The sequence below is a fragment of the Mesorhizobium sp. M0166 genome, assembly GCF_040322255.1.
Taxonomy (GTDB): Bacteria; Pseudomonadota; Alphaproteobacteria; order Rhizobiales; family Rhizobiaceae; genus Mesorhizobium.
This window is the reverse complement of sequence record NZ_JAMYTD010000030.1, coordinates 1-57,671: the sequence shown is the minus strand read 5'-3', so window position 1 is coordinate 57,671 and position 57,671 is coordinate 1. Positions and strand designations below refer to the sequence as shown.

The following is a 57,671-nucleotide window of genomic DNA, read 5'->3' as shown; positions in this document are numbered from 1 at the left end:
GAACGGCAGGCCCCGAGCCAACCGAACAAGAACGCCTGCCGCGATCACCGACAACGCAGTCAGAAGCGAAGGTTTAGCCGCCTCCCAAAAAGCCACAGATCCAAGCTCCGCCGCAGCTATTGCGCCGGCAAGGGGAAGGACGATATGGCTCCAACGTATGTTCATTCCCTAAATATGGGGCTAACCGACAATCTTTCCATCATGCAAAAAACGCCGATGGACTTCGAGCATCTGTGAAAGGGCGTGTTCAAGATCAAGGAGACCGCTGGTATCAGACATCTTTCGCACCGTCATGTCAGCAGAGAGACGCGCGTCATCACCTTTGATCTCGCCATCGCGCCCGCGAACCCGCAACTCGCCGTCCGGCGCGTTTCGCAAACCTGCTGCCAGATTGCCCATAAACTCCTTACCGAATTTCCTCTTGGTCGCACGATATCCGATGTTGACCGTAACTTCCAACGCAGCATCCGGGGGCATGGACTCGATCAACTTTTCCGCCTCCACCGGACCCAGAAGATCCTCGATAATCTTCCTGGCCTTCCCCCAACCGGCCGCAATTTTCTCGCCAAGGCTCTCGTGGGTTTCGATTTCGATGACCTGCGGTGTCGCGACAGCCGGCAGAGCGGGACGCACCGTCTCGGGCACAAGGCCGCCAATTTCCACCGACTTCACGTCGCCGAGGTCGCCACCGACCTGATCTCGGTCGAATTCGGCCTGCAACTCCACGTGCTGGGCCGCTGATATAACGCCCGCCTGATCGCGCAGCAGCCAGGTCAGGTATCCTCCATGGACTTGGCTTGCAACGTGACGTGCTGGATTTGATAGAAATGGTCCCCAATCGCCAGCCAATACGCGATGCCGTGGAGATATTCGTGCCCGGCCGGCGCTTTTGATTCGGCGATGGCCCAGGCCTTCATGACCTCGTCGAGCGTAGGATGAGTGGGGTCGGCCGACAGCTGAAGTAGGGCTTGCATTTGGCCCGGAGAGAACAGGCAAATGTCACCGAAGACATATTCATCCGTTTCGTGAAAATCGTTCAGGAAGCGCTGATAACCGTCCGCTTTGGGCACATCCGCGATGCGGTGTTTGACACTCTCGGCAATCCGGGCGTTGCCTTTCTTGGTATTGAGCGCCTGCCGGATCTTCGCGCTTAAAGTCTCGGCTGGAAACTGCGAATTATCGCGCCGAAGCTTCCTATAGTGAATTTTGCATCTTTTGGCACTCATCTTAAGCCCCCCTGATTCGTTGTCGGCCGCAAGATGATCACAAATGTGTAATCTGCGCGAGGCCAGCATGGGCCGTATTGGCGGCTTGCAATAATTGTACGGGAGACGAATCCGACGACCCGACGGGGACAATGGGACCACGTCGGCAACTACTGGCGCGGCTTATTCCATCTATTTCCAGAGGAGTTCAGCACCGTCCACAGGGCTCATTTTAGACGCATATTAGACGAGTTTGGGCGGGAGGCAGCTAAGTGCTTGATCTATCTGGTACGCCCAAGGGAATCGAACCCCTGTTACCGCCGTGAAAGCGCGTTGCGATACTGAAATCGTGCGAAGCCCCCCTGTCACGACGATCTCGGCAATCATCAGATCAGGCCATAGCGAAACCAGATTCTGTAGATATGCTGTAGATCAGCCGTGCGATTTTTTGGATCGGCTAAGTGCTTGAAATTGCTGGTTCCCCGAATTACGAATGTCACGAAGGCTGGCGCTGGCTGTCCCAAGGCATTGAAACGATCGACGTTCGGCAAGGCATCGGCCTACTTTCCAGCGTCACAGAAGGCGCGCTTCCCACACGCCCGCGATCGCCTCCATACCCGGCCAGACCGGGGACGCCGGGCCTGTCCATAAGCGTGGCGGCCGGTGCTGCGCTTCCACATTCGATCGCCACAGTCTGATCGCACCGAACTCGATGCTGCTCGAAGCAAAATCGTGCGGCTCTGACATGGATCAGGGCGAGCAGGCCACGGCTGCGCAATAAGGCACTGCGGTTTGGCGCCCGCCGGAATTGGAAATCGGGGCTTGCGATGAAATTCGGCACAGAGATCGTCCTTCTAAGCCTGTTTGCGTTTGCGGCCCTGGTGGCTGCCGGCTTCGGCGTAGATGAACCTTTTCGCCAGCATATGTGGGTTTTGTTCTTCGCCGTGGCTGGCTTCACTGCGATTCTGTTGCGCAACACGGAGTTCAAGCCGACAGTTCCGATCGACCCCGCCGCTTACATGGATGGGCCGATCCGCTACGGTGCCATCGCCACTATGTTCTGGGGTGTCGTCGGTATGCTGGTCGGCGTCGTCATCGCCCTGCAGCTCGCCTACCCGGATCTCAACATCCAGCCCTGGTTCAATTTCGGCCGACTGCGGCCGCTGCACACATCCGGTGTTGTGTTCGCTTTCGGCGGCAACGCGCTGATTTGCACGTCTCTCTATGTGGTGCAGCGCACCTGCCGCGCGCGTCTGTTCGGCGGCGATCTCGGCTGGTTCGTGTTCTGGGGCTATCAGCTGTTCATCGTCATGGCGGCAACCGGCTACCTGCTCGGCATCACCGAGAGCCGCGAATACGCCGAGCCCGAATGGTATGTGGACCTGTGGCTGACCATTGTCTGGGTCGCCTATCTCATCCTGTTCCTCGGCACGATCCTGAAGCGCAAGGAACCGCACATCTATGTCGCCAACTGGTTCTACCTTGCCTTCATCGTCACCATCGCAATGCTGCATGTGATCAACAACCTGTCGATGCCGGTCTCCTTCCTGGGCTCCAAGAGCTATTCAGCCTTCTCCGGCGTACAGGACGCACTGACGCAATGGTGGTACGGCCACAATGCCGTCGGCTTCTTCCTCACCGCCGGCTTCCTCGGCATGATGTATTACTTCGTGCCCAAGCAGGCCAACCGACCGGTCTATTCCTACCGGCTGTCGATCATCCACTTCTGGGCTTTGATCTTTCTCTACATCTGGGCCGGTCCGCACCACCTCCACTACACCGCACTCCCTGACTGGGCGCAGACGCTCGGAATGGTGTTCTCGATCATGCTCTGGATGCCGTCATGGGGCGGCATGATCAACGGCCTGATGACGCTATCCGGCGCCTGGGACAAGATCCGGACCGACCCGATCATCCGCATGATGGTGATGGCCATCGCCTTCTACGGCATGTCGACCTTCGAAGGTCCCATGATGTCGATCAAGACGGTCAATTCGCTGTCGCACTATACCGACTGGACCATAGGTCACGTGCACTCCGGTGCGCTCGGCTGGGTTGGGATGATCTCGTTCGGCGCGATCTACTACATGGTGCCGAAGCTTTGGAGACGTGAACGGCTCTATTCGCTGCAGCTCGTCACCTGGCACTTCTGGCTGGCGACGCTCGGCATCGTCGTCTACGCCGCTGTCATGTGGGTGTCCGGCATCATGCAGGGCCTGATGTGGCGCGAATACGACGAGCAGGGCTTCCTGGTCTACTCCTTTGCCGAAACTGTGGCCGCCATGCACCCCTACTATGTCATGCGCGCCATCGGCGGCGCGATGTATCTGTCGGGCGCCCTCATCATGGTCTGGAACATCGCCATGACCATCCTCGGCTACCAGCGCGAGGAGGATCCGATGCCGCGCTCCATCCCCGCCCTCCAGCCTGTGCGATCAGGAGCCAGAAAATGGGCCTGATGGACAGACACGCGGTCATCGAGAAGAACGCCACACTTCTTCTCCTCGGGTCCCTGCTGGTCGTAACAATCGGCGGCATCGTCGAGATCGCACCGCTCTTCTATCTCGACAACACGATCGAGAAGGTTGAAGGCATGCGCCCTTACTCGCCACTCGAACTGGTGGGGCGCAACATCTATGTGCGCGAGGGCTGCTACCTCTGCCATAGCCAGATGATCCGGCCGTTCCGTGACGAGGTCGAGCGCTATGGGCATTACAGCCTGGCGGCCGAGTCGATGTACGACCACCCGTTCCAGTGGGGCTCGAAGCGCACCGGACCGGACCTCGCCAGGGTTGGCGACCGCTACTCGAACGGATGGCACGTCCAGCATCTCACCGAGCCGCGTTCGGTGGTGCCGGAATCGATCATGCCGAGCTACGCGTTCCTGAAGGACATGCCCATCGAGGTGAAGGATTTCTCGACGCATCTGATCGCCAACAGCCGTGTCGGTGTGCCCTATTCAGACGACATGATCGCTCATGCCAATGCCGATCTCATGGCGCAGGCCGATGCGAATGCCGACACATCGGGCCTGGAGAGACGCTATCCGAAAGTCAAGGTTGGGGACTTCGACGGCGATCCGCAGCAGGTCACCGAAATGGATGCGCTGGTCGCCTATCTCCAGATGCTCGGCACGCTGGTCGATTTCAGGACCTATGACGAAGCCGCCGGTTACCGCTGAGGAGAATGGCGATGACCTACAATTTCATGCGGGAGTTTGCCGACAGCTGGGGCCTGCTTGCCATGGCACTTTTCTTCCTCGGATGCGTTGCCTTTGCATTTCGTCCCGGCAGCCGCAGGCAAGCCGAGAGAGCCGCTCACATTCCTCTCAAGGACGACTGATCATGGGCAGCGAGCATATCGACGAGGTTTCGGGCATCTCGACGACCGGCCATGAGTGGGACGGCATCAAGGAACTCAACAACCCGCTTCCGCGCTGGTGGGTCATCACCTTCTACATCACCATTGCCTGGGCGATCGGCTACACCGTCGTCTATCCGGCATGGCCGATGCTGACCTCCGCGACCAGGGGTGTGCTGGGGTATTCGAGCCGCAAAGACGTCAAGATTGAACTGGCGGCGGCCGAAGTGGCCAAGGGCAAATATGTCGCTGCCATTCAGGCGAAGACCGTCTCCGAGATTACTGCCGACGATACACTACGCGAATTCGCGGTCGCCGCAGGTGGCGCCGCGTTCAAGGTCAATTGCGTGCAGTGCCATGGCTCGGGCGCTCAAGGGTCCAAGGGTTTTCCCAACCTAAACGACGACGATTGGCTGTGGGGTGGCAACGCCGAACAGATCCAGCAGACGATTGCGCACGGCATCCGCTTCGCATCAGACCCGGATACGCGCCTGTCGGAAATGCCTGCTTTTGGCGACATCATCACGACGGATCAGATCAAGCAGGTCGGCGCCTATGTCGCAAGCCTCTCCGATCCTGTTCAGGACACAAGCCTGATCGAACTCGGCGCCAATGTTTTCGCCGAGAATTGTGCGGCCTGTCATGGTGAGAATGCAAAGGGCAACAGGGAGCTCGGCGCACCCGACCTGACCGACGCGATCTGGCTTTACGGGTCTGGCGAAACAGCCATCGCCGCGCAGGTCCGCGCCCCGAGGCATGGCGTCATGCCGGCCTGGATCGGGCGTCTCGGCGAGATCAAGGTCAAGGAACTCGCGGTCTATGTCCATTCGCTTGGCGGCGGAGAATAGGAACGCAAGCCTATTCTCGTCCTCCCCCCAACCGCCAAGCGACGAGGCCCGGCGCGAGCCGGGCCTCGGCATCATCCAGAAACCGATGGGTCGGGCTTCCGGCGAAATCGTCGCTGGTGACTGGAGCTTCTCGTGCTCGATAACACGCAAATAGAACGGCTCGAAGCCGATGCGGTCAACTCCGCCAAGACCCGTCAGCCGCTCTATGCCGCACGCAAGAAGATCTTCCCGAACCGGGCCTCTGGCAGTTTCCGCCGCTTCAAGTGGTCGGTGATGGCAATCACGCTGGGGATCTACTACCTGACACCTTGGCTGCGGTGGGATCGCGGGCCATTTGCCCCGGACCAGGCCGTGCTGGTCGATCTTGCCAACCGGCGTTTCTACTTCTTCTTCATCGAGATATGGCCGCAGGAATTCTATTATGTGGCCGGCCTGCTGGTCATGGCCGGTATCGGCCTTTTCCTGATCACATCCACCGTCGGCCGGGCCTGGTGCGGCTATACGTGCCCGCAGACCGTGTGGGTCGATCTGTTTCTGGTCGTCGAGCGAGCCATCGAGGGCGACCGCAACGCGCGCATCAAGCTCGATGCCGGTCCCTGGACTGCGCGCAAACTCGTGCTGCGAACATCGAAACACGCCATTTGGCTGGTCATAGGGGTGCTGACCGGCGGCGCCTGGATCTTCTATTTCGCCGATGCGCCGACGCTGCTTGGGGAACTCTTCACCGGCACCGCCGCCCCCGTCGCCTACATCACCGTGTCCGTGCTGACGGCGACGACCTATACGTTCGGCGGGCTGATGCGCGAGCAGGTCTGCACCTACATGTGCCCATGGCCGCGCATCCAGGCGGCCATGCTCGACGAGAATTCCCTCACCGTCACCTATAATGACTGGCGCGGCGAACCGCGCTCGCGTCACGCCAAGAGGGTCCTTGCCGCCGGGCAGCCCGTCGGCGACTGCGTCGACTGCAATGCCTGTGTCGCGGTGTGCCCGATGGGGATCGACATTCGTGATGGCCAGCAGCTTGAATGCATCACCTGCGCGCTCTGCATCGATACCTGTGACGGTATCATGGACAAGCTCGGCAGGGAGCGCGGACTGATTTCCTATGCGACGCTGGCCGACTACAACGCCAATATGATGCTGGCGACCCCGGGCGGCTCCGGTTCAGTCAACCCGTCACTGGTCAGGAGCGCTGACGGCCTGTTCTCCGACAAGGTGGCCCGTTTCCATATCCGCAAGATCTTTCGCCCGCGCACCTTCATCTACATGGGCGCCTGGTCGGCGGTCGGTCTCGCGCTGCTCTATTCGCTGCTGACCCGCGAACGGCTCGAATTGAATGTCCTGCACGATCGCAACCCGCAGTTCGTGACGCTGTCCGACGGTTCGATCCGCAACGGCTACACCGTCAAGCTGCTCAACATGATCCCCGAACCAAGAACGATCATTGTCACGATGCAGGGCCTGCATGGAGCCGAAATGAGCGTTGTCGGCATCGACCTGCCGGCGGATCGCTCCTTCGCCATCCCGGTCGAACCCGACCGGCTCAAGATGCTCAAGGTTTTCGTGCGTCAGCCGGCAGATCAGGTTCGGGGTGCAGCGCAAAGCTTCAAGTTCCGGGTCGAAAACAAGGCACCGTTCGAGTCGGACGAATACACGGCCACTTTCAACGCACCGGAGAGCGCCAGATGAGCGACACCTCGCGACAATCTCGCGAATTCACCGGCAGGCATATGCTGTTCACCATCCTTGGCTTCTTCGGCGTGGTCATAGCGGTCAATCTGACGATGGCGACGCTCGCCAACACGAGCTGGACCGGCCTTGTCGTCGAAAACACCTATGTGGCCAGCCAGCAGTTCAACAAGAAGGCCGAGGAGGGGCGAGCTCAGGCAGCCCTCGGCTGGACTGGCAAACTGACCATCGCAGGCGGTGAGGTCCGCTACAGCCTCACCGATGCTGTCGGCAAGCCGGTTGCCTTGCATGGCGTCAAGGTGCTGTTTCGTCATCCCGCCTACGAGGCCGAGGACAAATCCGTCACTCTTGCCGCTGCCTCCGGTCAGATATTCGCCGCGCACCACATGCCCACGGATGGCGTCTGGATCGTCGAAATCGACGCCGATGCGAGCCTTGCGGAACCCTATCGCGACGTTCGCCGGATCATGATTTCCCACGGGGCGCTGCAATGAGCTGCTGCGCGCCAGGCGCCGAAATGGCATTGGACCTGGAAAAGGTCACACTGGTCCTGCCTTCTGGCCAGGAAATCAGACTGGCGAGCCGCTCGATTGGCGAAAATCTTCGCCAGACCGACCTCTCGGTGCCGGCTGTGCATTGTGCCGCCTGCATCCAGACGATCGAGACGGCGATCGGTAAGCTGGATCGCGTCGAAGGCGCTCGTGTCAATCTTTCAACGAAACGTGTTTCGGTCCGGTGGCGCGGCGACGAGGTTCCGCCATTCGTCGCCACACTTGGACGGCTGGGCTATGGCGCGCACCTGTTCGATCCCGAGGCTGACGGGAAGGACAGGACGCTCTCGGAACTGATCCGCGCCGTCGCGGTCGCCGGCTTTGCGGCGGGCAACATCATGCTGCTATCAGTCTCCGTCTGGTCCGGCGCGCAAGGCGCGACCCGCGACCTGTTCCATTGGGTCTCGGCCTTGATTGCCATTCCTGCGCTCGCTTTCGCCGGCGGCATCTATTTTCGCTCGGCCTGGAATGCGCTGCGCCACAGCCGCATGAACATGGACGTGCCGATCGCGGTCGGGGTATCGCTCGCTTACGCCATGAGCCTCTACGAGACGATCAACCATGGCGACCATGCTTATTTCGACGCGTCGGTGTCGCTGCTGTTCTTTCTGCTGATCGGCCGCACGCTGGATCACGTGATGCGGGAACGGGCACGGACGGCCGTAAACGGACTGGCTCGGCTGGCGGCGCGCGGCGCCATGGTGCTGCGCGAGGATGGTTCGCGCGACTACTTGCCGGTTGGCGAGATCGAACCAGGAATGGAGCTCTTGATTGCGGCTGGCGAGAGGGTGCCCATCGACGGCAGGATCATTGGCGGGGCATCGGATCTCGACTGTTCCCTGGTTTCCGGGGAAAGCACGCCCAGAACGGTGGGCCCGGGGGCGCAGGTCCAGGCCGGTACACTCAATCTCACCGGTCCGCTGACCATCGAGGCGACGGCCGCCGCGAAGGATTCATTCCTGGCCGAAATCGTTCGGCTGATGGAAGCGGCAGAGGGCGGCCGCGCCCGCCATCGCAGGATCGCCGATCGCGTCTCCGCGCTCTATGCCCCCGTGGTCCACCTCACCGCCTTTGTGACGTTCCTCGGCTGGATGGCGGCGACCGGCGACTGGCACCGGGCAATAACAATCGCAATCGCCGTTTTGATCATTACATGCCCGTGTGCGCTCGGTCTCGCCGTGCCGATCGTGCAGGTGGTCGCTGCGCGGCGGCTGTTTGAAAGCGGCGTCATGGTCAGGGACGGCTCCGCCATTGAGCGCCTGGCCGGGATCGACACGGCATTGTTCGACAAAACCGGCACGCTTACGCTCGGACTGCCCAGGCTAATCAATGCGCCGTCCATCGATCCGACGATGCTCGCCATGGCGGCCGAGATGGCAGCGCATTCCCGCCATCCCTTTTCGAAGGCAATCGCTGGCAATGCAGCCTTTGCCGGCCAGCCGAAACTCGCGTCCGTCAGCGAGCATCCGGGCTTCGGCATCGAAGCCATCGGCGAGGGCAGTACCTGGCGGCTGGGTCGCCGCGGATGGCGTGAGTGGAAAGCTCGGATCGGCGGCGAAGGCAAACAAGGCTATGGCGGAACCGTTCTGACGAAGGACGGGGTCATTGTCGCGACTTTCGATTTCGAGGATGAGCTGCGTGCCGATGCCAAGGCGGCCATCGAGCAACTGAACGGCGCCGGCGTGTCGGTGGAGATGCTGTCGGGCGACACAGAGGCTGCCTGCGGCGAAGTCGCGGAAGCACTGGGCGTCGAGCGCTTCGTTCCCTCGTTGCTTCCCTCCGGGAAGGTCGAACACATCGAAGCATTGACGCGAACTGGCCACAAGGTGCTGATGGTCGGCGATGGGCTCAACGACACGCCTGCATTGGGCGCCGCACACGTTTCGATCGCTCCGGCCACGGCGGCGGATATCGGTCGCAACGCCGCGGATTTCGTGTTCCTGCGTAAAAGTCTTCTGGCGGTCCCACTTGCTTTAGACATTTCGCGGAAGGCCGGACGGCTGATCCGGCAGAACATCGCCATCGCGATCGTTTACAATGGCATCGCCGTGCCGGTCGCCATTCTGGGGCACGTTACGCCACTGATCGCGGCGGTCGCGATGTCCGCCTCGTCCCTCCTGGTCATCGGCAATGCGCTACGTCTGCAAGGTTTCGTGTCAAATGCATCGGTGCAAGATGCCCGACATGACAGGCGCTCGGACATTGGCGCACTGGCACAATCCTCATGACGACGCTCGCCTACCTCATACCTGTGGCCCTGTTCCTCGGAGCGCTTGGGCTGGCGGGGTTCCTGTGGGCCTTGAGGAGCGGCCAATATGAAGATCTCGATGGCGCCGCCGAGCGGATCCTGATCGACCGCGACGAGCAACGCAGTTGACCCAGCCTGCCCTGCGAGGACTCGCTCGAATATTTTCCGCGGTTGCTTCGCGTCATGCCGATTTCGGCGCGCGACGGGTGCGAACGGATCAGCCAGAATACGTTGCCGAACTTTCGGCCAGGAAAGGGCCGCACCGAACGGGAAGCCGGCCATTCCATGATGACCTGACCAGACCATGGTGTGGCGGTCGACCAGTCGACCGTGAACCCGCCGTTGCCGCGTTTATCGAGCCTGGTTGATCCACATCAGGGTTATCTCTTCATAGGCATGGTTTCATTGAGCATTTTTGAACGGAGAACGGATGTCTAACGGACGGTTAGGTCGCGTGGAGACGCTTGGGGAGATGAGCCGCAAACCGTGGATCGATTGCGATGCGTTCCAGTGCCCTTCGTCGCAGATAGCCGACGCAATGGCGGCACGCTGATGGCCGGCTCTGTCGATAGATTCGACGTTATTGTGGTCGGAGCCGGGCCGGTCGGACTTTCCTTCGCCGCGTCGCTTGCCCAGAGCCGACTCAAGGTGGCAGTGGTTGAACGGCAGTCGCTCGAAAGCCTGGCGAATCCGGCTTTCGACGGTCGCGAGATCGCGCTGACCCACGCATCGGTTGGAATCCTTCGCGAGCTCGGCGCCTGGGATGCCATCCCCGCTTCGGACAAATCACCGCTACAAGGCGCGCGCGTGCTCAACGGATCGAGCCCTTTCGCCCTGAGCTTCGATTCTCCCAGCGGATCTGGGGAACCACTCGGAATTCTGGTCCCAAATTGTCGGATCCGCGACGCCCTGTTCAAGCTTGTCCACTTCCAGGATCATGCCCAGCTGCTGTGCGGCCGCTCGGTCGTCAATGCAACAACCAGCCACAAAGAAGCAGTCATAACGCTCTCTGATGGCAGGCAATTGGCCGCTCGGCTGCTCGTTGCAGCGGATTCGCGTTTGTCCGCGACGCGCGACCTGCTCGGCATTGGCGCCGACATCAATCGGCTTGGCAACTCCATGCTGATTTGCCGAGTGAGGCACGAGCGCGCCCATCACCAGATCGCGGTCGAATGGTTCGATCACCATCAGACGATAGCGATGTTGCCGCTCATGGAAGGCGTGTCGTCGCTGCTTCTCACGTTGCGCTCAAGCGAGGCCGACAGACTGCTTGCTCTCGACGACGATTTGTTCCTCATGGAATCGACGAGCCGGTGTCGAGGACGCTTCGGAGAGATGACCTTGGCAAGCACCCGCCATGCCTATCCGCTGGTCACGACCTGGGCGCACAAGTTCTGGGCTCCGAGTGCGGCACTGATCGGCGATGCTGCCCTCGGCATGCACCCGGTGACCGCGCATGGCTTCAACATCGGCCTCAGTGGCCAGAAGCAACTCGCCGATAGAATCCTGGCGGCATGTCGCGAGCGCCGCGACATTGCTGATCCCGACATGCTCGGCAGATACGAAAGCCGGCTGCATCTGTCGGCGGCACCGCTCTATCATGCTACGAATGCACTTGTCGCTCTCTACTCAGGCGAGCACCCGGCGGCACGGCTTGCAAGACATGCAGGGCTTCGCTTTGCCCAATATCTTCCCTTTATCCGCCTTGGCATTTCGGCCATGCTCAGGCGGTGAATCGCAGGCAGCGCTGCCGCTCTGGAACGCTATCTCGGCCCGGCTTCCTTTTGTCTCGCCGGGCGCGTTGATGCCGTTGGTAGGGCTGCTTCCATGGTGACGTTGCCGATCCTGGGATGATTCGGATCAAGGCACGCGTGCGGGCAAGAGCTCGATGGTCAGACGGCAAGGCCAAGAGGCAGACGTGCGCCCCGAAGACATGGTGAGCACACTGGTTATCCCCGCTGGATAGTTAACCCGTCCTTCAGTGGGCCTGCGTAAGCTTGTCCTCGCGAACAACGATGGGAGCAAGCTGGTCCGTCCATGGCCCCGAAGAATGAAGACACGCTGGAGGCCAAAATCCGTCAGGATCAGCTTGCTGACCTGAGGGCCGGCCTCTTCGTGTCGATGCCGATAAGCGCTATCCTGTCAGGCCTGATTTGGGCGGTGCACGCCCTTTCTGGCAGCGGCTTTGCAGCTGCAATCTGGTTCCTGGTCGTCAATGCGATAAATGCCGCCCGCCTTGCACTCGCGCGTTATCAGCTAAAGGAAACGGGGCGCCATGACGGATTAGTGGGGGTTTTGCCGCGGCTTCGCTGGTTTGGCATCCTTGCTCTTCTGGCAGGGTTTGCCTGGTCCTTCCTGGCCGTCCTGACTGTTGGATACACGACACCTCAAGCACCTCTGCATCTGGTCATTCTGGCGGGCATTTCAGCTGGTGCGGTTACATACGGCAGTTCGTATGCCGCGGCGGCGATCAACTTCATCACACCTCCGCTCCTCATCACGGTGGCTTGCCTTTTGGCGAAAGGCAATTTTGAAGACTACATTCTGGCTTTTACCGTTCTGCTCTTCATGGGCGGCTTGGTTCGAGCTTCGTTTGTTGGGCAAGCACGGTTCCGCGAAGCGAGCCGCCTGAGGCATGAGGCCGAGCGGCTTGCGGCGGAGATGAAGGCCAGTTCCAGGCAGGACCACCTGACGGCCCTTCTCAACAGGCGTGGCCTCGAAGACGCTATCGGACGGTTCGAGACCGCGGATGGCCCCTTCGTGGCAATGCTGGTTGACCTGGACGGGTTCAAATCCGTCAACGATACCTACGGTCACAGGACCGGTGATGAACTGCTTGTCAGGATCGCCCGCCGCATAGAGGAGGAAGCACCGGAAGGCTCAACGCTCGCTCGTATCGGCGGCGATGAATTCGTGCTGTTTTTTCCCTCAACGAGGGTTTCGCTTTCTGCCAATGATCTCGCCTCCAATATCATAGCAAAAATTGCCCGCCCCTATCGGGAGGTCGCGTCCGTCCGGGTCGGGGCATCAATAGGAATATACCTGGCGGAAAGCCCGGGCCTGACCGAAATGTTGTTGCGGGCGGATATCGCCCTTTACACGGCCAAGCGTCGTGGCAGGAACGAATTTTGCCTGTTCGATGCCGAACTCGACAGGGAACTGCAACGCCGCCAGTCCGTCGAACGGGACCTTCATTCGGCGATAAAGACGAGAAGCTTGCAACCTTGGTTCCAGCCGATCGTGAAACTCGACACCGAGGCCGTGGTCGGTTTTGAAGCCTTGCTGAGGTGGTCCCATCCGACTCATGGCGCCATCTCTCCACCCGAAATCATCACAGCTGCACGCGAAACCGGAATGCTTCAGCTGCTGACGCAAACCGTATTCGCCGACTGTTGTGCTTTTATCGACGGCTTGGTGAAAGCTGACTGTCGTGATCTCCGTGTGGCGATGAATGTTTCGCCGCGCGAACTGGAAGCCGGCGATATCGACGACATGGTTTTGGATGGTCTGGCGGCAAAAGGCCTCCCTGCAACGATGTTCGAAATCGAGATTACCGAAGAATCCCCGGTGGACCCGGACAGAGTGGATGAAAAGCTCGGACGGCTTTCACATGCGGGCATTTCCATCGCGCTCGATGACTTCGGCACCGGCTTTTCTACGTTGGCATCGCTCAAGGACAGTCGGATACGCAAGGTCAAAATAGACCAGGGCTTCATTCGCGGCTTGGCCAAGTCCCGAGAGGACCGACTGCTTGTCAAATCGGTCATCGATCTCGGTAACATGCTCGGGATCGAGGTCATGGCCGAGGGCGTCGAAACAGAGGCGGATCGGCAAACCCTGCACAAGCTTGGCTGCCGAACCGCTCAAGGCTTCCTGTTCTCCAAGGCTGTGCCTCTGAGCCAAGCACTGGAAATGGCAGTCAAACAGCACGCGAACCAGTTGTGACCGCTCCCGCCGCGCCGTCTCTCGCGGCCGTGCGCTCATGAGTGACGGGTATCTGAACTTCCTTGTTTGAAGAGCATGACAATCCGTGCTGTGCGTCAGCCGGCGAACAGTTCCTTGTAGCCGGTCGTGACCATCCAGTTCGCCCGGTCGATATGGCTGCGAAGAGCCTTGCGGGCGCGGACCGGTTCAAGGGCCGGGTCGATGCCTAGAATGAGATCGGCCATCTCCTCTTCGCTGGCATTGTCGGCGCAGGCATCCAGGATCCGCAGGTAGATCGTGAAATGCTGCCTATCGTAGGCCGTCAGGTTCTCCGACCAGGGGACTTCGTCGCACAGAGTTGAGTTTCGAGTCTCATCTGTTCCCATTGATCGATTCATGCCTGTTGCGAGCCTCGGCTGTTGAGCGCTGGATGCAACGCAGCATATCCCAAAATGGGATAATCCGAAACCGGGATTAGTCGCTGATCCGGTCTTTACCCGACCGGTTCGCCTACATGCCCAAATCTCTTCGCTCGCCCCGCCACCAGCGGTTTCTGGCCCAGCTGGTTTCCCTGCGCAAGGCCAAAGGCCTGACTCAGGCGCAGGTGGCCGAGAAGCTTGATCGTCCCCAATCCTTCGTGGCCAAGTACGAGGGTGGAGAGCGGCGTCTCGATGTCATCGAGTTTCTCGACTTAACTGCGGCGCTTGACGCTGATCCGTGCGAGATTCTGTCCAGCCTGCGGGCTAACGGGCGCCTGCGCGTCTAACGGCTCGCGCCGGTACCGTGAACCGAGCGTGCTTTTCTTCGGCAAGCTGCCATTCCGCTGCGGGTGGGTCTTTACCAAGCCATGCCGATATAGGATGATAATCCTAGGTGGGGCGATTCCTCAACGGAGATCGCAATGGCTAGGACCAAACTTTCCAAGCAGCTTTCACAGGCTGAAATCGAGCGCTTTCTCGCGGAGGCAGAACGGCTGCACCAGAGCATCGTCCAGCCGCTTCTATCACCTACCAGCAACCATTACCGGGCTCTCCAACGCACCCATGAAGCGCTGTTGAAGACGGTGAAGGATATCACCGGTAAGGATGCGCCGTTCATTCAATGGTTCGGAACAGGACCGGTGAATTAGACCAGACTTATAGACTCCAGGCTGCAAACGTCGCATTCTCTCTTCGGGGAGAAGGGGCGTGGGCAACCATCGCTATCAAGACAATCGGTACAACCGTCGCAGGTATGGCGAGCGCCATCGTTCGAAGGACGTTCCGTTGTGGGCAAAGATCGTTGCTGGTGGAACAATCCTGGCTGGCTTTCTTGCCTTCGAAATCGGCCCTGCCGCTCTCGGCTGCAACATCAAAGCCAATATCAGCTACAACACGGGCGAGCGCATCTATCATGTTCCCGGACAGGAATATTACTGGGAGACCCGCATCAACCTGTTGAAAGGCGAGCGCTGGTTTTGTTCGGAGGAAGCCGCGCGCAAGGCTGGGTGGCGGAAGTCTCGGGTCTGAGCGTCTGTGGTAAATGCTTGCGAAAATGCTGCATCGCACATGTTTTCGGTGCAGCATTCATTTGAAGTATTTATCGCGATCCGTTCGAAAAATCTGTCCAGCCTGCCGTCCTGGCGGGCGCCCGCGCGCCTGACGACGCGCACCAGGTGCTCGTGAACCGAGCCCGCTTTTCTTCGGCAAGCTCAGGCGGTCTCGGCCATTCGGCTTCGCCCCTTGGCGTGGGCAGCCCTTCGGGCTGTGACGGCCGCCGCCCTTGCGGGCGGCGCGGTTTGTCTGTTGGCCTTTCCCGGTGGCGCGGGGTGGGCGGCACTCCCTTCTAGGCCCGCCGCGGCAGCCCGCAACCCTTCGCGTGCGCTCAGGGTCCTCCTCTTCGTTCCGGTCCTTCGGATGCGGTCCGCCTACCACGGCGGGCCTTTCCGGTCGCGACTCGCCGCCCACCCCGCTTCCGGGGAAAGGCGCGGCGATTGGCGAGCGGAGGAGGAGACGATGCATGCAAACAGCAAGCGTACCGCCAGCGGAGAGGCTGGCGCAGGCAAGGGCGGGCGCTCCGGCGCCAGCCTTTATCAGGAGATCACCGACCGCATCATTGCCGAGCTGGAGCGCGGCACCGTGCCATGGGTCAAGCCATGGGGCAGCGCAAAGGCAGGCCTTGGCCTGCCGAGGAATGCATCCTCTGGGCGCACCTATTCCGGAATCAATATCCTCATCCTGTGGGGCGCGGTCATCGAGCGCAGCTATCCCAGCCAGAACTGGCTCACCTTCCGGCAGGCGCTCGTCCTTGGCGGCAATGTCAGGAAGGGCGAGCGCGGCACGACCATCGTGCATGCCGACCGCTTCGTCCCCAAGGACGAGAAGGAGCGCGCACGCCACGAGGGCGATGAACCACAGGCCGTGCCTTTTTTAAAGCGCTTCACCGTCTTCAATGTCGCGCAGTGCGATAATCTTCCGGAAGACCTCTATGCCGCCGCCGAGCCGCTGCCTCAGTGCGAGATCGTGCCGCACGCCGAGACGCTCATTCGCGCCAGCGGTGCGGATTTCAGGGTCGGCGGCGATCGCGCTTTCTACATGCCGGGCAGCGACCACATTCAGGTGCCGCCGCAGCCGGCGTTCCATCATCAGATCGACTATTACCGGACCTGCTTTCACGAGCTTGGCCACTGGACCGGCCACCCGACGCGGCTTGCTCGCGACCTCTCCGGCTCGTTCGGCTCCAAGGCTTACGCGCGTGAAGAATTGGTCGCCGAAATCACTGCCGCCTTCGTCTGCAGCAATCTCGGTATCGAGCCGACCGTGCGTCATGCCGATTACATCGGCTCATGGCTGAAGGTGCTGCGCGAGGACAATCGCGCCATCTTCCGTGCCGCCAGTCTTGCTTCCAAGGCCGCCGATTTCCTGTTTGGCTTTAAGGACGATGCCAAAAGCGAGGCGCAGGAAGGCATTGCGGCATGACGATGCGCGATCCTCAACTGACCGCGACCGAGCCGACGCCGCAAGGCGAGCAGATGCTCATTCCCGGTGGCCGGCGGATCACCACGCGCGATCGGCTCACCCTCCTGATGGACGCGCCGATGTGTCCGCGCGCGGCGCAAAAGCCGCTCGATATCGGCCTCTTCGATGAAGCCAGCAGAAATCAACTCGACCTGTTCTGACAAGGAGTCTTTCCATGATCCTGATCACCGATCCACTGCGCGCACGACTGCTCGCCAATGGCGCCGCCGACGCCGACATCGACCATTTTCCCGTTGTGAAACTGTTCGATCCGACAGGTGCCGCGACGTGGCTTCTGAGCGAACTCGACGCCGATGGCGACACGCTGTTCGGCCTTTGCGATCTCGGCTTCGGCTTCCCCGAACTCGGCAGCGTCAGTCTGGCCGAGCTTGCATCCGTAAAAGGTCCGCTTGGCCTCGGCATAGAGCGCGACCTGCATTTCCAGGCGCGCTTTACGCTCTCCGTCTATGCCGAAGCCGCCCGCATTTGCGGCCACATCACCGATGCCGAGCGACTTCTGCGGCAGGCAGCAGACGCCCTTTCAAAGCCCCATTCCGAGCTTCCGTCCGGCACGGCGGAACAGCAGCGCCGATAGGCGCAAAAACCGTCCCGCCGCGTCCGCCTTCGGCCTCTGCGGCGGGACAACCTCAACCAAAGCGAAAGAGAGTAACCAAGCAGCTTGCCCACATCCCCTTGGATCAGCCCAATATTTCCGCGCTCAACATGCGCCATGGAAAACGCGCGCCCGACATATCCGACATCCTGCCATCCGTGCGTGCGCGCGGCGTGCTGGTGCCTCTCCTTGTGCGGCCCAATGGCCAGCCGGAAACCTTCGAGATCGTTGCCGGCAGGTGGCGCTATTTCGCCGCGAAATCGCTTGCCGACGAGCGCGGCGAAGGCGATCCCTTGCCCTGCGACATCATGGAGGACGGTGACGACGCCGATGCGCTGGAAGCCTCGCTGATCGAAAACCTCGCCCGCCTCGATCCTGACGAAGTATCGCAATGGGAGACGTTTTCGCGGCTCGTCAGGCAAGGCCGCACCGTTCCAGACATCGCTGCGACCTTCGGCATCACTGACCTGAAGGTCAAACGCATTCTGGCGCTTGGCGACCTCTTGCCCAAAATCCGCGAAGCCTATCGCCGCGAGGAGATCGACGCCGAGACGGTGCGCCATCTCACCATGGCGTCCAAGGCGCAGCAGAAGGACTGGCTGGCACTCTGTGCCGATCCCGATCAATACGCGCCGCGTGGCTTTCAATTGAAGCAATGGCTGTTCGGCGGCCAGTCGATTTCCACCAAGGTGGCGCTGTTTGCCATGGACAAATATCCCGGCCTGATCACCTCGGACCTGTTCGGCGAGGACAGCTATTTCGCCGATGCCGACCTGTTCTGGCAAAAGCAGAACGAAGCGATTGCCGCCAGACGCGACACCTATCTCAACGACGGCTGGAGCGAGGTGGTGCTGCTGGAACCGGGCCAGTATTTCCACCCATGGGACCACGAGAAGACCCCGAAGAAGAAGGGCGGCAAGGTCTTCATCGCGGTCACGTATCGCGGCGAGGTCGAGTGTCACGAGGGCTGGCTGTCACGCAAGGAAGCCCGCCGCGCCCGCGAGGGCGGTGAGCAAGAAGAAACAGCCGCCAAGCCGCCGCGCCCTGAAGTCACCGGCCCGATGCAGAACTATGTCGATCTGCATCGCCATGCCGCTGTGCGCGCGGCCATGCTCGACCATCCCGCCGTGGCGCTGCGCCTCGTGGTGGCGCACGCCATCACCGGTTCCGGCCTGTGGCAGGTGCGCCGTGAGCCACAGCGCGCAGTCAACGAAACGGTGACTGCCAGCCTTGCCGGCTGCAAGGCCGAAGCTGCATTCGGCAAAAAGCGGCGCGAGGTGTTGGCCCTGCTCGGATCACCGGATGAGGATGGTGGCGTGGTCGCCGGCGGCAATAGCGACGCCTTTGCTATCGCCGGCGTCTTCTCGCGCCTCTTGGCGCTCTGCGACGACGATGTCATGCGCGTTCTCACCCTTGTCATGGCCGATACGCTTGCAGCCGGCAGCGCCGTCATCGAGGCGCTCGGCAACCATCTGAATGTCGATATGGGCGCATGGTGGCAACCGGACGACGCCTTCTTCGACCTCTTGCGCGACAAGGAAATCGCCAATTCGATGCTGGCCGAGGTCGGCGGCAAGCTGGTCGCGGATGGCAATGTCGCCGAGAAGGTCAAGACGCAAAAGAAGATCATCCGTGACTTCCTGGCGGGCGAGAATGGCCGCCTCAGGGTCGAGACCTGGCTGCCGCGCTGGATGAAATTCCCCGCCGAAAGCTACACCAGCCGCGGCGGTTTCCGCACCGCCGATCAGTGGACACAAGTGCAGCCGCTGTTCGCGCGCGAATAGTCGATCAGGGCCCGAGCGGCGGTTCTTTCGAGTGCCGCCGCTCAGGTCGCGCGCGCCGCTCCGGGCCGCACCGGCTGCCGATCGGTCGTCTTGTCGAGCCAGTGCCGCGCGCGAGAAATCCCGGCGCCAACTCGCGCCCATCTCGGCAGCCCTGCACCACGCCGGTTTGCTTGCCGAGGCGCCAGGCGCATGGGGCCAATTGTCCGATCCGGTTCCCGAGAGAGCCCGCGCAGCCAGCCCCCTACTTGCCGCACGCTCTTGTGCCACCGATCGCGCCACCTGTCTCCATGGTGTCTCAGGACCATTCCCCTGCGGCTGGCTTGACGACCTATGGGCGGATCCGGCCCGCCCGAAACCCTCGCCAGCAGCTTTTTTCCCCGCCGCCTGCGGCGGCTTCCTCGCGCCGCTTCGCTTCAAAAAAGCTGTCCGCTCGGGTCCTCCGCTATCGCTGCGGCCGTCCCGGTTCCGGCGGTCCGGACGCGCCCATCACGGTCCGCCATCGCAGGGGAATGGTCCCCGGCGAGCACCAAAAGGAGACTGAAAATGACCGCGATCGGATACGTCACCAAACAGGAAAACGGCGGCTACAAGGGCCAGCTCAAGACGCTCAGCGTCCGCGCCGACATCGACATCGTGCCCAATCAGGCAAAGAGCGCCGACACCCATCCCGACTTTCGGGTGCTGACGCAAGCGGTCGAAGTAGGGGCCGGCTGGATCCGCACCGGCGAGACCTCCGGCAAGGACTATGTGAGCCTGTCGATTGCCGCCCCGGAGTTCGGCCCGCGCAAGCTCTACGCCAATCTCGGCCGCGCCGCCGGCCAGGATGATGACGACACATACGCCATCATCTGGAACCCGGTCGACTGAACCGCCTGCCTCGAGCCTCGCGCCGCAACCGGCGCGGGGCTCTTCTCAAGAAGGGGCGGCGAAAACTCGCCCCCCACTCTTCGCCCGTCCCCGAAACGATCTCGCTCGCCGATCCTCGCCTTCGCTTGTCCGTAGCGAAACGAGGATCATCATGGACGACGAAAACGAACGCGCGGCCCGCGCGAAGAAGGGCAGTCCGTTTCTCAACACCGCGCAGGCCGCCTTCTATATCGGGCTGTCCCAGCGCACGCTGGAGAAGATGCGGCTCAAAGGCGGCGGCCCGCAATTTCGCAAGCACGGCCGGTATGTCCGCTATCACATCGACGAGCTCGACGACTGGTCGAAGGGACGCGCGCAGGAGACCAGGCCCGAGGATGGCGGGCACAATTCCGGCTCGGCCGGTGAGGGAGGCCGCTCATGAGCCGGCGTCCCACTATCCGTCTGATCGGCAGCCATCTGCGGCGCATTGGGGCGCGCAAGACGATCGCCGTGGCCACAATAGGCCTCGGCCTGATCGGCTTCGCCGCTTTCGACAACCCATCGCCCTGGCTGGTGTGGAACGCCTCGGCCAGTGCGCCGGTCGGCCTCTATCGCGTCGCGTCCGGATCACCGGCTCGTGGCGATCTGGTGCTCGTCCGCCCGCCAAAACCGGTCGCCGATCTCGCCGCCGAACGCTTCTATCTGCCCAGCAATGTGCCGCTGGTCAAGCGCCTTGCCGCGCTGCCTGGCGAGCATGTCTGCGCCTTCGGCGACGCCATCATCATCGGCGGCGAGATTGTCGCGCGCCGGCTGGCAACTGACACGCAGCACCGTCCGCTGCCTTGGTGGAATGCCTGCCGCAAGCTCGCCGCCGACGAGTTTTTCCTGCTCGGCAACGATAGAAACCGCTCCTTCGACAGCCGCTATTTCGGGCCGGTGCCGGCCGAAAATATTGCCGGGAGGCTCGTGCCGCTATGGACCGAGTAACCCTCCTGATGCTCGGCATGGTCGCGATAGCGCCATGCGCCTGTTCCGCCGCGACCGACGCTCAGCCGGCCGCCATCTCCCGTGGTCCGCAGCTCCAACGATGGCAGCACTTGATAGCCGAAGCAAGCCGGCGTTTCAGCATTCCACAGCCCTGGATTTATGCCGTCATGGATGCCGAAAGCCGGGGGCAGACAATGCTGGACGGACGGCCGATCGCCTCACACGCCGGCGCCATTGGCCTCATGCAGGTGATGCCCGGCACCTACGAGGAGATGCGCGCAGAGCTTGGCCTGGGAGCCGATCCGCACGACCCTCGCGATAACATTCTGGCAGGCACTGCCTATCTGCGCGCCATGTATGACCGCTTCGGCTTTCCCGGCCTGTTTGCCGCCTATAACGCTGGGCCGGACCGCTACGAACAGCATTTGCAGCGTGGGCGACTGCTGCCCAGCGAGACGGTTTCGTATCTGGAAGAGCTCAAGGCGGCGGGGATTTCGGCCGCCGACATGGACGCGTTCACCGGCAAATCCCGTTCCGGAAAAGCGCCGGAAATCCCGTCCGGGCAGTCGCTGTTTTTCCTGCGAAACGGTGTTTCCGCGACCGATCCGAATGGCCAAATTGTGGTGCCGCTCGGATCGGAGCGAGCAAGGTCAGGCCGGCCGGATCGCAGGTGAGGGCAGGGGTACCGTGGGTCGGGCGGGGCAGGGAGGCAGGTCCGGGAAGGCAAGATAAAGGCATCGCCTCCTGGAGGCGGCGAAGTCTTTGTCTGCACATCGTTTTTCATGGAGGCTGCCTTCAGCGTCAGGAGAGCTTCTGCCGACAAGACTTTGATTGCTCAAGATTACTAGGAGGCTCAATGCAGGATGAAGAGTTCAAGCCGAGCCTGGGCAAAATCGGATCGCGCGGCTCGAAGGCAGGCAAGCGTTTCGCCGGCCAGATCCGCGCCGCGATCAACCGAGCCGGCGGCGGCAGCGGTCGCCCTGGCCGCTTCATCGGAAGCCGGGCGGGGCGCGGCGGGGCTGCTGCCGCCGTTCTCAGAGCGCGCGACCGCCACGCGGCGTTTCGGCAGCGGCGCGCCGTCGTCAAGGCGCGTATCGTTAAGCTGGCCGGCAAGGGTGTTGACGGGGCACGTGCACACCTTCGCTACCTCCAGCGCGACGGCGTCACCCGCGAAGGGGAGCCTGGCGAGCTCTATAGCGCCGACAGCGACCGCGTCGATGGCAAGGCGTTCATCGATGGTGCCGATGGCGACCGGCATCAGTTCCGCTTCATCGTCGCCCCTGAAGACGGCATCGAGTATGATGACCTGAAGCCGCTCACGCGGCGCCTCATGGCGCAAATGGAAGAAGACCTCGGCACCAAGCTCGACTGGGTCGCTGTCGATCATTTCAACACTGGTCATCCGCACACCCATATTATCGTCCGCGGCAAGGACGACCGCGGCGAAAATCTTGTCATCGCGCGAGACTACATCTCGTCTGGAATCCGTGAACGGGCGGCCGAGCTGGTCAGCCTCGACCTTGGCCCGAGAACGGACCGCGAGATCGAGCAACGCCTGCGCCAGGAAATGGAGCGGGAACGCTTCACCAGCATCGATCGGCAGCTGCTCCGCATGCGCGACGATGAGGGGCATGTCTCACCGGCCACCGGAGACACGTTTCGCCAGACGCTGCACCAGGGCCGCCTGCGCAAGCTCGAGCGGATGGGTCTGGCTGAGCAAGTCGGCTCGGGCCGCTGGCGCCTTGATGGCGAGCTTGAAGCGACGCTGCGCCGCATCGGCGAGCGGGGCGACATCATCAAGACAATGCACCGCGAACTGACCGGCAAGGGGCTCGCCCGCAGTGCCGCCGACTATGTTGTCCATGATCGATCTGCAGAGCAGATGCAGCCTGTCGTCGGCCGCATCGTTGCGCGCGGCCTGGCCGACGAAATCAATGACCGCCATTACCTCGTCGTCGACGGCGTGGACGGCAAAAGCCACTATGTTGATATCGGCAAAGGCGATGCCACCCAACCGACGCCAGAGGGCTGCATAGTGCGGGTCACGCGGAGGGACACCGGGCCAAGGCAAGTCGACCGCACAATTGCCGAGATCGCCACGGCCCATGACGGGCGCTACAGCGTCGATATCCATCTCAAGCATGACCAGTCGGCCACCGAACGCTTTGCCGAAACGCACGTGCGGCGACTGGAGGCGATCCGCCGGGCGACCGGTCGTGTCGAGCGCGAGCCGGACGGCACCTGGATCGTCGCACCGGATCATCTCGACCGTGTGTCTGACTACGAGCGTCAGCGGGCCGGGGCCGAGCCTGTCACGGTTGACAAGCTCTCATCGACGCCGCTGGAACAACAAGTCAGCTTCGACGGCGCCACCTGGCTCGATCGAGAGCTGGTTTCCGACATACCGGAGGCCTTGCACAGCTCTGGTTTCGGCCGCGATGTCCGAGAGGCGCAAGGCCGCCGACGGCAGTGGCTGATTGCGCAAGGTCTTGCTCGGGAAGAGCAGGACCGGATCGTCTATCGCGCCAACATGCTTTCGATGCTGCGCCAACGCGAGTTGAACCGCGTGGCCGGCCAGTTGTCGAACGAACTCGGTCTGCCCTATTCTGAAGCCCAGAGTGGAGATCGAATAGAAGGCACGCTCCGCCGCTCCGTCGAGCTCGCCGGCGGAAAATACGCTGTCATCGAGAAATCGCGCGAGTTCACGCTGGTGCCATGGCGGCCGGTGCTTGAGCATCATATCGGCAAGGAGGTTTCCGGCGTCGTGCGTGCAGAGGGGATTTCATGGACCATCGGCCGGCAGAGAAGCGGACCAAGCATTTCGTGACATGGCTACACAACTTCTTTTGCCCGCGTTGAAACAGGTACTCAGTCCGGACGGAGTTCGCCTGCTAATTGCCCGCGGCATTGATCTCGCGAGGGATAAATGGCTGGTCGTGCAAGACTTATCGTTCGCTCTACAAAATGCGCCGCGATGATTCATCGTGTTCCATGATTCTGAGCCAAAACCCTCCTGCGCCACCACGGCACTCTTCCCGGTGCCACGGAAGCCGCGCCGACGCGGTCGGGTGTGGCAGTCCCCATCTCCTTGACAGGCGAAGAAATCAACGCAGCCAAGCAACGAATGCACGGCCTGATTGAGGAACTGGACGCTTGCCGCAATGCGGCCGCGCAAGCCCGGAACTCGGAGGAGGGGCAAGAGCTGGCCGATCGGTTCGTCAAGGCAGGCTCAACAGTTCTGGACTACTACGCGAGCCTGCCGCCGGCTGTGGCGCGGAGCATTCTGTCCCACGATGAGGCGCGTGGATACCGCTACGCCGTGCTCGATGCGGCGGACCAATGCAACCAACTGGCCTTAGAGACTATTTTCCCCTTGGAAGAGCGCAGGAAGCGTACGGCAGCCCTGCTCAAGCGGACGCTCCAATCCAACGCTACCCCCGACCAGCTGAGCCGAGTGGCTTCCAGTGTGGCGAAGGACCATGTGCCTTGCATGGAGTGGTGGGAGAAAAAAGCACGGCGCTGCGAATGGACGCGCTCTGCCTGCGCCGCCACTGTCAACATACCAGGTACAGCGGCAGAGATGCGGCGGGACGACGAGGCGACGCTGCGGCTGCACACCGGCTGGGCGCTGTACACGACGTGCATGCAGCTGGAATCGCGTGTCGCTCTCGCACAGGTCGAGATTGAGCCGCTGGCGAGCACGTTTGGGGCAGACGTGAGAGAAACCCTCATGGGTGAGAACGGGCGGGTGCGTCTGCTGGGAACCTTTATCGCCGACGTTTTTCCGGCATTTATCTCCACGTCCGAGGCTGTTCTTCGCCGCGAAGGGCGCCCACTCGACGCAGAGCACTGCGCTGTTCTGGAAGGAGTCATGGAGCGACTTTCGGAATTTGGATCGGCGTTGCAAGACATGCTTGCCAAGCTAGGCAATGACCCAACAGGTGCCGGCCTCCCACTGGACCTGTTGTGCCATATCATGGACGACGCGTGGATCACTGCGCACGATGTCATGCGCCTCCTGGCGCTGCAGCCGAAGACGCCCGCCATCATTGCAACGCCGGCCGACGCGGGCGCTACGATAACGGCCGACACTGCGGGCAAAGCTGAAATGGCCGAAGGCACCGCAGCCCGCAGGAAAGGGAAAGGCAAGAGCAAGCCGGCCGCGGGCGCCGAGACTTTGGCCGCCGGGCGGCCGGCGCCGCAAGTTGCTGCGAACGACGACGACGCAGCGCCCGCAGCCAAGGTTCTCGTGCGCTCGGATCTGGGTACGAAGAAGCTCGTGAGCGCGAATGAGGCGCATGCGAGTGCGGCGGCGGCGGCGGCGCACTTGGCAGTCTGGCAGGCACCGCCGTCGATGCAGTCGTTGACGCCACTGCTCAAGCGGTTGATCTGGCTGGTCAGCAAAGGACCGTCTCGCAAGCGCGCCAGATGAAACCCGAGGACGCCGATCACGTAGTGGGCATCGTGGTCGAACGCCTGCAGACGCAGGCCGCCGAGATGCAGGCCTGTCTGGACGCGTTGGAAGAGCCTCGTCGACGCGGCCTGCTCACGTCTGCGCATGTGCGCGAAGTGCACGAGAAAACAGTCCGGCTCAAGGTGATGTTGTCCGACGCGCGGGGAGTGGCCAACGATGTGAACAAGCGAAAGGCCACTAATACGATCGATTGCATGAAAACCTACGCATTTCCGTCGCAGAAGTACCTGGAAAACTTGCGGGAGGCCAAGGAGTTGACGCCTGCGGATCTACCGCGCGCGTTGAAGGGCGAGCCAGGGGAACTGTTCGAGATCAGGCTGCAACCCAAGGCGCTGCGCAATGGTGCAATGCCGAATCCGATGTGGGTGCACATCCATACGAACCGGCCGGTAGGTGCGGCGCAGTTGGCAACGCTGGATGATGCCTCCTTCGCCGCTTGCCACGTCAAATCCAATGAACAGCGCGGCTACAATCGGCAGTGGCAGGACGCCCGGGCTGCGATCGGTCACAATAACGTCGTAATCCACCGCGGCAAGCTCACCCCTGCGTTCTGTAAGTCCTTGTTGACCGCAGGGCTTAGCGGCCAACCACGCCATCCGCTTGCTGAGGCGGAGCACCGGTCGACGCAGACTGCTCGGCATGGGATGTAGTCGGGGCCTCGCAGTAGAGTGCCGCTTGTGGCCATTTCGGGTTGCTTCCGAACGCGGAACAGCGGATATTGAGCTACGACATTCGCGGTGAGCGCTACACGGCCGTGGGGCCGGCAGGGCCCTATGACGTTCAGCTTATCCATCACCCTCGACTTGGGCCGATGAGTGAAGCTGCGTTAGCGGCACCGGCAAGGGCTCCGTCGTCAGATTTCTATCAAGGGCTTGGCACTCTGATTGTTTTGCCGCCGACCCCGCACGAGCTGCGTGATGATGCTCATTATGTGCCACCCGTCGCCACCCCCTATCTACTTGATAATTAACGGGAAAATTGTGATAGCGAAGTAGGTGAGGGCGGTTTCTGGGGTGTGTAGGGAGCTCTATTCGACGAGGTTCACGATTGCTCATGTTCCTTCCCGTTGAGTCGATTTGTCGCGCGGCACTTAACGGTTTGCTGATTCGCCCATTGGTTTAGGTCGGCCACGGGATAGACGATGGACTTTCCAATCTTCACGAAAGCCGGCCCGACGCGCATTGCTCGCCAGTTGGCCAATGTCCCGGTCGAGATCGCGCCTCGAAAACGTTCGCTCACTTCCTCCGGTGTCAGATACAGTGGTTCCGTCATCTTCTACCTCAAACCAAATCTTGGTTGGGATGGTCGCGTCCGCGAATGATGAACGGAGACGACCTCCTACGCTCGGATCGACAAGGCAATCTTCATTGAGAACATCTGTCGATACCGGTGCCTCACGCATCTCTACGCCGACTTCGCGCAGGACTGAAAGGGGGTTCTGACCACGGTAGGACCGTCTCGGGCTGCCGGCTAGAAAAAGGCCGGAGGGAAGCGCGATCATTAGTCTGATGCTCCGGGCAGGATCAACCAGCAGGGCCCTCCGAAGGCAGAGGGAACACGGTCGAATCCTTTCGGCCCGCCACCGCGCTGGTTACTGCCGAGCCGTCGGGAGCACCCCAGCGTAGCGTTGGCAGCGACCGATGGCCGAAAAAATGCTCCGACCGCGTCAGGCGATGACTGCTTTGCGCCCATCCCGGACACTCGATGGTCCAATCGTCAATCCCGGGAGCTGCCGTTCGCAGAGCTCAGATGCTGACTGGCCTAAAAGACCGGGTCTTGAGACTTAGCGGGTGGTCCGCTTTCAGGCTGAAAGAGCGAAAAGCTGATGGTGACGCTCCCGGCGTGAAAGGACCTCATTGCGGTCGTTCGGTTCGCTACTGTCGCAGTACAAAACTGGCCGTCTAGTCAGAGCCCAATTGTTGGGGGGCCAGAAGGGTACCGGCCGCCTTGGGCGAACGAGGCCGGGAAAACAGACATGGGTTTGCCTTCCAGCCCAACGCTCTCTAGTGCGGAGAATCCTGTCCCGGCTATACGGCATGCCCTCGCAATTGTCGCGAACCACTACGACCGGTAGGCTACCGGTCTGAGGAGGGGTCGCCGTAATGACAAATCCATATAAGGAAGCAGAGGACTTCGCTCGAACCTTTGCGCAAACCGAGCATGCGCTCAAAAGGTCTGGGTACTTGCGCAAGGATAAGGATATCGCCGAGGCCGATTGGGACGAGTTCGCCAAGAAACTCGGGCCAGAATTTTTCCAACATATCGTGGCGAGTGGAATCGCGATTACGCTCGTGGGCGATCCACCAAGACGCCTGCTCGCGACCATGAAATGGTCGCCTGAGAAAACCCAGCCTCTCACGAATGTGGCGCAGCTCATCGTCAATGGCGTCTGCCGTGTGCGCAACAGCTACCTCCACGGCGAGAAATTCGTTGGCGGACCAGAAGGTCAGTTCGAGCGCGATGCAACGCTCGTGAAAGAGGCGCATGCAGTGCTTCGTGAGGCGGTAAGAGTCCTCACCAGTCGTCCTGTAAATCTCAAGATTGGCCGAATGTTTGGCAAAGGCAGATGACGGATTTCAGTCCGCTACAACTTGCGCCGTTTCAAGAAAAATTCTTGCAAAGCTTCCTTACCCGAAGCGATCAGCGAACGTTGCTCGTCGCAGCACCGGGTATGGGGAAGACCGCGACATCGCACGTTGCGGCGACCCGCATGGTTGCGGCTGGCCTCGTGGATAAGGTTCTGCTCATAAGTGCCCACCGTGCACTAGGGGAACAGTGGCAACACGTCGGTCAAGGCACTGACCCGTGGCCGGTTGATGCGGCAGGCGACGTATCGGTTACTACGACTTATGCCGCACTTGCCCGCGATCCTGATCGGATGTGGAGGGAAGTCGCCGCCGATACGCGCTGGCTTTTTGTTTTCGACGAAGTGGATTGGGCTGGTGATCAGGTTGAAGCAATAGTAGCTAGCGCCATTGCGCGGTTCCCTGGCTCACGTGCTCTGTTTGTTTCCACCGAGGTCCCACCCATAGCTGTGGATTCGCAGTTCACGTTCGAATTCTTCGGCAGCGATTCCTTGGCGCGGCCGGACACGCAGAGTAATCTTCAAAAACTTGCGCCGAGCTCAGGGCTCTTGCAGAACGTTCAGCGCAAGCTGATTTTACTCGAAATCTTTCTTGGCGGGAGTTCGAGGAGCTGATCGCTAAAATGCTTGAGGCCGACGGCTATAGAGATTGCGCCAAGCAGGATGGAGCATGGCGTGGGAACAGGGCATTTTCTGCTCCTCTGGCTCCTGCAAGTTATCGCTAAGGCTTGTTTTACTGTGGTCATCCCCCACGGGAGGGGGGCTCGGGCTAGCGACTGTTGGAGGCGCCGGATCAGGGGAAATGCGGCTCGGTGCGACAGCCTCAGCCCATGGCGCGAATACTATGCCCTCAGAGGCGGCTGATGACCGCCCTCGGCCATGATCTTGAAGGACAGCAAGCGCGGTGGCGCCATTGATCTCGGCAAGCATCTGCTGAAGGCTGAGAACGAGCACATCGACGTGCCGCAGGCACAGGTCGCCAGTGTGGTGCGCGAGAAGCTCACCGGCTTCATGGACAGCATCACGGCCGAATTTGCAGAAGCAGCACAAACACTGGAGGAACAGCGGCTGGCGATGGGTCGAACGTCATCGCGCCGAACGACGCGACCTCCAATCCAAACACGAAAAGCGCCGGGCCGAAGAATTGAGGTCCATGCTGCACGCTTCCGCAAAGGGCTTCGCGGTTCTATGGGACCGCGTCACCGGCCAACATGGGAAGTATGCAGGCAGAACGAACTGGAGACCGCTGCTTGTACCCAACGCGATGTTGACGAAAAGCAACCCCTGATCGACCGCCAGCCGCTCGAACGTCGAGGTCTTCAAAGAGAGATACGTCATGCAAGGCATTCGCACTTTGGCGAACTGACTGGATTGTATCGAGAGGCCACTGGGAATCATTTCCAGAATTGAGAGGTTCGCAACCGCTAATCGGTCCCGAGACCCGGGTAAGCCAAAATCAATTGGCCCGAAACTCTAACGTCGGAGTGGAGCTTAACGCGGGGATTTACCTGTTCCGACTACACGAGCGCTGACGAAATTGCCCTGTAGCTGCAAGTTGCTCGTGACGCATGCCTAGTAGCGCCGACTTCAGACGCTTGTACCGACAAAATGATTGCCTGTCGCTCTTGGCCTACCTTGTGGACGGAAATCCGCCTGCAGAGCGCCGTTGATTTGCGCCGACTCGCGATCCCCCTTTACTATCGGAGTAGAAACGTGCAAGTATAAGTTGGATCGCGGGTAGGAAGCGCTGCAGCAGTCGCGTGTGATCTGCATCAAGCGTGCGTTTTTCACAAGGCGAACAAAAATGCGGCGGGGGCTTTCCGGAATAGGTGGTGGTAATGCAACCTGCGGAGTGATTGCATCGCTTCTTATTGCGACCGTGGCGATAGCTGAGCCACTTCCCCTGCCAGCCAATCCGACTTTTTCGCCCTACGTACCAAGCGAGCCGTACAGAATACTCGCGAGCGGGCTCCTTGCTCGCGTATTTAACGACTCGACGGTTGATGGCCTCCGAATTCAAATAATCGATGTCTTGGTTGGCCCTGGCCAGCAAACGGAAGGCATCGCTTTGCGTGGCCCTTCAACGCACTTGGTACTTAGCGGTAGTGGACAAGTTATGTATGCGGAAGGAGGGGCTATCGTTGAGAGGCCTTTTCAACCAGGTTCGAGTTGGTCGTTGTCATCCGGCCAGTCGTTCCTCCTAGAGAATCGGGGCGAACAGCATGTGGATATTCGAATTCGGATCATCACCGCTGCGCCGTAATCGGTCCTCGCGACAGACCGGTTCGGCGTTTCTCGCGGCAGCAGTTCTGCTTTTCTGCTCCACTGCGGAGGCGCAGTGGGCGACTTATCGGGGCGACCCGGCGCGAACGGGCGCGCCTGCTTCCGTTGACCACGATATTTACACACTCTCGCAACTTCAAAAGCTCCGAGTCGATGTGCAGTGGCAGCTCCCTCCTCTAACTGACCACGCAGCGCGCCGGGGATTTTGGTCGTCTCCAGTGGTACACGGAGACCGCTTGTTTATTGGTGGCGGCAATGGTGTGTTTTATGCCTTTGATAGATTTACTCTGAAACAGCTTTGGCAGTCCTCGCGCCGGAGAGCTTCCCCTTACCTCACAATTCACTTGTAATCCGTCGAGCTACGGCATTGCCGCAAGCGCAGTGATCGCGCAAGTCGATGGGCGCAATGCGGTAATCTTTGGCGCCCCGGACCGCTCTATAGGTGCGGGACTCGGTGACGGGCGGCTCTTTGCCTTGGATATCGAGACCGGGGGCCCTATCTGGAAATCTGATGCTTTAGCGCCGATAACCGGACTGACCAGCCTGTATGAAGCTGCGAACGATCAGGAGGTTGCCAAGGCATTCGAGGAAACTCACCAGCAGATTGGCTATTCGGCGCCGCTAGTTGTCAACGATAGGGTCTATGTCGGCATCGCCAACCATTGTGACAATCCAATCCAGGCTGGTTCGGTTAAGGCGGTGCGGTTGAGCGACGGCAGCCTTGACGCGAACTTCTCCTTTGAGGCTGCGTCGCCGCGCGGCGGAGGCATCTGGAGTTCGCTCGCCTCCGATGGGATGGACGTTTATGCGACGACCGGGAACATACGAGCCGGTTTGCGACCAGGCGATCAGATCGTCTCAAATCATGCCCTCGCCCTACTAAAGCTTGATGGACTGACGGGCAGCCTTAAGTGGAAATTGCAGCCGGTGCCGGTCGAGTTAGATGATGATCCGGATTGGGCGGCTGGCGTGACTATAATGAAGAGCCCCTGCGGAGTGCTGGCTGTTTCTACGATGAAGGACGGGTGGACTTACGCCGTCCGTACCGAATCCGCGAACCAGAGCGGGGCGGATTTGGCATGGCAGTACCCACAAACTGGCTTCCCGTTTGCACCGACAAATAATTGGACGGAGCACGGGGACACACGGTTTCTCCGTTCCGGTCTCGGTTGGAACGACACTTTCGTCACGATGCTGGCGGCTTGAACATAAATGTAAGGAAAATCTCGAACTATGCTCGCCTTCATTCCTTTAATGTGTGTTCTTCGGCGGAGCAGCGATTGCGGTGGATTATTGATGTGCCCCGAACCACGCCTGGCGAAGCCTACTCTCTCGGTGTGCCGAGCGGACGAGATGGGTTCATTTTTGTTGGCACCCGTTCTGGGTGGCTTGTAGCCTTCGCCGACCCAAGCATCGAACCGGCGAGCGGGTATCGGTGCGAGCACCCCGATGTTGAGACGCCGAACTGCACGCAGTTTGGATTTCGTCTCGTCCCCGATCCGAAGGTCGTGGCTGAGGTTCCGCTCCAAGGAGCCATCTCCGGAGAACCGGTACTGACTTCCGACAGGATTTACGTCGCAACGACAGCAGGCTATTTATATGCGCTTCGGACCGACTGATAGCCCCGGTTACTTTTGGTCGGCTGGCGTAGCGCGCGTCAGGGAGCGGCCTAGCCGTTAGCCGTGGGAGCTCAGTGATGAACCGTAATACGTTGTGGTGGTGCACTGTCTGGACCGCAATATCCTGGGCGGCTCCTGGCATTGCGCAAAATGCAGAAGAACCGTTGACTAGGCGAACACTGACCGAGGCCCACGTCTTGGTCGAGCAGGAAGTGAAAGCACCCGACCTCGTCTTGAGAGACGAATTCGCAGGCCAGCTCCTGGTCCCGTTTGGGGCGCCTGGCGAAGACAGCATCCGGGTGCTTTCACCAAAGACGGTTCTGGTTTCGAAATACTCGCTCCTTGGGAATCAGAGCGCTGAAGTTGCGCCCGGAAAGAGCAGGGTCATCAATTTAGTCGCAGGCGATGCAACGGCAGTAATCAATGGCACATCCCATCCGATGCGAGAAGGCGAAGTCTTGACGATTAGCAAACGCGACAGTTTGTTTCTTAAAACGAGTGATGATACTGCGCTGTTTGAGGTGACGGTGATTGAATAACAGCGCTGCTTGAGATGATGTTCTCGCCTAAGTTCCGTGGCGAGTTGTTCAGCTACGTAGACCTTGAGGTGCGGGTGCGGCGCGATCATCCGTTGCGGACGATTCGGGCGATTGTGAACGAGGCGCTTTCGGCACTGGAGCGGGAGTTCGCGGCGCTGTACTCGCCGATCGGGCGGCCGTCGATCCCACCGGAGAAGCTGCTGCGGGCGATGCTGTTGCAGCGTTCTATTCGATCCGCTCGGAACGGCTTTTGATGGAGCGCTCGAACACGATCTTCTGTTCCGCTGGTTCGTCGGCATCGGCGTCGATGCTGCTGCTTGGGACCATTCGGTATTCTCGAAGAACCGCGACATGGGGCATGGGCTGTGACCTGCCGCTGAATTTTCATCCGGCTGCAGTTAGAGCCTCGGCGGGTTTTACGTCGTATGGCGCGGGTTGAGCAACGGGTGATCGGCGGAGCTGGTCGGGGTTGCGCAGCCGATCGGCCGATCGTCCGTTGCGGTGAGATTGGCGGCATAAGCCGCAGGCGTGATGTATCCGAGCGCCGAATGTGGGCGCGATCGGTTGTAGTCGTCTGCCCATTCGGCGATGGTTGTTCGGGCATGGTCGAGGCCGAAGAACAGGGTTTCGTTCAGCAACTCGTCCCGCATCCGCCCGTTGAAGCTTTCGCAGAAGCCGTTCTGCATCGGCTTGCCCGGCGCGATGAAGTGCCATTCCACCTGATGATCCTTCGACCAGGCGAGGATCGCGTTCGAGGTGAACTCGGTGCCGTGGTCGGAGACGATCATGCCCGGCTTGCCGCGCCGGGCGATCAGTTCCGTCAGTTCACGCGCCACCCGGCGGCCGGAGATCGAGGTGTCCGGGATCGCAGCCAGGCATTCGCGCGTCACGTCGGCACCGCTAGCAGCTTCGGTAGCCGCACTAGATTGTAGGCGGCGGCGCTGAAGGTGAAGGCCCATCCGACGCGGTCGCGGCCACGCAACTTCGTCTTCGCCTGTCCGGCGACCGTCTTGATCCATCCGAACGCCTCCTCAATGCGCCCGCACGTTCACCTTGACGAGGATGCCCCGTGCCTTCATCGCCCTCTCCGCAACCAAGGTTTTTCTAGGCCAAGAAGCCTTGGCCCATGTCTTGTTCTGACTCTAAAGCAGCCGTTCGACCCGCCATCCCGGCGAGAAATCGATAAGCCGAACGACATGATCGACCTCGATATAGGTGGCGAAATCAAGTTTTCCGCCGAGCGTGGCAGCCAGATCCGATTCTTGGAACGGTGCACAGCGGGCAAAGGCTAAGAAATCCAGGTACTCGATGTCTTTGAGGCCTTCCTTCTCGAGAGCTGCACGAACGTCGGCCTCTGGTGTGCCGGGCTTGAGCCCGATCAGAAGCGATCCAGGCACGACTGGGTAAATTAGGTGTGCATCATCGTCGCCGATGATCGAGCGCAACGTCAATTTCGATGGGTCAGGGAAGGTCGGATCGCCAGTTCCCAGATTCTGCCATTGAAAGCTGCCGCCAATTCGCGTTGGGGTACCAACGTCGAGGACGTAGAGGAACTCTGGCGGATAGATCACGCCGATAACTTCACCCTCGGAGGATTTGTAGGTTGTCAGTCCGCGGATCAGATAAAGTTCCGTAGCTTTCACCTGTGGCAACGTCAGTCCAAATTCCGCGAGCGCTCTCTCCGCGCTCGATCGAATAGCGGCGATCGGCTCGACGGCAGCAGACTTGAACCCTGCTGGCGCTTGGTTTGATCTGTCCTGCCGTGCATGTTTGCGCAGCAACGAGCTGCGGGTAGACCACGGGAAGGGCCAGGGTAATGGAAGTCCTTCGGCCATTGTACACCTCCTCTTTACGAGACTAAATGCGCCTAAGTCTTTCGCCACATACTACTTGCAGAATTTCGAAAGGCGATAGCCAACCGCGAAAAACGCGCAGTCTTTGCGCATCCATAGAACTTAAGCGGAGGGGGGTCGGCAATGGTCGTAGCCCCGGCAACACGCGGGCTGAAGCAGGGAAAGCCTGCGCGCGTAATATGCCGGCTAACGACGATGGGCAGCGGAGGCAACTCGATGGCGCGGGTCCAGGCGAGTGGCGAAGTCGCTCGCATCATCCGCCGTCTTCAGTCGATCCGTAGTGTGGCTCCCGATAACGCGCCGGAGAACACCTCGCCTAGGGTCCAGTCGACGCGTCCGTTGTCGCTAGCGAAGAAGCCGTGCTCGGGGAACCAGCGTTGAGGAACTATTGATGGTATGGGTGATAGATAGCGTCAATTCACCCCGACCGCTGTGGCTCGGCCAAGTGCTGGTGGGTCGTAAGCATGCTGATCTCAGAGTGCGGCAGTGCAGCGCTCGACTAACGGCCGCCTGGGATGGTTGGGCGGCTTCAGTCCCTCGGGTCAACTCCCACAGTCGTTGTCGGCCCGAACGCAAGCTCGCCAAGCCACTGGAAAACTGCGCTCAGGGAGAACAGTCACCGCCGGTAGGGCGCTCAACATGGTGGCAGCCGCGGCCGACAAATCGGTTCCCGAGCTTGCTGCCCCTTCGATCAGCGGCTGCGTGCTTGGCCAGGATCCCGCCATACCTCACGGCGCTATATAGCTCGAAGCAGGACGCCAATCGTGCCGCCGCCGAGACCATTCGCAGTGCCGAGGTCGAGGAAATGCTGCATCTGACTGGTCGGGAACGTCATGACTAGTATTGGCGGCGGCGTCTCGCTAGGACGAAATGCGGTGCCAATCTATCCGGTGACGCTGAACTTCAAGGGCATGCCTTTTGAAGATCGCCGCTTCCCGGTGGATCTCGCCGCATTCTCGCCGGCGAGCCTCCAAACCTTTTCAAGTATCGAGGAACCGAGCACTCTAACGGTGACCACGTTCCGAACGGAACTGGACATCCCTGAGCCCACTATCGGCGATTTCTACATGAGCATCATCGCCGACCTCGAAGATCTCAATGCAATCTACCCGGCGGCCCTGTTCATCGGCGACCTGGCACGCCAGCTCGGACCGGACTATTACTGGTCGTCTGGGGGTGAGCTTTCACCGGTGCATGATCTCACAAGCGCGAAGAACGCCTTGCTGCAGGTTATCGGCCAGGCGCCTGGGTACCAGGCAACGGCGGGGCGGCAGGATTCGGCGAGCCCTTTGAGATCGGACACTACTACCGGTTCAAGGAGCTCTCGCACCGGCGTCGCTATCTGCCGTCAGACGATCCGGCTGGCTTGCCCACCGGGGACCTCATCGGCGTCGATTTCACCCAGGTGTGGCCACTCATGACCAACGGACGCCAGTCGGACTATGCAGCGGGAACCGTTGCCGCGAAGCTCAACGCGGCCTTCAACGAGAGCTACACCCGGTTCCTGCTTCAGGTTGAAGAGGCGCTGACCCGGACGCCAAAGTCCCTGTATCCCGCTATCCTTGAAGGCATGCACAACCTGTCCGTCACGGCGGCCGAGCTCGTGTCAACGCCAGTCGAAGGAGACACGGCAGGCCGGACGGCGTGCCCTTCCTCCGAGCGGCTCGAATAGCGTCACGCCTTTAGACTAGGAAATTCCCAGCCTGCCCATCGCCTTCTCGAGCGCCAATGATAAGCCATTGTCGTCGACTTCCAATTGCTCGATCCAGTGCGCCCTCCACGGACGCGCCCATTCTGGCAAGGCCTCAAGATCGGCCAGAAGGCCAACCAATCGGTCATTGGCGTGACGCGCGGCGATCAAATTGAAATCTGCGTGCTGCAAGGCCGCGGCGGCCTCGTTGAGAATTGCTCCCCGGTCATCGCGGGCAATGACGTAGCGGGTAGCGAGCGCTCGCACCCTGGCATCGGGTGAGGTCAGCAGGGCCGCTGCCAGTTTAGGCGGTCCGACGAGCATGCCGAGCGTGGTTCGGCCAATGAGGTTCTGGCGGCCGGCGAGCTCAGTCAGCGTTGCTCGTTGAGTTTCGTCGACTTCTAAAAAGGCCAGGGTCTCGATTAGCGGTGTATCGGCCGAGCCAGTCAGGAGCAGTTCGAGGCAGAGCTTCGCCGCAGCCGGGGCATTACTTGCCGCCAGCCAACGCAACAGGTGCTGATCGAGGTCGGGTCGTCCTGCTATGCGAAGAGCCACGATGTCTGGTGCGGCGACGCCAGCAATCCGGAGTTGGTCGGCAAGAAAGATGCGAAGTTCTGCGCTCCCAGTCGCAGTGATCATCGCCAGCATGACGTCGCCCAAGTTCGGAGCTTTGGCGTCAATCGAGGCGATGAGAGGTGCGAAAGATGCTGCATCCAGCGTCCCATCAAGTGGCAGTTGGGCGAGCAATAAGGCTCCGGCTGGCCGATGGAGTTCGACGAGGACTGTGTTGTCGATAATGCGGGCATTAATCGAGAAGTTTGGGCAATGTCTGCTTGCCGCGACGGCAGCATCAATGAGTGCATCGGCCTGTCGGGGCAGCTGTGGGTCCAGCAGCCAGTCCGCGCAGGGTGCCTCGTCGAGGTAGCGCCAGAAGCGGGAAAGTCGCGCATGCAAGTCGGGCTTATCGCGCACGGCTGCATCGGGGTTGCCGAGCATGCCGGAGAGGACGGCGCGCAGTTGGGCATACCCTTCGACGTTGGTGAGGCGCAGCGTGTTGATGCCATCGTCGATGTAGGAGAGGGGCGCGTCGATGGCCCGATCGACTTGTAGTTTGCACTGGGGGGTTCTCAGGATCGCTTGCGTGGCCGTCGGGAACGCGACCCCGCTGATATCGCTGGCGATCGCATTGTCGAACCACGCTTGGGTAACATCGGTGCAAGCGCCGCTCCACCTGACCAGGAGATTGAGCCGCGACCCGCTATTGGCACCGGCAGGGGACTCGTCGAAGCGGTTTAAGGCAACATCGGGATCGATCTGCTTGAGCGCCATGACCAGATTGGCCGGCGCCGATGGGTTCAATCGGCTGACCAGGTCAGCAAGAATAATTGTGTCCGATGGCTCGACAATATCGGCCAGAAGATCAGGAGCAGGTCCAGGATTCGAGCCTTTCGCCGCTGCCTCGAAAAGGGCTGCGCGGGCGGCTCCGGTATCCCCAAGCCACCACAGTACTGCGCCTCGCGCGTTGGGGTTCAAATAGTGCAACATCGCCTTTTCCGGTGAGGTCTGGCGATCGAGCAACAATGGGGTAGCGTTCGACAGGGCACCATCGTCTGTTATGTCGGAGGGCCCCAAAGCATAGGTCCAATCGTCGCGAGGCAAGCCAAAACCACTCAGTCCTGGGTAACCGTGGACCAGGACCAAGTTATCGCCGCGCAGCTGGAGATATTGGTGGGAGTCGAGGAACGCCCAGTAGCCAATGCCAGCCAGCAATACGAGGCCGACAATGCTGCCTGCCGTCATTGCTACGCGACGGCGCAGGGTTTCAGAGGTAATGCGCCGGGTGCGGACGCGCAGTTGCGCCAGTGTCAGATCCCGATGCAAGAAAAGCAGAGGATCTTCCGCAAGGCTGCCGGCAACGATCGGTGTTTGCGCATCCCGATGGCCGAGCTTAGCCTCAGCGTCCTCGGCGACGCCGGCCTGGAGATAATCGACCAAGTCCCTGAAATAGATTTGGCCCGAATCGCCAACCCTGGCATCCCCGCGAAGTGCAAGCAGCAACCGGCGCGTGAAAAGGGAGCCTTTGTCGGGCAGCTCCCAGGACGACTGCCCGACACGCGAGGCACTTAGCAGCAGTCTGAAATCATGGCCACCCAGGCTTTGTAGAAAACTTGGGGCATTCTCGGCGAGACCGGCGCCGCCGCAACAATCGAGGATGATCAGCACGCCGCGCGCCGCCGTGGCGGAGATGGCATTTACGATCTGGCCTCGGCCGAGACGGCTTGATCCGCCAGCGTCGGGGGCGGTGCGGAGGATGAAACCGTCGGTCTCGTCCGCTTCCCCATGGCCAGCAAAATAGAAGAGCAGGATGTCGTCTTGTCTGCAGCCGTTTGCGACGGTCGCGAGCTTGTCAGCGATTGCCGTGGGGCCTGCCTCATCTTCCGTAACTAGATGCACCTGTTCGGCAGGCACGCCACAGGCATGGCCTGAAGAAAGAGCTTCTGAAACCTGGCGGGCTTCTGGCGCGCAGGCGGGCAGATCATGCAGACCGGAGCCGGCGTATGAGCTTACGCCGACGACAACTGCATGCATCGTTTCCGAAAAGCGCCGCGCGTCTGCACTGAGCATGGGCAAGCTCTAGAACCAGCTCTTCCAGAACCGTGGCGCGGGCGTCCGTGCATTTGTTGCGCCATCCGCCCCCCGGGGGGTGGCAGCATTCTTGGTCTCACCGTGTACGACTGCTGCGCCGCCGGCCGAAAGCCCCGCAGCGGACGCGAACACGAAGAAGCCGTTGACGATAGCTATCAGATAGGTCGCAAACGGGCGCGCAAAAACGATCTGTCCCGTAGCCGGATCGATAACCGCAGCGACGAGACACAACACCAGCGAGACACCGAGGCCCAGCGCAGCTGCCGAGCCGACCGTTGGCCACACGCTACGCACGCCATTGACGATGGCGGTCGTGGCCGTCGCCGTGCCAGCAAAGGTCGCAAGACTCTGCCACGTAAAGAAGTCGTTCTGTCCATCCATGAGAGCCCCCAAACTCGTTGAGAAAAGCTGGTCGGTCCTAGCGTACCGGGTTGTTGACCAGACTATCGAAGTCGATCGACTGTAGCAGTTCGAAGGCGTCCGCTGGAGTGTCAGGCGCAAGCGCCGGTCCACCGACGTTGAGCTGCGGCGGCAAACAAATCGTTGGGACGCCCGCGACATCGAACGGTGCGCTGCCAGCCTTGGCCTCGCTGCACATGTTCTCAAGTCCACGCTGCAGCTGCAGCGAATAGTCCACGGAAGCGGCGTCGACGATTTCCGGAGTGCCAAAGAATTTGGTCTTGAGGTCAAAGACTTCGCCCGCCTTGATGTTGCGGAAGTAGTCGGTGAGCCGCTTGGAGACGTCAGTCACGGCTCCCGCCGGCGGCACATTACCGAAGTCGTCGCTGCGCGGGAACTGCGCACTCGCGTGGCAAGAGAGGCAAGAGCTCAGAAGGTTGTCGGCCGGGCCATTGGCGCGTCCACCCCAGCCCAGCTCTTCACGTCCGGTCCAACCAAACAGGATAGATTCCAGCGTCGGATCGGTCACGCTCTCGAGCAGCGGTTGTCCCGGCACAACGGTCGGATCGTTTCCCCAGGCCAGCCCCACGGGCCGCAGGCGACGCCATGGGTCAGAATCGGCCACGGCATTGTTATAGACGAAGGTGCCAAAGACCCAGCCGGTAGCGCTGTCCCGCGGGTCGCGCACCGCGATGTCAACCTGAAGCAGGCGCATCGACCGTTCGGTACGGCCGTCGCGACCGTTGCCGCTACCGGTGTGGGTTTTCCAGATGGGCGCGCCGGCGAGGTAAGGCAGTTGTTGTTCGGTCGCCGATGTGAACAGCAGTTTGAACGACACCGTCCCGACCGGAAACAGGATGCTGTCGATGGCCGGATTGCACGGATCAGCATAGACCTTGGCAAACGTCGTTGCCCCAAAGCTGTTGTAGTACCCCACAGCCCAGGTGAAAAAGGTCGTGCTGGTATTTTCTTTGAGCTGGTTGGGCCTCGTCGGACGTTCCTGAGTGAGCCCGTGGAAGAACTCTCGGCCGTCTTCGCCCACGTGCATCCAGAGAGCATGGTACCAGCCCCGGACGCTGTTCTTGGTGACGTCGAAATCGACCGCATTGTTGCCTTCGTAGGCGTAGTCCAGAACAGCCCAGAGGTACGCTTTCCAGTCTGCATGGTAGTTGATAGACAAGAAGCTAGGCAGCGGCTCGCTCGTCGCCGCCGGATAGTCGAAATTTCCCTTGAAAGCCTCGGCGGCGGTGTGATTAGCAGGGATCGTATAGAACGTATTGTAGCTTGGAACAGTGCAGGTTGCGGCCTCGGCTGTGGCCGTGGAAAGCAAAACCGCGAGAACAGCGAACACGCGCACCAGCATGACTGAATTCTCCCCAAGTTCATCGAGACTAAGAGCATTAATAAACCCTGGCAAGAGGCATGCTACTCGCCGTCACACTGCCGTTATCCGCCGCCAGTGGGAAGAGTATATACCGGTCGCTTAGCCATGAGCGCTCCTGGATGGCGCGTCGTCAGTAGGAGGACCTCGCCTCGGCCAGCGTACACGCCATCTAATAGTTCTCGACGCCAAAGTGCATCGAGAGATTCACTCTTTCCCTCTGCACACCCATTGCCTCAGCGTTTGTCGCCAGGCATAGGAACAGGCCCGCAGCCCTGTTGACAATATTATCGGGTATGAGATTGGCGGGGCTCTCCTTGTGGAATTACACTATGATACCCGGAGGGAATAAACATGTATCTCGAAACATTGTGTATCAGAAATTTTCGCCCGTCTCAAGGATGTTCGCATAGATCTTGGCAATGATACATCTCGATCTTTGTCGTTGCGACCAACAACGGCAAGACGTTGCAGGTTCAACGCACGGACGCAGAACCATCTTTACTTGCGGTTTCCACCAAGGGGGTACAATCATTGTCGACGAGCAACCGACGCTGCCAGAACCACTGTAGCAATTTCAGAGCCGCCCCCTCAGGCAGCGAATCCGCGCTCCAGTCAGCGAAGAGCGACCCTGCTGTAACGCCGGAGATTACGCGCGCGAGCAGGCTGCGGATGCTCCGCCCGGCTAGGAACGCAATCGGCCGATCCAAGTCAGGATGGAAGAGCGCGGGCGCGAGTGCGATCACATCGCCGTCAATGACAGCGACGTCCTCGAGCCGTGCCTGCGGGCTCAATCGAAGCCTGGTCTCCGGCCGCAAGCTGTCGATGGCGAGTGGCTCTCGCGGAAGGTGCTTCAGGAGCGCACCCGGTCCGCAATAGCGCGACCAGAATGGCGATGGGTTGGAGATTGCCTGTTCGCGATACAGAGATTGGCACATCAAACGGTCTCGATACGCGGCCTCAGCCTGGCGTTCCGCATGAAACGCGAGAGCGACGTCGCGACGCTCGGGGTGCACGATCAGAGTGTTGACGACTATCGCCGACTGCTGGCCGTCTACGAGTGCGCGTTGAATGCCTTGCGACGATAGAGGGTCCAGCGAGAACGCGGCCTCTCCAGCAGCGATGATGCCGTCCATACCTGGCGCGCGCGCGATGCCGATCGCGGAGGCGTCGCAGGCTGTAACGGTCGAACCCAGCGCACCATCCCAGCGCAACGAACTGCCATTGACCGCTGCGAGAAATGTCGCGGCTGGCGTGTCTCCTGCGACCCGCAGGCTCCGCGGATCCACGAACACGGCTGCGTAGTGGATGCCTTCGACCAAGCTAGCCGACCAGAGCCAACTGCCGGCGGTGGCTTCAATTCTTGTCGCGTTGCGCACATGGGGCCGACCTCGCCAGCGCGCGCACAGCGCCAAAGTCGCAGGCGAGAGCCTGCGCCGCCTACCGCCGCTAAGGGCTTTGCGTCCAGTTGCATCAATGATATGCGCGGCGTGAATCGACGCTATCGTCTGGTTCGTGGTGATCGGCAGCAGCCAAGCACTGCCGATGTTCTGTGGCCGGCTTGCGACCGCGGGCGTCAATAGCCGTACGCCCCGCCGGCGCGCCGCGTCCATCAGGCAGGCGTCAAAGCATGTGCGGTCGACCAGGAAAGTGGTTTCGGCATGGCTGGCGCGATTCACGTCGCCGCCCCAAGTGACGGCCGCGACGTGAGAAGGCTGGCAGTGGGCATTTGCCAGCGCCGTACCGAGCCCCAACGCATTGAGTATTTTCAACGCGCCCGGAGTCAGCGATTCCCAACGGCGATTCTTGCCCAACGGCGAGGGTGCCACGAGGCACACATCACGGCCGAGATCGGCCAGCCGAAGCGCGGCGGCGACGCCTGCGGGTCCGGCCCCGACGACGCAAACATCGCAGCGGATTGCGTCGGCGGTCACCCCACGGCGACCTCCGAGGGTCGCGGTTCCGCGATGAACAGGTGCGGGTGTTCATCCGACAGCCGGACATAGGCTTGGAGGCAGTAGTGCAGCCAGCCGCGGATATAGTCGCAAGCCGGACGGCCGCGGGCGATGACCTCGTGGTGGCAGCCGCCACCGCAGAGATAGCGCGCCCAGCAATTGCGGCATGGGCTTTGTGCGTCGACATGACGTTCGGCCAGCCAGTCGCGCTGACGATCACCGTCGACTCCGCTGTCGAGCGCACCCAGTCGGCCGATCTCGTCGTTAACGAAACGGTGGCAGGCGAACAAGCCGCCGTCCGCCGAGACGCCTAGATAAGGCCCGCCGGCGCCGCAGGGATAAGGACGATGGGTGCCGCGATGGATTTCGGCCAGCGCCGTTGCCATGTTGGCGAAGGGATAGGGACGGCCGCTGGCGATGGCGTCCTCGAAAGCCCGGCCGCAATCGACCATCTGTCGGAGCATCTCCATCATGTCCTCTCCGGCCATCTCGCCCTGGCCAGTCGGCGAAGCGAGCATCGGTGAGAAGCCGACGCTGTGAAAACCCATGTCGATCAGACCGTCGAGCGACTCCCGCAGGCGCAGGTTGGCGGGCGTCACCGTGACACGCGCCGTGACCTGCATGCGCCGCTGCATCGCAAGCAGCGGCGCGACGCGCGCGACGATGCGCTCGAAGGTGCCTCTACCCGACTTGGTCGGACGTTGCTGATCATGCACCTCGCCGAGGCCGTCCAGGCTGATTGTGACGGCGAAGCCGTGCTGCTCAAAGAAGGCACCGTCCTCCGGCGTCAGCAGCGTTCCGTTGGTCGTGATGGAGAAGCCAACCTCGGCGCCTGTGGCCTGCGACCGCTGCAAGGCGTACCGCGTGGCTGCGACGATGACCTCGCGGTTGACCAGCGGCTCGCCGCCGAGAAAGGCGAGATTGACACGCTCGCCGGCCCGGGCGTTCTCGAACAGCCGGTCGACTGAAGCAAGCGCGATCTCGTGATCCATGCTGCGTGCCGGGCCGCCGAACTCGCCGCCCTGCGCGTAGCAGTACGTGCAGCCGAGATTGCATTTTTGCGCCACCGCTAGCGACAGCGCGCGCGTCGGGAAGGACGTGGGCGCAGCGGCTTCGATGTACGGGGGCGCATCGAGGCCGAAATCGAAGAGGAGGCGATCGAGGTGGCCGGCGTCGGTGTCCTTAAGCGCGGCCAAGACGCGCGACACGTTATCATCGGCCAAACCATAGACGCGTGAGCCGTTTGCGAGGAACAGATGCGGCGCGCCGTCAACATCGAAGAGGTGGGCTCGACGATCCACCGGCGCCGAGGCGAGGGGCAAGGCGCTCATGTCTCGTCCCTACCGCCGACGATGAATTTCAACGCGCCTTCCCAATCGCGATACAGTTCCTCGTAGGTCACTAGGTCGCTGTTCCGGATCGAGTATTGCGGCGGGGTGGCCGCCGTCCGGTCGCGGTGCCGCCAGTTGTGTCCATCAATCTTGCCATCGGCTCCGGCCTCGGCATTGACCAGGTCCGGTCTGCTCGCGGCCCAGTAGTAGCAGCCGCACTCCAGGAAGTCGGCCGACCAGGGCGAGCACAAGCCCTGCGTCAGATCGCCGGGCGCCGCCATGTCCTTCGACAAAGCTGGCCCCGTCTCCTGCTGGCCAGTGCTGCTGGTCCGCCGCTCGAGGATCGAGCGAACCTCAAGGTTGATCTCGACCTGCTGGTTGCTCCCGGTGTTGACAAACACGCAGCGTACGCGTTGACCGACGTTGCGGAAGATTGGCGCCAAGGCATTGAACCGTTCCAGCCCAAAAGCGCCAAGTTGCTCGCTTGGGCCGTTCGGCTGCCGTGGTCCCATGGTGCTACCGATCAGTTGATTGCCTTCAACTTCGACCAGAAGCCAGTCTTGGCTGCCCGCGAGTTCCTGCGGACCGCCGGGTTCGATTTCGACGACGAAGGGGAGCGACTCGTGAAGCACGACGCCGACGAAGATATGCCGCAGGAGGCTGCGGATATCGAATTCGAGTCCGGGGAAGCAGTTCGAAATGGCGGTGTACCCGGTCGTCGACGGCGGGTTGCCTCGGGCTCGATGCAAAATTTGTGCGGTGACGTTTTTCGGTTCAATGGACGGCATGTCGGTACCCCCGCATAATGTGATGTGTCGGAAGGCTCAGGCCATCGGCAGTGAGCGGATCCAGCGTTCGACGATTTCCAGTCCCGTGCGTCCTCCGGTATTGGGCACCACGCGCGAGTACGGCGCCGACATGGGATGATCCGCGCGCCGTAGCAGCCGCACGAAGGCGGAGGCGTCCGGGTCGCCGGGTGTGACCAGCGGCTGGCCCTCGACAGGCCCCGCCTCGCTTCCCTTGGCGACAGCGGTCCTCAGATAGTCCATCAGCCTCGTGTCGTCGGCGAACAGGTCGCCGAGCGTTCCGCTGCCATCCACATCGATTGCCCGGTGCAAGGGTGCGCGGTTTCGAAAATGAGCGATCAGGGCGCGCATATCGTCCTCCGCCGTGTCGGCGGCGATTGCCGGCATCGCGCTTGCGACGATCAGCCCGTCGGATATCCGGCCGGCGGCGGCCGCCTCGATCTTGGCGATCTGCCGGCGTGTCAGCGTCAGATGCTCCGCGTCCCCGCCTCGCATCATCGCCGGCATCCGCCGACGCCCGGCGTTTGTCAGGTCGCCTGCATTCTCCGGCCGCCGAAGGATATTGGCAAACCACGGCTGCGCGCCGTCGAGCAGCGCCGCCAGAGCTTCCGCGTGAAAGGAGCGCACCTGCGTTTCTTCAACTATTGCTGGAAGGAAGATCGGCTCCAGCGCGCGTCCGGGGCTATTGGGCCGGGCGTCGTGCCCGGACATGTTGGAGGTCGTCCCGAGGAAGGGCGGGCTGCCGTTCATGGCTTCGGTGTTCATGAGCCGCACCGTTTCGAGTGCGCGGCGAATGATATCAATCATTTCAGTGCGTGGCACATCACCGGGTACTTCATGCCCGTGCAAGATCTGTTCGAACTCGTCGCTGACGGTGCGCACGTGATAGCTGTCGGGTGCGAAATCCGGCGGCCCCGACGCAACATGCGCATGAGCCGCGCGCTCGACGCCATTGACCTGCAGCTTGACCTCGATGAGGCCATCACAGGCGTCGTCAAAATAACCGAGACTGACGCCGTCTTGGCCGCTGGCATAGATGCCGCCTGGATTTGTGCCAAGCGGCACGTTCGGCAGATCGTCACGATAGTTGTCCCAATTTCCTGTGGCTGAGTCGTAGACATCGTCGACAAGGTTGGGATCGCCGGCGCGCGGCCCGAACACGCGGCCGGCTGCCGGCGTGAAGCGCAGTCGAATCTCGGGAAACTTCGGCGTGGGCTTGATATACTGGACGTCCCCGAATGGAATTGATTTGCCGGCCTTGAAGTTGCCGGCGGTTCCCTTAAGCGGTCTCTGCGTGTGGTCGCGGATGTCGTCGACAGTGGCTGTGACGCGATCGTTCGCATCGCCGGTCCGGCGAAAGGCTTTCTGGTTTACGACCTCGACACGCCAACTAATGTCGCGTGGTTTCAGCTTGAGGTCTGTCAGATGCTGCCGCGTAAGGGGCTCCAAGTTGCCGTCATCCTCAAAGCGAGCCCAGACCTCTAGAAACGGAGCAACTGGCTTCACCCGCCCTTCGGCATCGCGGAAAGCGACACGGTCGGGCGTGGACTCCTGGGAGATGCCTCCGTCAACCACGATGAGCGTTGGCGCGGGCACGAGGCTCCGGAAGCCAGTGCCGTCCTGGCCATTGGCTGGATCGTGCGGCGGCAGGACGACGTCGTAGTTATCCATAGGCTCGGCCGACGAGCCAAACCGTGCAATCGCGAGTGAGGGCAAAAGGCGGATTTCTTTGATGTCGCTGATGGCCATGCAATTCTCCGTCCACTACGGTCGTTTGAGCGACACGACCGGCCGACAAGCGCGCGCCGGCACGGAAGGCGCTGCACGCGCCCATTTAGGCAATCTATACTTGAATATTTAGGTCAGTTATCGGTACCATAGTAATGCCCCGCGATTATTGTTGCAAGGGAAATGCAATCATGATGCACTCGAAATGCAATCATGCTGCACTGCAGATACGTGGTCGGAACTAGGCACTCTTTCGCAGGCGGGAAGGCTTCACCAAAGATTTGGCAGCTCTCCGGAGCTGTTACCAGCTTCGTGCCAGTGCAGTCTTCCTGGCCATCGGCATCATGACCTGGTCGATCACGTGTAGCTTTGCGTGCAGAAGATGAAGACAGGCGAACAGAGTCGAACAAGAGAATTATTGAATCCGGAGGAGGCGACAGCGTGACTAGATTCCAACGCGTTATCGAAATACTTGACGGCGCTGTCGGAGGCTCGAACGCATCCGTCGGCTTCCATGGCGCCTTCTGGCGCAACATCACGCGCAACGACTTTGTCGCGAAGAAAGTATTCGGCTTGCAGTTGATCACCGTTGGCGACGGCGCAGGCTCCAATCTGGTCAAGGCGCTCAAAGGGCAGCCGCCGTTCGGCGCTGACCTTCCCAACGCGCCCGACGATGCCTCGTTCAGTCGCATGCCGTCGGGACTCGACCCCGTGGCCGCTTCCGAGATCGCGTTCATCGAGACGTGGATCAATGAAGGCTGCCTGGAGGATGAAATCCCGATTGCGGCCGCACTGACGTGGCGCAAGACAAACGCACCGACTGCCAGCTCCCGGACGGACGATATCTGGTTCATCGATCCGCGCGTAGGCTGGGCCGTGAACAGCGACGGCAACATTATCAAGACGGAAGACGGCGGTGGTGCGTGGGTGGTCCAGCATTCGGCGCCCGGCGTATATTTGCGCTCTGTCGCCTTTGCCAACGCGAACTTCGGATGGGTTGGGACGCTCACCCGAAATCGACGGCTCTACCGAACGACGAATGGCGGAACTAACTGGGACGAGGTGAAGCCACTGCCGGCGAATGCACCCGCGGCCGTGTGCGGATTATCGGTCGTCAACGAGCTAGTTGTGTACGCCTCGGGCTCAAACCGGCCCAACGACGTCCCGGCTATGATGAAGACCACCGATGGCGGAGCCACGTGGTCGGCGTGGGACATGACGGCGCATGCATCGATCCTCATCGATACCTATTTCACGGATGCGCTGCATGGCTGGGTGGTCGGTGGCAGGGCTGCCGAAGGCACCCCGACAACCAGAGACAAGGTGAAACCTGTCATTCTCGAAACGACGGACGGCGGCGGCACTTGGATTAACCGGCTGGCCGGGCAGGAGGCCCAGTTCCCCTTAGGCGAGTGGGGCTGGAAGATTTTCTTCGTCAACGATCGAGTCGGCTTCGTTTCGCTTGAAAATTTCACTGCGGCGGCGGTCGCCAAGACCACCGACGGCGGGCATACCTGGAGCCGGGTGGAGGTCAACGACGGCCAAGGCAACGCAAACCTTGAAGGGGTCGGCTTCCTCGATGAGCGGCGCGGCTGGGTTGGCGGCTGGGGCTCAAGTGATTTATCGAAGGGCTACTCGAGCGCCACGCTCGACGGCGGCGCGACATGGACTGCCTCCAACGAGATTGGCAAGTTCATCAACCGCTTTCGCTTCTTCGGAAACCCGGTGTCGATGGGATATGCTTCGGGCGACACTGTCTACAGATATTCATCCGATCCGGTGCCCATCGCTGAGGTCTCGATGGTCGCGGCGCAAGGGAGGGCGGCCGAGTTGTTGCCGGACAGACGCATCGCCGCTGTGGGGCCATCTGCTTCCATCACGATGCTTATTCCGGCGGGGACCAAACGCCTGACACTCGATGTCTGGGACCGCTTCGGTCTCGAATTCGGGCGGCTGCTCGACGAGATCAAGCCGCGTGATGGCTGGCGGACATTCGAGTGGGTGGGGAAGGACGACCTCGGCGCTACGCTCCCCGCGGGCGACTACATCGTTCGCCTGACCGCTGATGACATGACCGCAAGCAGCATCGTCACACTCGGAAACACGCCGGCTGCCGTACGCGCGCAAGGACGTCGCGTTGCGGCGCCGACCCTGTCTCTGGCGGCGCCGCGCGCCGGACGCTTGACCGTCGCGGCGCTGATGGCAGAGACGTCGCCCAAGCGCGATCTTCAGTGGCTGAAGGACGCGTTGCAGATCGCTATCCAGCTTGAGCTGGCGACGATTCCGCCTTACCTGACCGCGTACTGGACCATCAAGGACGCCACACACGAAGCCAAGCGCTCGATCAGAGAGATCTGGCGCGAGGAGATGGCCCACTTCGGGCTTGCTTGCAATTTGCTGGTCGCGATTGGCGCCACGCCGTTGCTTACCGACCCTGCCGTTATACCGAACTATCCAGGTCCACTGCCCGCCGGCGTCCGTCCGGGACTGATCGTGCCGTTGCGAAAATTGGACAAGGCGCAGGCCAAGGTATTCATGGACATCGAGTACCCGCAGGATGGACCGCTGGCGCTCGTGGCGGCAACAGAGGCCTTCGATTCGATCGGCGAGTTCTATGCGGCGATATTGGAGGCCTTCCGAGAGTTGAATCCGACGCTCACCCTCGACCGGCAGCTCTCCTCCCTCGGTTTGTTCAAGATCGGAACAATTGCTAAGGTTCAAGATGCCATCAAACTCATCAACTTGCAGGGTGAAGGGTCGAATGTCACTCCCGAGGAGGGGCCTGGCGATCTCGCGCACTATTATCGCTTCGGCGAGATCTACAATGAAAAGCGCTTCAATCAGGATCCGGCGACTGGGAAGTGGCGCTACGATCCCTCCGCGCCGGTGCTGCTTCCCGATGTATGGGACATGGCCGACATTCCGGTAGGTGGTTATCTGCAGGCCGATGTGCCGGATCTTGCAACGTGGGACCTGATTCATACCCTTGATCAACGTTACTCGAGCATGCTTCGTTTTCTTGAGGCAGCCTGGCTGAACGGCGACGCGTCGTCTCTCTTCTCGGCGCTCGAAGAGATGGGCGAAATGGGTACGGCTGCCTCCGAGCTGGTCACCAAGCCACGGTCCGACGGCGCTGGAAACTATGGACCTTGTTTTCGCTATATCCCCTAGATGTTATCACGTTCCATCCTGACCACCGACTCTTGAACGTCTAGGCGCTCTGCAAGCGTGCCGATGATTTTTTTGGGCGAAATTGACGATAGAGGATCCACATTCGAGGGGTCTCCAACACTCGTGTTTATTGAGACGAATTCGTTGCTTTTATCCAGCTCAACCGTAACCAGAGAGCCATAGACCGGTATTTTGTGGAAGTATTGGCGAAACTTTACATATTGGTGTTCCAGAAATGGAATCCGGTCTATGCCAAGCACCTTATATTCGGCCGCCAAGTCGTTCATGGTCGGTGCGCGAGCAATCGTGTTCGGCCCCGAACCGAGAACTGCGTCGATGTAGCGGCGCGGCGCTTTCGGGATCGAGTTGACGCAACGTCTCGGCTACGTTCGGCTGAACGGAGTTTAACGTCAAATCCATGGCCTTATCGTCACGATGCATTCGAATAGACGTCATGCCACTGGCCATATCGATCTCCGTTAGACGAGACGTAAAACTACTTCAGTGCAAAGATTGGCGGCGTTGCCGTTCCTGCCACGGCAGCAGCAGGCGCAAACGCCAGCAGAACGGCGGTGAGGAAGCTCGACTTGCAGCCACCCAATCTACCGACGCGAATCCTGCTATTGTCTCCATTGATGATGCAACGATTGCGTTCGTTTCACGGTTCACCACTGCACCCTGCAGATCGGTGGTGGCGACGGAATTTCGCCGGCCACAGGTGGCTCAGGAAAGTACTGGGTCGTGATCTGAACCCCTATCGCAGTCTGTTCGTCAAACAGCATCGAAATCAGTTGCAAGGCCTCATCAAGCCCCGAGGAGATGCCGCCTCCCGTGAGGCGGTTCCCCGAAACGACAAAGCGAGGATGTCCGGCTGCGACCTGGATCCTAGGAAATCGCCGCAGGCATTCGGTGAAGGCCCAATGTGTCGTGACCCGATGTCCATCGAGCAAGCCAGCTCGCGCCAGAAGGAGAGCGCCTTCGCACACTGAGCAGACCCATTTGGCGCCGTGTCCGACCTGCTGCAGGTAAGCTGTATAGGATGATGCCTGGTCGGACATAATCAGACTGAGCGCCGAGGGTGCACCGCCAGGTACCCACAAGACCTCAAATTCCGGCGATTCTGCAAAGCTGGCGTGCGCTTCAAAGCGGACACCATTCATTGTGGTGACAGAACCGCCGTCTGAAGACACGATCTTCGCCGACAATTTGCTCTCGCCGACCCATGTGAACATCTCGAGAGGTCCCGCGACGTCAAGCAGGTTAACGCCGTCATAAACAGGGATCCCCAGCTTCACCTCAAATTCTCCTCGTCGTTTTAGCGCTAAGCGCCTGGGGCGGCGTCTATTGGTCTTGGAGCAGCAGCCTCGCATTGATCGTTGGACTGCCAGCACCGCCAAGAGGGAAGGCTGCTCCTATTTCAGCTTGCGAAGGCACTTCTATCGAAATGGAAATCTCCCGCCCGACGACCTTCTTCTGTTCGATGCGAAAGTCCAAGTTCACTAGCTCCTGCTTGGCGCACGTCGCGCACTTCTTAGGTGCGTCGGGTTGAAAGAAAGCTCTACGAGCCACCACTTTGCCATCGGCCAGCAAGTTGACGATAAACGATCCCGGAATATTGAGCCGCGCAATATTTTTCACGCGGATGGACACAGCGTCTTTTCGTATCTTGAACTTTCGATCAGCAGACAAGCTCCCGAAGGTGTTTTCGAATGCTACTGGAGTATCGCTCACACTTGCGTCTCCTTCATAACCGACGTCCAGTTCAATCGACTGGGCGTTTGTTGACATGAATGGCGGCAGGCTGTCTAAGGGGGCCGGACCATCTAGCCAAGTCATGTCTCCGGTAACTGTTGATTTGAAGCCTTGAAGAGTCGTGGCATCCACTGATTGTTGCCACTCAAGCCAAAGACGATCGAGGTTGCAGTGAAAGAACCAGAAGACCGGGTCGAAAGCTGCTACCTCTTGCGCGGCCATTGTGGGACCGATGGAGAGGTGTCCGGAATCATGAGCCTGTATGCTAAACTTTTGATAGCCGCCTTGATTGTATGCGCCCCACATTGTCTGTGAACGGGACGTCTCGATATCATCGAGCATCCCGAAGGCTTTCACATTGGCTTCGATGGTTGCAGGGTCATTGCGCTCGATCGTGTATGGGTAGTATTTGCCTGGTTGAGGTGCCTGTGACTGCAAACCTGGATCGATAGGCAGCGTGTAGGTAGCGAATGGGTCTTCCGACAGCAACGGAGGCAACGGTGTCTCGATATCCCAGTAGGGAAGGGTTACGCCCTCGCAACCAGGAACCGAGCGGAGTGCGTCCTCGAATGTTCTTAGAAAAATGCGGTGCCAAGGATTGTATTGATTGATGTGATGAGAACACCATGAGCCCGGCAGACCATGCAGGCCAGCGATAGCGTAGTAGCTGTTTGAATCCAACGGGTCACGGTCCATCAGTCCCTGGAATGCTCTCTTGAGCAAGGCGGCCTCTCCAGCGGTCAAGTTGCGGACGTTTTTCCGCAGACGGGAGGGAGTGCGGGGAGCCACGAGCTGCAAACGTGCCTGCTCCTTAGGCGTGCCGACCGGATAGCTGCGCAAGATCCAGTTTAGAAATGTCTGCTTCCGGTTTGAACTCCATTTTGCCTCCTTTTCAGGCGGCATGTCCCCTTCCGGACCAGTGTGTGCATAAACGGCGAGTGCATTTCTTTTGACCCCCTCGTAGGAGCCCAGGTCGAACCCTTTCTGTCCCATATGGTCGATATCTCTATCTCGAAAGCAATACCGAATGTCCCCCATATAAGTCGGCTCAACTACAACTTGGTCGCCCTGTTCAGGTGTCAGCATTGTCCCCTCCCTTTTCGGCCATAGGCAGTCATGTCAACTACCCCCCCCCGAGACCCGTCGATCCCGCAGTCGGACCCGGGTGCGCTCACTGAAATAAATCTGGTAGCGAGAAGCATCCTTGCAGTCTGTGCGCTGGTTGCAAGCACGATTGCCCAATCACGCTGCCAGCACAATTCAAACCATGGGAAAGCCTGAAAAGCAAGGAGATCAGTGAAACCGCTGGCGATCGGCGTGGTGAACATAGCAAACCATCTCAGGATCCGCCGAGCGGATCGTTGAAGGCAGTTTAATACATGACTGATAAATGTTGGTTGCATTGTCCGCCCTCTCTGAGTCAGACCGCGAACTTTTTGTTGCGCGGTTCGCTGCAATAGCTTGCGACGGCACGGCGAGGTTTCCTTGAAGTGTGCTACGCGAGGCAAGGCCTATCGAGGTCCCTCAGCTGCTCGTGCGACGATGTTCTCGATCGCCGCTTTCGGCAGGTTGACGTAGGTAAGTACACCGTTGAGATCATCAATCCAGTTTTCGTACCGATCGGCAGGGAAGAGGCCGAATGAGTCCGCTCCATTGAGGAAACCGTGGGTCGCGTGGAAGCCCAGAGACCTGTAGACTTCGAATTGCTCTTCGCTGAAGAACTGGTCTGCCGTGGTCTCATGGGGGTACTGAGGGCAACTCTTCTGGTAGTCAAGGACAAGGTCACTTTCGTCGCCCGATATCGAAGACTTTATGTAAATTATTACCCCACTGCCAAGTTTCCCGTAATCAATCCGTCCCACGGCTACGTGCGGCCCCTGATGTCGCTCGGGTATGATGGGCCTTTCCCAGTTGGGATCGCTTACCTCCTTTGTCCGTTTGCGCAAGACCTCCCACGGAAGATCGATGCGCGCACCAAGATCGATACGCGCGTGTCTTTGCAGGCGAATGAATGAGGTGAACCTCATGGCAGGATCAGCTTCAGCATCAACCGCGATGATGAGCCGGCAACGCCGCTTAAGCAGTTCATACAAGCCCAGATTGTCGAAGTGGCCTCCGTCTGTGAGATACACGTTTCTGGTTCTCTCGTTGAGCCAACCGAACGACTCTTGAGCGTAGTACAGCGGTCCGAGCCGGGAAATGAGCCGACTCTTCCAATCCCAATTGAGTACCCGCCGGGGGTTTGGAAGCCAGTAGCCGAGGCGCACGTTCAATGCGGCGAGACTGAATGTAAGAGCCTTGATCGTCTGATATCCCATGTTTGCGGCTGCCGCCGCACCCGAGGCGGCCATTGCGGTCCCCAGGTTAACGTTCCTGTCAATCCTCTCGATGAGGCCAGACCTCACAAAGCCGGTGGCCTCGCTTCCCATGAAAAGCGGCGTGAAGATAAACGAGTCCGCATTTCTGTCCCTACGGTTCAGATATTTGGAGCTTTCGAGGTTAACCGCAGTGTTGACGATCAGATATGGAGAGAAGCGAACATCGTCGTCCCAGGTCGCACCTTTCTTCTTTTTCAGGGAGGAGAATCTAAATTTGTCGACGTCGATCGGAGGCTCTGCTTTGAAGCGCTTCCGCCCTTCGGCGATCCACCCGTTGAGCCTACCTTTGAGGGGGAGGGTCTGACTCTTGGTGGTGGGAACGAGATGTCTCTCGACGGAAGGAAGGGGCTGATTCTCGGCTTTGGCTGCCTTCTCCAATTCGTCTCGGCGCCACAAAAATGCGCGGCTTAGCCGATCTCTATAGTAGTAGTGAAGCGATCCCGAATTGGGTGCGACAAAGATTGCCGCCAACGCGGCGATCCCACCAACCCAGAGATAGAATAAGGCCGGTGTACCTGCTAGTGGATCGTGGACCAACAACCAGGTCAGCCACGACGGAACTTCAAGGTGACCTGGTGGGGGCTTGTCCATACTGTGTCGGATACCCCAGTATGAGAAGAATATGTACAGCCCCCAGAGCAGAAGCGGAATGATCGTTGCCACGAGGTAGAGTGCCGCTTTGCTGGCTAGCCGTTTCAGGGTTCCCACAAACGTAGTGTCGCCGAATGTTGCCCGGACAATGGACGAAAGTTTGCCAGCTGCCGCCGCCAGCACTCCAGCTACAGCAGCGAGGCCAGTCCATAGCTGTGGGAGAGAAGTTGAGAACCAATTCGACCAGTAGCCGGTCTCGTAGAGCAGAAGATACTGAATAACGTACGCCTGCAATTCGAGGAGAGCGACTATGATTACGAACAGCGGCAACAGCAGCATTGTCTTCGCAAACTTCTCCCTCATCCTGAGGTTCCAGCGAGGCGGTGGTCCCATGATCGCGACCAAGATCTGGCTCGCTATAAACCCACAGGCCAGTATGCCGGTCCAGCCAAAGAGACCAAGTCCACCCGTCCACAACGCAAGGTGTTCCGACGTTGGGCTGATAGCTACAGTCACTGCCGCCATCAGAAGAATGATCGCCAGGAAAATTATCGCGTTAATCACGACGCCTCGAAGCACCGCGATGGCTCCGATAAGGTAATCAGTTGTGCCATTTGGAGCGAGGAACTTGGAGTGATCCCTCAGATGTTGAACCTCGATCGTCTCCGACTGGTCGAGTTTGCTCGTAAAAGGGAACCGCCCTTGGTTCTGCATTAACCCGCTGACAAGCGAGGTCCCGACGTATCCTCCTCCAGATGCCGTGGACAGATAATCGATCCTATCCAGAACCTGAGGCTCATGGTCCTCCCTCAGCGCATCAATAGCCTGAAGGACACCTAGGCAGAACGATGCAGACCGTATTCCGCCTCCCGACAAAGCTAGCCCGGTAAGATTGTGGGCACCATTAGCTGCAGGGAACTCCCGGCCACGTTCGTCCGTCGATTTCCGGTTGTGGTCCAAGGTAAGTTGAATGTGATTGTCTTTCAAAGCATCAACACTCCGAGCCTGCTCTTCCAGCATTTTGGCTATGTCTTCGTCAGGGGCTCTTCGGTCCTTTGCAAGCAGCCCTTTCGCGACAGCGTGACGTCGTGCGCTGATTACATCAATTTCCTCCGAGAACACGTCCGCGAACTGATGGCAGGCCTCGCCTGACGCCTCATGCACACCAGAAGGGGTTGGAGGATTTGGATTTGGCATTCTGTCTCGTCCGTATTGCTACCTGCTGCGGTCCGCGGGAGACAAGACTCACCACATGTTATGCGGAAAGGCGTCGCAGATGTTTGTCGCTATCGATGAAAGGCTTTTGAACCCCTCGACGGACTAGCAACGTCTGATTGATCCCAAGGATCTTGCGAACGCTCGCCAGCGCCGCATCGCTCACCTCGATATACGCGACGATGTACCATTCGCCGTTTTCTTCCCTCGCCATCCGGCGCGCCATTGTTTCCTGTACGCCGCCGACGGCGCTGAGGCCTTCGTCCAGCGCATGTTCCATCACCGCGCAGCACAGCTGGGTGAGTGTGCCGCGCAGCCCGGTTGGGCGCTTGTCGGGGACGACGAATGTGCGGGTCCATTCGGCCCAATCGGGACGTCTTGGGACGCCGGATTTTTCGCACATATGAGAAAAAACCTTGGAGACCATGTGCGGCTCGCTCGTTGGGACCAATCGAGCCGAAGTCACTACGCGATCGTCTTCAATGCCCAGCAGGTATGTCGCCGCATCTGTATTGAATTGATCCAGTTCGCGACCATCCGGGCGTGGAGGGCGCCAACGCTTTTGATGCACGAAGAAATCGTGCCGGCGGCGCAGAAACTCGTCGAATTCGTTTTCGTAGAGATGCTTGTTATGCGCATTGACTACGTGGGCTGTTATCATGGCGCGATCCCCCGATCGTTCTCAACGGGATACTCGCAGTCGCGCTAATATACGTCACCTGTCCGATGGGACAGTTGACGCGCGTTTAGGGATGGATCAGGCGCCGGCGCACTGCCTCGACGACCGCCTGCGTGGTCGTTGCGACGCCAAAAGCCTCGCGGGCCCGCGTGGAGTGCCATTTGACGGTGCGCTCGGTCAGACCAAGGATTTGGGAGGTTTCTGACGAGGTCTTGCCGGCGGCGGCCCAGAGCAGCACCTCTTTTTCGCGGTCGGTCAGCACGCCTTCCTCATTGTCATTCGCCAAGGCTTGAATCGACATGCCCGCATAGACCGCCATGGTCACCAGTTGCACTTGATGGCGTGGCGACAGGGTGCAGGACTTGGCGGAAGAGGCGAACGACAGCACGGATTGCCAATGGTGAATGCTAAGCATCGGCACGGCGAAGCCGCTCCAGATGCCAAATTCCGTCGCCTCGCCGGCGACGCGTCGTGAGCCCTCGGTATCAGACCACTTTGCCGGAACTTCGGACCAAAGGAACGGCTTCAGGGTCTTTGCCGAGTAGATGCAAACCCCGTCCACCGCGGCATGTTCGGCCTCGATATAGCGTTCGAACCAGCCGGCCGGCCAGCCGTTCAGTTCAACCATCGGCGCAAGTTTCTGGCCACTGAGCGGCACACCGCTAAGGATAAGATGCTCGAAGCCGAGATTCCTCACCGTTTCGAGAAGGTCGCTCAGCAACGGCCCGGTAGCTGTGTGCTTCCTGCACCGTTCGACAAAGTCAAACACGTCTGAATCGATCATGACAGAGACCCCCGTCTCCATGCCCGAAAAACAAAGTCTAACTCAAATTAGCGACTTCGAATATCCGATAAGCGCGGCCGCCACGCAGGACGGGTGGACCGAAGGCAGCTAAATTAGCGAGATTGTGATCAGCGGCGCGCCGAGATCATATTCGCACTGTTTCATGACTGCGTGGCCGCCGGTCTGCCTTGGGTCGCGACCGCCCCCGAATTTTCCAGGGAGAGGGAGAGGCATCGGCATAGTGTTCAGGTAGGCCAATAAATGAGTCCGTCGAACTAGCTCGATGCATTCAGCCGCAAAGCGACGGCGCGCTGACCCATAGCGTAGTTACCGAGCCGTATTGGCAGGGCGATTTCGCGAGATTTTGAAGGGTCTCTCTGGGCAACCATTCAACTACAGTGTAAGTATACCCGGTAAGAAGCCGGCTTCGGTATCAGGGCGCGATTTCTTATCATTGTCACAGCTGTGCCGCCTGAGAATAACTTCGCACGCGTTGGAGTGGCAATTTGCGAATTAGCTACGCGAGGGGCATCAATGGCCGACAAAAAGTCGTTCATGAAACTTGCGCTCACACCGTAAGCATAGACACACGCGGTCGATGATGACGATGCCATGTTGCCGCAACATGTGGTGCATTGATCTAGCAGGCTTCTCTGATTGGGGTTGTTGAGGTTAAGCTCCTGTTTCGTTTTTTCGGACCGTGTCGCCCCGCGGGTCACTCGCTTCTCTTCGCGGTCGGCGCAGGGCCGCCGCATGATG

General features: G+C 60.3%; 48 protein-coding genes and 5 pseudogenes (1 of these 53 running past the window's edge). 32 read left to right on the top strand and 21 right to left on the bottom strand.

Annotated elements, in window-relative coordinates; genetic code table 11:
• The 3 genes from NKJ46_RS25615 to NKJ46_RS25605 all read right to left on the bottom strand — a co-directional run.
• A protein-coding gene (locus tag NKJ46_RS25615; RefSeq protein ID WP_352549588.1) for a hypothetical protein crosses the window boundary here: on the bottom strand, positions 1–96 show its 5' portion. Its footprint begins 408 nt before the window's first position; the window shows 96 of its 504 coding nt (coding positions 1–96); the start codon lies at positions 94–96; its stop codon lies off the left edge, out of view.
• 84 nt (positions 97–180) lie between these two features.
• A complete protein-coding gene (locus NKJ46_RS25610; protein ID WP_352668550.1) occupies positions 181–720 on the bottom strand; it encodes a hypothetical protein in 540 nt (179 codons plus the stop codon).
• Positions 721–773: 53 nt separating this feature from the next.
• Positions 774–1,226 (bottom strand): hypothetical protein, encoded by a 453-nt coding sequence (locus NKJ46_RS25605; protein ID WP_352668548.1) that lies wholly within the window; start codon positions 1,224–1,226, stop codon positions 774–776.
• Positions 1,227–2,032: 806 nt separating this feature from the next.
• Between NKJ46_RS25605 and ccoN the strand changes: the two genes are divergently transcribed.
• The 10 genes from ccoN (at position 2,033) to NKJ46_RS25555 (ending at position 13,849) form a co-directional block, all read left to right on the top strand.
• The gene (gene ccoN, locus NKJ46_RS25600; RefSeq protein ID WP_352668546.1) at positions 2,033–3,664 is read left to right on the top strand and encodes a cytochrome-c oxidase, cbb3-type subunit I; all 1,632 of its coding nucleotides are present in this window, start codon (positions 2,033–2,035) and stop codon (positions 3,662–3,664) included.
• On the top strand, positions 3,655–4,386 hold the full coding sequence (ccoO, locus tag NKJ46_RS25595) for a cytochrome-c oxidase, cbb3-type subunit II (RefSeq protein ID WP_352549583.1): 732 nt from the start codon (positions 3,655–3,657) through the stop codon (positions 4,384–4,386). Before ccoN ends, ccoO begins: the two co-directional genes overlap by 10 nt.
• Positions 4,387–4,397: 11 nt before the next feature.
• Positions 4,398–4,547 (top strand): cbb3-type cytochrome c oxidase subunit 3, encoded by a 150-nt coding sequence (locus tag NKJ46_RS25590; protein ID WP_352457387.1) that lies wholly within the window; start codon positions 4,398–4,400, stop codon positions 4,545–4,547.
• Between the two features lie 2 nt (positions 4,548–4,549).
• Positions 4,550–5,413, top strand: coding sequence for a cytochrome-c oxidase, cbb3-type subunit III (ccoP, locus tag NKJ46_RS25585; RefSeq protein WP_352668544.1), 864 nt, complete (start codon positions 4,550–4,552; stop codon positions 5,411–5,413).
• Between the two features lie 132 nt (positions 5,414–5,545).
• Positions 5,546–7,105, top strand: a complete 1,560-nt coding sequence (ccoG, locus tag NKJ46_RS25580) for a cytochrome c oxidase accessory protein CcoG (protein ID WP_352668542.1) — start codon at positions 5,546–5,548, stop codon at positions 7,103–7,105.
• Positions 7,102–7,599: a FixH family protein gene (locus NKJ46_RS25575; RefSeq protein WP_352517892.1), complete on the top strand. Its 498-nt coding sequence runs from the start codon at positions 7,102–7,104 to the stop codon at positions 7,597–7,599. The genes ccoG and NKJ46_RS25575 overlap by 4 nt, the downstream gene beginning before the upstream one ends.
• The gene (locus tag NKJ46_RS25570) at positions 7,596–9,884 is read left to right on the top strand and encodes a cation-translocating P-type ATPase (RefSeq protein WP_352668540.1); all 2,289 of its coding nucleotides are present in this window, start codon (positions 7,596–7,598) and stop codon (positions 9,882–9,884) included. The genes NKJ46_RS25575 and NKJ46_RS25570 overlap by 4 nt, the downstream gene beginning before the upstream one ends.
• Entirely contained in the window at positions 9,881–10,033 is a 153-nt protein-coding gene (ccoS, locus tag NKJ46_RS25565) for a cbb3-type cytochrome oxidase assembly protein CcoS (protein WP_352453617.1), read from the top strand. The genes NKJ46_RS25570 and ccoS overlap by 4 nt, the downstream gene beginning before the upstream one ends.
• 423 nt (positions 10,034–10,456) lie before the next feature.
• Complete coding sequence (gene ubiM / locus NKJ46_RS25560) at positions 10,457–11,638, top strand: 5-demethoxyubiquinol-8 5-hydroxylase UbiM (RefSeq protein WP_352668556.1); 1,182 nt, start codon at positions 10,457–10,459, stop codon at positions 11,636–11,638.
• A gap of 303 nt (positions 11,639–11,941) precedes the next feature.
• Entirely contained in the window at positions 11,942–13,849 is a 1,908-nt protein-coding gene (locus tag NKJ46_RS25555) for a putative bifunctional diguanylate cyclase/phosphodiesterase (protein WP_352668538.1), read from the top strand.
• Positions 13,850–13,944: 95 nt separating this feature from the next.
• On the opposite strand, the gene NKJ46_RS25550 is transcribed toward NKJ46_RS25555, so the two are convergent.
• Positions 13,945–14,214 carry a DNA -binding domain-containing protein gene (locus NKJ46_RS25550; RefSeq protein WP_352453619.1) on the bottom strand — a complete coding sequence of 90 codons (270 nt, stop codon included), beginning with the start codon at positions 14,212–14,214 and terminating at the stop codon, positions 13,945–13,947.
• 128 nt (positions 14,215–14,342) lie between these two features.
• Here NKJ46_RS25550 and NKJ46_RS25545 point away from each other — a divergent pair, with 128 nt between their 5' ends.
• The 13 genes and pseudogenes from NKJ46_RS25545 (at position 14,343) to NKJ46_RS25485 (ending at position 26,178) form a co-directional block, all read left to right on the top strand.
• Positions 14,343–14,594: a helix-turn-helix domain-containing protein gene (locus NKJ46_RS25545; RefSeq protein ID WP_023722035.1), complete on the top strand. Its 252-nt coding sequence runs from the start codon at positions 14,343–14,345 to the stop codon at positions 14,592–14,594.
• A gap of 135 nt (positions 14,595–14,729) precedes the next feature.
• The gene (locus NKJ46_RS25540; protein ID WP_352453620.1) at positions 14,730–14,957 is read left to right on the top strand and encodes a hypothetical protein; all 228 of its coding nucleotides are present in this window, start codon (positions 14,730–14,732) and stop codon (positions 14,955–14,957) included.
• 58 nt (positions 14,958–15,015) lie between these two features.
• Positions 15,016–15,336: a sunset domain-containing protein gene (locus NKJ46_RS25535; protein ID WP_352468497.1), complete on the top strand. Its 321-nt coding sequence runs from the start codon at positions 15,016–15,018 to the stop codon at positions 15,334–15,336.
• Positions 15,337–15,822: 486 nt separating this feature from the next.
• Complete coding sequence (locus tag NKJ46_RS25530; RefSeq protein WP_352668536.1) at positions 15,823–16,785, top strand: ArdC family protein; 963 nt, start codon at positions 15,823–15,825, stop codon at positions 16,783–16,785.
• Positions 16,782–16,985 carry a hypothetical protein gene (locus tag NKJ46_RS25525; RefSeq protein WP_352668535.1) on the top strand — a complete coding sequence of 68 codons (204 nt, stop codon included), beginning with the start codon at positions 16,782–16,784 and terminating at the stop codon, positions 16,983–16,985. Before NKJ46_RS25530 ends, NKJ46_RS25525 begins: the two co-directional genes overlap by 4 nt.
• Positions 16,986–16,999: 14 nt before the next feature.
• On the top strand, positions 17,000–17,419 hold the full coding sequence (locus tag NKJ46_RS25520) for a DUF2958 domain-containing protein (RefSeq protein WP_352668533.1): 420 nt from the start codon (positions 17,000–17,002) through the stop codon (positions 17,417–17,419).
• 128 nt (positions 17,420–17,547) lie between these two features.
• Entirely contained in the window at positions 17,548–19,221 is a 1,674-nt protein-coding gene (locus NKJ46_RS25515; RefSeq protein WP_352668531.1) for a ParB/RepB/Spo0J family partition protein, read from the top strand.
• A gap of 543 nt (positions 19,222–19,764) precedes the next feature.
• Entirely contained in the window at positions 19,765–20,088 is a 324-nt protein-coding gene (locus NKJ46_RS25510) for a DUF736 domain-containing protein (RefSeq protein ID WP_352668528.1), read from the top strand.
• A 151-nt stretch (positions 20,089–20,239) separates the two neighbouring features.
• On the top strand, positions 20,240–20,509 hold the full coding sequence (locus NKJ46_RS25505; RefSeq protein ID WP_352453595.1) for a helix-turn-helix transcriptional regulator: 270 nt from the start codon (positions 20,240–20,242) through the stop codon (positions 20,507–20,509).
• On the top strand, positions 20,506–21,054 hold the full coding sequence (gene lepB, locus NKJ46_RS25500) for a signal peptidase I (RefSeq protein ID WP_352610895.1): 549 nt from the start codon (positions 20,506–20,508) through the stop codon (positions 21,052–21,054). The genes NKJ46_RS25505 and lepB overlap by 4 nt, the downstream gene beginning before the upstream one ends.
• Positions 21,042–21,728 carry a lytic transglycosylase domain-containing protein gene (locus NKJ46_RS25495; protein ID WP_352668526.1) on the top strand — a complete coding sequence of 229 codons (687 nt, stop codon included), beginning with the start codon at positions 21,042–21,044 and terminating at the stop codon, positions 21,726–21,728. Before lepB ends, NKJ46_RS25495 begins: the two co-directional genes overlap by 13 nt.
• Positions 21,729–21,910: 182 nt before the next feature.
• A complete protein-coding gene (gene rlxS / locus NKJ46_RS25490; protein WP_352668524.1) occupies positions 21,911–23,881 on the top strand; it encodes a relaxase/mobilization nuclease RlxS in 1,971 nt (656 codons plus the stop codon).
• A gap of 297 nt (positions 23,882–24,178) precedes the next feature.
• A pseudogene (locus NKJ46_RS25485) lies at positions 24,179–26,178 on the top strand (T3SS effector XopP-like protein).
• 391 nt (positions 26,179–26,569) lie between these two features.
• Here NKJ46_RS25485 and NKJ46_RS25480 read toward each other — a convergent pair.
• Positions 26,570–26,800 (bottom strand): helix-turn-helix domain-containing protein, encoded by a 231-nt coding sequence (locus NKJ46_RS25480; RefSeq protein WP_095521422.1) that lies wholly within the window; start codon positions 26,798–26,800, stop codon positions 26,570–26,572.
• A gap of 830 nt (positions 26,801–27,630) precedes the next feature.
• On the opposite strand from NKJ46_RS25480, the gene NKJ46_RS25475 reads away from it, so the two are divergent.
• The 6 genes and pseudogenes from NKJ46_RS25475 to NKJ46_RS25440 form a co-directional block, all read left to right on the top strand.
• Positions 27,631–28,098, top strand: coding sequence for a hypothetical protein (locus NKJ46_RS25475; protein WP_352668522.1), 468 nt, complete (start codon positions 27,631–27,633; stop codon positions 28,096–28,098).
• The gene (locus NKJ46_RS25470; RefSeq protein WP_352668521.1) at positions 28,095–28,727 is read left to right on the top strand and encodes a DEAD/DEAH box helicase family protein; all 633 of its coding nucleotides are present in this window, start codon (positions 28,095–28,097) and stop codon (positions 28,725–28,727) included. Before NKJ46_RS25475 ends, NKJ46_RS25470 begins: the two co-directional genes overlap by 4 nt.
• 270 nt (positions 28,728–28,997) lie before the next feature.
• Positions 28,998–29,522 (top strand): hypothetical protein, encoded by a 525-nt coding sequence (locus tag NKJ46_RS25465; RefSeq protein WP_352668520.1) that lies wholly within the window; start codon positions 28,998–29,000, stop codon positions 29,520–29,522.
• Positions 29,523–30,869: 1,347 nt separating this feature from the next.
• Entirely contained in the window at positions 30,870–31,601 is a 732-nt protein-coding gene (locus NKJ46_RS25455; protein ID WP_502903454.1) for a hypothetical protein, read from the top strand.
• 490 nt (positions 31,602–32,091) lie between these two features.
• A complete protein-coding gene (locus tag NKJ46_RS25445; RefSeq protein WP_352668516.1) occupies positions 32,092–32,553 on the top strand; it encodes a hypothetical protein in 462 nt (153 codons plus the stop codon).
• Between the two features lie 14 nt (positions 32,554–32,567).
• A pseudogene (locus NKJ46_RS25440) lies at positions 32,568–32,904 on the top strand (transposase); the annotation flags it as partial.
• Between the two features lie 33 nt (positions 32,905–32,937).
• Here NKJ46_RS25440 and NKJ46_RS25435 read toward each other — a convergent pair.
• From NKJ46_RS25435 to NKJ46_RS25425, 3 genes and pseudogenes are all read right to left on the bottom strand, one after another.
• A pseudogene (locus NKJ46_RS25435) lies at positions 32,938–33,446 on the bottom strand (integrase core domain-containing protein); the annotation flags it as partial.
• A pseudogene (locus NKJ46_RS25430) lies at positions 33,440–33,592 on the bottom strand (IS5/IS1182 family transposase); the annotation flags it as partial. The pseudogenes NKJ46_RS25435 and NKJ46_RS25430, both read right to left, overlap by 7 nt.
• Before the next feature lie 103 nt (positions 33,593–33,695).
• The gene (locus NKJ46_RS25425) at positions 33,696–34,388 is read right to left on the bottom strand and encodes a hypothetical protein (protein ID WP_352668514.1); all 693 of its coding nucleotides are present in this window, start codon (positions 34,386–34,388) and stop codon (positions 33,696–33,698) included.
• 409 nt (positions 34,389–34,797) lie between these two features.
• On the opposite strand from NKJ46_RS25425, the pseudogene NKJ46_RS25420 reads away from it, so the two are divergent.
• A pseudogene (locus NKJ46_RS25420) lies at positions 34,798–35,827 on the top strand (ferritin-like domain-containing protein).
• Complete coding sequence (locus tag NKJ46_RS25415) at positions 35,824–36,078, top strand: hypothetical protein (RefSeq protein WP_352668513.1); 255 nt, start codon at positions 35,824–35,826, stop codon at positions 36,076–36,078. Before NKJ46_RS25420 ends, NKJ46_RS25415 begins: the two are co-directional and overlap by 4 nt.
• Before the next feature lie 15 nt (positions 36,079–36,093).
• Here NKJ46_RS25415 and NKJ46_RS25410 read toward each other — a convergent pair whose 3' ends face one another.
• The 7 genes from NKJ46_RS25410 to NKJ46_RS25380 all read right to left on the bottom strand — a co-directional run bounded on the left by NKJ46_RS25410 (position 36,094) and on the right by NKJ46_RS25380 (position 46,363).
• Positions 36,094–38,721 carry a caspase family protein gene (locus NKJ46_RS25410; protein WP_352668512.1) on the bottom strand — a complete coding sequence of 876 codons (2,628 nt, stop codon included), beginning with the start codon at positions 38,719–38,721 and terminating at the stop codon, positions 36,094–36,096.
• 9 nt (positions 38,722–38,730) lie between these two features.
• On the bottom strand, positions 38,731–39,123 hold the full coding sequence (locus tag NKJ46_RS25405; protein ID WP_352668510.1) for a hypothetical protein: 393 nt from the start codon (positions 39,121–39,123) through the stop codon (positions 38,731–38,733).
• Between the two features lie 37 nt (positions 39,124–39,160).
• Positions 39,161–40,504 carry a hypothetical protein gene (locus NKJ46_RS25400; protein WP_352668508.1) on the bottom strand — a complete coding sequence of 448 codons (1,344 nt, stop codon included), beginning with the start codon at positions 40,502–40,504 and terminating at the stop codon, positions 39,161–39,163.
• A gap of 494 nt (positions 40,505–40,998) precedes the next feature.
• Positions 40,999–42,456, bottom strand: coding sequence for a flavin-dependent monooxygenase QhpG (gene qhpG, locus NKJ46_RS25395; RefSeq protein WP_352668506.1), 1,458 nt, complete (start codon positions 42,454–42,456; stop codon positions 40,999–41,001).
• Positions 42,453–43,808 carry a radical SAM/SPASM domain-containing protein gene (locus tag NKJ46_RS25390; RefSeq protein ID WP_352668504.1) on the bottom strand — a complete coding sequence of 452 codons (1,356 nt, stop codon included), beginning with the start codon at positions 43,806–43,808 and terminating at the stop codon, positions 42,453–42,455. The genes qhpG and NKJ46_RS25390 overlap by 4 nt, the downstream gene beginning before the upstream one ends.
• A complete protein-coding gene (locus NKJ46_RS25385) occupies positions 43,805–44,596 on the bottom strand; it encodes a hypothetical protein (RefSeq protein WP_352668501.1) in 792 nt (263 codons plus the stop codon). Before NKJ46_RS25385 ends, NKJ46_RS25390 begins: the two co-directional genes overlap by 4 nt.
• A gap of 36 nt (positions 44,597–44,632) precedes the next feature.
• On the bottom strand, positions 44,633–46,363 hold the full coding sequence (locus NKJ46_RS25380; RefSeq protein ID WP_352668500.1) for a hypothetical protein: 1,731 nt from the start codon (positions 46,361–46,363) through the stop codon (positions 44,633–44,635).
• Positions 46,364–46,783: 420 nt separating this feature from the next.
• On the opposite strand from NKJ46_RS25380, the gene NKJ46_RS25375 reads away from it, so the two are divergent.
• A complete protein-coding gene (locus NKJ46_RS25375) occupies positions 46,784–49,513 on the top strand; it encodes a ferritin-like domain-containing protein (RefSeq protein ID WP_352668498.1) in 2,730 nt (909 codons plus the stop codon).
• Here NKJ46_RS25375 and NKJ46_RS25370 read toward each other — a convergent pair.
• The 6 genes from NKJ46_RS25370 to NKJ46_RS25345 form a co-directional block, all read right to left on the bottom strand.
• Entirely contained in the window at positions 49,510–49,800 is a 291-nt protein-coding gene (locus tag NKJ46_RS25370) for a hypothetical protein (protein ID WP_352668496.1), read from the bottom strand. The genes NKJ46_RS25375 and NKJ46_RS25370 overlap by 4 nt on opposite strands.
• A 378-nt stretch (positions 49,801–50,178) precedes the next feature.
• Positions 50,179–50,808, bottom strand: coding sequence for a DJ-1/PfpI family protein (locus NKJ46_RS25365; protein WP_352668495.1), 630 nt, complete (start codon positions 50,806–50,808; stop codon positions 50,179–50,181).
• Between the two features lie 46 nt (positions 50,809–50,854).
• Positions 50,855–52,351 carry a tyrosinase family protein gene (locus tag NKJ46_RS25360; RefSeq protein WP_352668494.1) on the bottom strand — a complete coding sequence of 499 codons (1,497 nt, stop codon included), beginning with the start codon at positions 52,349–52,351 and terminating at the stop codon, positions 50,855–50,857.
• A gap of 425 nt (positions 52,352–52,776) precedes the next feature.
• Positions 52,777–55,431 carry a patatin-like phospholipase family protein gene (locus NKJ46_RS25355; RefSeq protein ID WP_352668492.1) on the bottom strand — a complete coding sequence of 885 codons (2,655 nt, stop codon included), beginning with the start codon at positions 55,429–55,431 and terminating at the stop codon, positions 52,777–52,779.
• A gap of 58 nt (positions 55,432–55,489) precedes the next feature.
• Positions 55,490–56,110, bottom strand: a complete 621-nt coding sequence (locus NKJ46_RS25350) for an acyl-homoserine-lactone synthase (protein WP_352668490.1) — start codon at positions 56,108–56,110, stop codon at positions 55,490–55,492.
• A gap of 85 nt (positions 56,111–56,195) precedes the next feature.
• Positions 56,196–56,912 (bottom strand): LuxR family transcriptional regulator, encoded by a 717-nt coding sequence (locus tag NKJ46_RS25345; protein WP_352668489.1) that lies wholly within the window; start codon positions 56,910–56,912, stop codon positions 56,196–56,198.
• Positions 56,913–57,671 lie beyond the last annotated feature (759 nt).

Excerpts from the sequence above, each read along its gene's own strand:
- NKJ46_RS25390 (WP_352668504.1), bottom strand. The coding sequence starts at position 43,808 with ATGAGCGCCTTGCCCCTCGCCTCGGCGCCGGTGGATCGTCGAGCCCAC.
- ccoS (WP_352453617.1), top strand. The coding sequence starts at position 9,881 with ATGACGACGCTCGCCTACCTCATACCTGTGGCCCTGTTCCTCGGAGCG.
- NKJ46_RS25385 (WP_352668501.1), bottom strand. The coding sequence starts at position 44,596 with ATGCCGTCCATTGAACCGAAAAACGTCACCGCACAAATTTTGCATCGA.
- NKJ46_RS25570 (WP_352668540.1), top strand. The coding sequence starts at position 7,596 with ATGAGCTGCTGCGCGCCAGGCGCCGAAATGGCATTGGACCTGGAAAAG.
- lepB (WP_352610895.1), top strand. The coding sequence starts at position 20,506 with ATGAGCCGGCGTCCCACTATCCGTCTGATCGGCAGCCATCTGCGGCGC.
- NKJ46_RS25495 (WP_352668526.1), top strand. The coding sequence starts at position 21,042 with ATGGACCGAGTAACCCTCCTGATGCTCGGCATGGTCGCGATAGCGCCA.
- NKJ46_RS25605 (WP_352668548.1), bottom strand. The coding sequence starts at position 1,226 with ATGAGTGCCAAAAGATGCAAAATTCACTATAGGAAGCTTCGGCGCGAT.
- NKJ46_RS25400 (WP_352668508.1), bottom strand. The coding sequence starts at position 40,504 with ATGCTGGTGCGCGTGTTCGCTGTTCTCGCGGTTTTGCTTTCCACGGCC.
- NKJ46_RS25590 (WP_352457387.1), top strand. The coding sequence starts at position 4,398 with ATGACCTACAATTTCATGCGGGAGTTTGCCGACAGCTGGGGCCTGCTT.
- NKJ46_RS25415 (WP_352668513.1), top strand. The coding sequence starts at position 35,824 with ATGACCAACGGACGCCAGTCGGACTATGCAGCGGGAACCGTTGCCGCG.
- NKJ46_RS25515 (WP_352668531.1), top strand. The coding sequence starts at position 17,548 with ATGCGCCATGGAAAACGCGCGCCCGACATATCCGACATCCTGCCATCC.
- NKJ46_RS25545 (WP_023722035.1), top strand. The coding sequence starts at position 14,343 with ATGCCCAAATCTCTTCGCTCGCCCCGCCACCAGCGGTTTCTGGCCCAG.
- ccoN (WP_352668546.1), top strand. The coding sequence starts at position 2,033 with ATGAAATTCGGCACAGAGATCGTCCTTCTAAGCCTGTTTGCGTTTGCG.
- NKJ46_RS25345 (WP_352668489.1), bottom strand. The coding sequence starts at position 56,912 with ATGATCGATTCAGACGTGTTTGACTTTGTCGAACGGTGCAGGAAGCAC.
- NKJ46_RS25445 (WP_352668516.1), top strand. The coding sequence starts at position 32,092 with ATGAACCGTAATACGTTGTGGTGGTGCACTGTCTGGACCGCAATATCC.
- NKJ46_RS25355 (WP_352668492.1), bottom strand. The coding sequence starts at position 55,431 with ATGCCAAATCCAAATCCTCCAACCCCTTCTGGTGTGCATGAGGCGTCA.
- NKJ46_RS25360 (WP_352668494.1), bottom strand. The coding sequence starts at position 52,351 with ATGCTGACACCTGAACAGGGCGACCAAGTTGTAGTTGAGCCGACTTAT.
- NKJ46_RS25505 (WP_352453595.1), top strand. The coding sequence starts at position 20,240 with ATGGACGACGAAAACGAACGCGCGGCCCGCGCGAAGAAGGGCAGTCCG.
- ubiM (WP_352668556.1), top strand. The coding sequence starts at position 10,457 with ATGGCCGGCTCTGTCGATAGATTCGACGTTATTGTGGTCGGAGCCGGG.
- NKJ46_RS25470 (WP_352668521.1), top strand. The coding sequence starts at position 28,095 with ATGACGGATTTCAGTCCGCTACAACTTGCGCCGTTTCAAGAAAAATTC.
- ccoP (WP_352668544.1), top strand. The coding sequence starts at position 4,550 with ATGGGCAGCGAGCATATCGACGAGGTTTCGGGCATCTCGACGACCGGC.
- ccoO (WP_352549583.1), top strand. The coding sequence starts at position 3,655 with ATGGGCCTGATGGACAGACACGCGGTCATCGAGAAGAACGCCACACTT.
- NKJ46_RS25380 (WP_352668500.1), bottom strand. The coding sequence starts at position 46,363 with ATGGCCATCAGCGACATCAAAGAAATCCGCCTTTTGCCCTCACTCGCG.
- NKJ46_RS25555 (WP_352668538.1), top strand. The coding sequence starts at position 11,942 with ATGGCCCCGAAGAATGAAGACACGCTGGAGGCCAAAATCCGTCAGGAT.
- NKJ46_RS25510 (WP_352668528.1), top strand. The coding sequence starts at position 19,765 with ATGACCGCGATCGGATACGTCACCAAACAGGAAAACGGCGGCTACAAG.
- NKJ46_RS25525 (WP_352668535.1), top strand. The coding sequence starts at position 16,782 with ATGACGATGCGCGATCCTCAACTGACCGCGACCGAGCCGACGCCGCAA.
- NKJ46_RS25405 (WP_352668510.1), bottom strand. The coding sequence starts at position 39,123 with ATGGATGGACAGAACGACTTCTTTACGTGGCAGAGTCTTGCGACCTTT.
- NKJ46_RS25475 (WP_352668522.1), top strand. The coding sequence starts at position 27,631 with ATGACAAATCCATATAAGGAAGCAGAGGACTTCGCTCGAACCTTTGCG.
- NKJ46_RS25370 (WP_352668496.1), bottom strand. The coding sequence starts at position 49,800 with ATGAACGACTTGGCGGCCGAATATAAGGTGCTTGGCATAGACCGGATT.
- NKJ46_RS25410 (WP_352668512.1), bottom strand. The coding sequence starts at position 38,721 with ATGCTCAGTGCAGACGCGCGGCGCTTTTCGGAAACGATGCATGCAGTT.
- NKJ46_RS25550 (WP_352453619.1), bottom strand. The coding sequence starts at position 14,214 with ATGGGAACAGATGAGACTCGAAACTCAACTCTGTGCGACGAAGTCCCC.
- NKJ46_RS25480 (WP_095521422.1), bottom strand. The coding sequence starts at position 26,800 with ATGACGGAACCACTGTATCTGACACCGGAGGAAGTGAGCGAACGTTTT.
- NKJ46_RS25575 (WP_352517892.1), top strand. The coding sequence starts at position 7,102 with ATGAGCGACACCTCGCGACAATCTCGCGAATTCACCGGCAGGCATATG.
- NKJ46_RS25540 (WP_352453620.1), top strand. The coding sequence starts at position 14,730 with ATGGCTAGGACCAAACTTTCCAAGCAGCTTTCACAGGCTGAAATCGAG.
- NKJ46_RS25530 (WP_352668536.1), top strand. The coding sequence starts at position 15,823 with ATGCATGCAAACAGCAAGCGTACCGCCAGCGGAGAGGCTGGCGCAGGC.
- NKJ46_RS25350 (WP_352668490.1), bottom strand. The coding sequence starts at position 56,110 with ATGATAACAGCCCACGTAGTCAATGCGCATAACAAGCATCTCTACGAA.
- rlxS (WP_352668524.1), top strand. The coding sequence starts at position 21,911 with ATGCAGGATGAAGAGTTCAAGCCGAGCCTGGGCAAAATCGGATCGCGC.
- NKJ46_RS25520 (WP_352668533.1), top strand. The coding sequence starts at position 17,000 with ATGATCCTGATCACCGATCCACTGCGCGCACGACTGCTCGCCAATGGC.
- NKJ46_RS25425 (WP_352668514.1), bottom strand. The coding sequence starts at position 34,388 with ATGGCCGAAGGACTTCCATTACCCTGGCCCTTCCCGTGGTCTACCCGC.